Here is a 56,731-nt window from a genome sequence, read left to right on the forward strand (position 1 = left end):
CACGGCGGTGACGATCGCGGTGCGCCTGCGCGGCCTGCTCAGCGCCGAGAGCGGGCTCCTGCCCGCGGACCGGTTCTTCCCGGCGGACGACTCCTTGTTGGCCACGACCACTCCTCTCGTACCCGTGCCACTCGGCGCCCGGGTTCCACGATGAGACGGAGGAGGGGCCGGCGGGGCTCCGGCGGTCACCAGACCGTTATCCCGCGAATCCTCCCGATATCTGGGACCTGGACCCCCTATAAGGAGGGGCTTACGAAATGCTGGAACGGCGGTTATCTAGACTGCCTGCGAAGTTCAGGGAGGAGACCCACGTGCGCAAGGTCCTGATCGCCAACCGCGGTGAGATCGCGGTCCGTATAGCCCGTGCCTGCCGCGATGCGGGGTTGGCAAGTGTGGCGGTGTACGCCGAACCGGATCTGGAGGCGCTGCACGTTCGGGTCGCCGACGAGGCGTTCGCCCTGGGTGGGCAGACCGCCGCCGAAAGCTATCTGAACATCGAGAAGCTGCTGAAGATCGCGGCGGAGGCGGGCGCGGACGCCGTCCACCCCGGCTACGGGTTCCTGGCCGAGAACGCCGACTTCGCCACCGCCGTCGAGAACGCCGGGCTGACCTGGATCGGTCCGCCGCCCGCCGCGATCACCGCGCTGGGCGACAAGGTGCAGGCCCGGCACATCGCGCAGCGGGTCGGCGCGCCGCTGGTGGCCGGCACCAAGGACCCGGTGTCGGGCGCGGACGAGGTCGTCGCGTTCGCCGAGGAGCACGGCCTGCCCATCGCGATCAAGGCGGCGTACGGCGGCGGCGGACGCGGCCTGAAGGTCGCCCGGACGCTGGAGGAGGTCCCCGAGCTGTACGAGTCCGCCGTCCGCGAGGCCGTGGGCGCGTTCGGGCGCGGGGAGTGCTTCGTCGAGCGGTATCTCGACAGGCCCCGGCACGTGGAGACCCAGTGCCTGGCCGACAAGCACGGCAACGTGGTCGTCGTCTCCACCCGCGACTGCTCGCTGCAGCGCCGGCACCAGAAGCTCGTCGAGGAGGCCCCGGCCCCGTACCTGTCGGACGAGCAGGTCGAACTGCTCTACAGCTCTTCCAAGGCCATCCTCAAGGAGGCCGGGTACGTCGGCGCGGGGACGTGCGAGTTCCTCGTCGGGCAGGACGGCACGATCTCCTTCCTTGAGGTCAACACCCGTCTCCAGGTCGAGCACCCGGTCACCGAGGAGGTCGCCGGGGTGGACCTCGTCCGGGAGATGTTCCGCATCGCGGACGGCGAGGAGATCGGTTACGGCGACCCCGCGCTGCGCGGCCACTCGATCGAGTTCCGGCTGAACGCCGAGGACGCCGGCCGCGGGTTCCTGCCCGCCGTGGGGACGCTGACCGCGTGGGAGCCGCCGACCGGACCGGGCGTCCGGCTGGACGCGGGGTACGGCGCCGGGCAGAGCGTCCCGCAGGCGTTCGACTCGCTGATCGCCAAGCTGATCGTGACGGGCGCGACGCGGCGGCAGGCCGTCGAGCGGTCCCGGCGCGCGCTGGCCGAGTTCGTGATCGAGGGGATGCCGACCGTGCTGCCGTTCCACCGGGCGGTGCTGGAGGACCCGGCGTTCGTCCCGGCGGACGACGAGACCCCGTTCAGCGTCCACACCCGGTGGATCGAGACCGAGTTCGACAACCGGATCCCGCCGTATGAGACGGCCCCGGCCGGGGACGAGACGCAGGAGGGCGAGCGGGAGCGCGTCACCGTCGAGGTCGGCGGCCGGCGCATCGAGGTCGTCCTGCCCGCCGGGTTCGGCGGCGGGGCCGCGCCCGCCGCCGGGAAGGCCCAGCCCGCCAGGCGGCGCGGCGGCAAGACGGGCGGCGCCGCGCAGGCGTCCGGTGACTCGCTGGTCAGCCCGATGCAGGGCACCATCGTCAAGATCCTCGTCGCGGACGGCGCGGCGGTGGAGGCCGGCGACACCATCGTCGTCCTGGAGGCGATGAAGATGGAGCAGCCGCTCACCGCGCACAAGGCCGGGACGCTGACCGGCCTCGCCGCCGAGGTCGGGCAGACCGTCTCGGCGGGCACCGTCCTCTGCGAGATCAAGGACAGCTGAGCGCGAACCGCCCCGCCCGGCACCGGGCGGGGCGGCCGGATGGGCGCGGTCCCCATTGAGGACGGCCGTAAATCCGCCGCGGGAACGAGTCATCAGGCCGTTCGCGTGGGCAGACTGGCAACATGAGCACCGAGAACCGGGCCATCCGGGCGGCGCGCCGGGGCACCGCCTGGGCGATCGTCGGCGCCGTCGCCGTGCCAGTGTTCGCCCTCACGGCCCCCGCGCATGCCGCCCCGGCACAGCCCTCCCCCGCCCAGGCCGGCACGGTCCAGGCCGGCACGATTCAGGCCGGCACGATTCAGGCCGGCACGGTCCAGGCCGCATCAACGCACGTCACGGTCGCGCCCGGCGCGGCGACCCGCGACACGGTGGGGCAGATCGCCAAGGGCCTCATCGACTCGCGGCTGTACGTGACGAGCGAGGCCGGGAACGTGCTGTCCCCGGCCGACCAGAACGAGATCAAGACATCGCTCGGCGGAGACGGCGACGCCGACATCCGGGCCGTGGTGGTCAGCAACAACGTCACGGGAAGCCAGGTCAGGCAACTGCTCCCGGCCGTCGCCGACCGGGTCGGCAAGGGGCAGACGTACGTCGCCGTCACCGCCGACGGCAGCAGGATGGCCGCGGTCTCCAAGAAGCTCGACGGCAGCGAGATCAACCAGATCATCACCCGCACCAACGGCGCACCGCTGAAGCAGCGGCTGATCGACTTCGGGAACCGCGCCGAGAAGAAGGTCGACGACAAGGCCCAGTCCGGTGCGATCGTCGGATACGTCGTGATCGGCGTGCTCGTGCTGATCGTGGCGGCGGGCACGGGCGTGTTCCTTACCGCGCGCAAGCGGCGCCAGGAGCGCGAGGCCAGGGAGATGGCCGACCTCAAGCAAGGCGTTCAGGAGGATGTCACCCTCCTCGGCGAGGACATCGCCCGCCTGGACCTCAACGTCATGGACAGGGACCTCGACCCCGCCATCCGCGCCGACTACGAGCGCGCGATGGACTCCTATGACAGCGCCAAGACGGCAACGGAGCGCGCCGGCCGTCCGCAGGACATGCAGGCCGTGACGACCGCGCTGGAGGACGGCCGCTACTACATGATGGCGACCCGCGCCCGGCTGGCCGGAGAGCCCATCCCCGAACGGCGCGCACCGTGCTTCTTCAACCCGCAGCACGGGCCGTCCGTCCAGGACGTCGTGTGGGCACCGCCCGGCGGCAGCGCCCGGTCCGTCCCCGCGTGCGCGGCCGACGCCGAGGCCGTCCTGCACGGGACGGAGCCGGACATCCGGATGGTCCCGTACCAGGGCGCCCGGCAGCCGTACTGGAACGCCGGCCGCGCGTACGCGCCCTACGCCGGCGGCTACTACTACGGCTACGGCGGGTTCGACATGCTCGGCGGCCTGATGGTCGGCACCATGCTCGGCTCGATGATGGGGCACGGCCTCGGCTGGGGCGGCGACGGGTTCGGCGGTGACGGCTTCGGCGGAGGTGACGGAGACGTCGGCGGCGGCTGGGACTTCGGCGGCGGTGATTTCGGCGGCGGCGGCGACTTCGGCGGCTTCTGAGCGGCGCGGACGCCGGTGCCGCGGGCCGAGGCGGGCGGCGCGGCCCCGGCCCGCGGCGGCGCCATCGGGTCCGGTGCCCATGGCCGGGGGTGCGCACCGTGCAGGCCGGCGTCCAGGCACCCCGCATGGACAAGGGACGGTCTCATGCGGTGACGTGGTGCCATGAGCAGGACTCCCGCCTCGGCACTGTACTGGCGCATCCTCGGCATCAACGGGCTGATCTTCGCGATCGGGACGGTCCTGCTGGCCGTGGCGCCCGTCACCATCTCCTCCCCGATCCTGCTGCGGGAGCTCGCGGTCCTGGTGATCGGGCTGGTCGTGATGATGGCGGCGAACGCGGTGCTGCTGCGCGCCAGCCTGTCGCCGCTGGAGCGGCTCACCGCGCTGATGGCACGGCTGGACTCGCTGCGCTCCCGCGACCGGCTCTCCGCCACCGGCAACGGCGACCTGTTCCAGCTCGTCGACCAGTTCAACGCGATGCTGGACCGCCTGGAGGCCGACCGCAGCATCAGCACCGCGGTGGTGCTGGACGCGCAGGAGGCCGAGCGGCGCCGCATCGCCCAGGAACTCCACGACGAGATCGGACAGTCCCTGACCGTGGTGCTGCTGGAGCTGAAGTCGGTGGTGGACCGGGCACCGCGGGAGGTGGCGGAGGAACTGCGGGGCGTCCAGGAGGTCGTCCGGTCCAGCCTGGACGAGGTGCGCCGCGTCGCCCGGCGGCTGCGCCCCGGCGTCCTGGACGACCTGGGCCTGACCAGCGCGCTCAACGCCCTCGCGGCGGACTTCTCCGGGACGGGCGGGCCGCGCGTGACCCGCCGCGTCCAGAGCGGGCTGGCGGGCCTCGGCCCGGACACCGAGCTGGTCATCTACCGGATCGCGCAGGAGAGCCTCACCAACGTGTGGCGGCACTCCGGCGCACGCAGCGCCGAACTGTCGCTGACGCAGGACGAGGACGGATGCGTCGTCCTGCGGGTCGTGGACGACGGTTCCGGCCCGCCCACGGAGATCACGGCCGCGGGCGCGGGCGCGGCGGGGGGCGCGGGGGGACGTCCGCTCTCCAAGGACACGGCCGGCTCCGGCGTCCACGGCATGCGGGAACGCGCGATGCTCATCGGGGCGCAGCTGACGATCGGGCCCGCCGGCGGCGGCGGAACCGAGGTCGAGCTGAAGATCCCGCCGGCGGCTTCGCGGCGCGCGGCGGGCTAGGGCTCGACGAGCCCCACCCGGATGGCGTACTTCGTCAGCTCCAGCCGGTCCCGCATGCCGAGCTTGCCGAGGATGTTCGCGCGGTGCCGGTCGACGGTCTTCACGCTGATCGTGAGCGTCTCCGCGATCTGCTTGGACGAGTACCCCTCCGCGATCAACTTGATGATCTCCTCCTCGCGCGGGGTGAGGATGCCGCCCTGGCCGTGCCCGTCCCGTTCCCGGGCGAGATACTCGCGGATCAGCGCGGTCACCGCCGCCGGGTACAGGAACGGCTCGCCGCGCATCGCGGCGCGGACCGCGTTCAGCAGGTCCCGGTCGGCGACGGACTTCAGCACGTAGCCGGACGCCCCCGCCTTCAGCGCCTCGAACAGGTACTGCTCGTTGTCGTACATCGACAGGATCAGCGTCCGAACCGTGGGGAAGCGCCGGGAGATCTCGCGGGCGGCCTGCAGCCCCGTCATGCGCGGCATCGCGATGTCGAGGATCGCCAGGTCGACGCCGCCGGCGGCGAGCGCGTCGATCGCCTCCGCGCCGTCGGCCGCCTCCGCGACCACGGTCAGGTCGGGTTCGGCGTCCAGGATCAGGCGCAGCCCCCGGCGCACCAGCGCGTGGTCGTCGGCCAGCAGTATCCGGGTGGCGGACTCGCGCGTGTGCACCCGATCACCTCCGGTCTCGCCTTCATCCTAGGCGCGGGGCACGACGCGGACCCTTCCCCACCTGCGCGGATACATAATGCGTGATGCCGATATGGGGGTCGTTCCCGATGTGGACGGGCGCGTCTCTAGTAGGCGTGCTCGGACATCAGCCGCCGGGACGCCTCGGTGATGCTGCCCGACAGCGACGGGTAGACCGCGAACGTGTGCGCCACCTGGTCGACCGTGAGGTGCTGCTGGACGGCCAGCGACACGCCCAGGATCAGCTCGCTCGCCCGCGGCGCCACGATGACGCCGCCGAGCACGATCCCCGTGGACGGCCGGCAGAACAGCTTCACGAAACCGTCCTCGAAGCCCTGCATCTTGGCGCGCGCGTTGGTGAACAGCGGCAGCATGACCGTCCGGGCGTTGACCTCCCCGGAGTCGACCATGTGCTGCGTCACACCGACCGACGCCACCTCGGGATCGGTGAAGATGTTGGAGGAGACCCAGCCGAGCTTGAGCGGCTGCACGGCCTCCCCCAGCGCGTGCCACATCGCGATGCGTCCCTGCATGCCGGCGACGGACGCGAGCATGAGCACGCCCGTGCAGTCACCGGACGCGTAGATGTGCGGGACGGACGTCCGCGACACCTTGTCGACCTCCACGAAACCGCGCGCGTCGAGCCGCACGCCGGCCTCCTCCAGGCCGATCCCCTTGGTGTTGGGCACCATCCCGACGGTCATCAGGCAGTGCGTGCCCTCAAGCTTCGTCCCGTCCTCCAGGGTGACGATCACACCGTTGCCCGAACGCTCCACCCCCGCCGCACGGGACCGCGACATGACGTTCATCCCGCGCCGCAGGAACACCTCCTGCAGGACGGCCGCGGCATCGGCGTCCTCCGTCGGGAGGATCCGGTCGCGCGAGGACACCAGCGTCACCCTCGACCCGAGCGCCAGATAGGCCCCCGCCAGCTCGGCGCCCGTCACACCGGAGCCGACCACGATCAGCTCCTCGGGCAGCTCCGGCAGGTCGTACAGCTGGCGCCAGCTCAGGATGCGCTCGCCGTCCGGCTCGGAGCCCGGCAGCACACGCGGCGTCGCGCCCGTCGAGACGAGCACGATGTCGGCCCGGATGCGCCGGTCGCCGACCGCGACGACGTGCGGCTCCACCAGCCGCCCCTCACCGCGGACGATCTTCACCTCCTCGTAGGCGAGCCGTTCGGCGACGTCGAACGACTGGGCCCGCGCGAGGTCCTTCACCCGCTTGTTGACGGTCGGCATGTCGGCCTCAAGGGCGCCGACGATCCCGTCCGGGCCGCCGTTGAACCGCAGGCCGAGGCCCGCCGACTCCGACATGACGGAAATACGGGTCGAGGTGGCGATGAGCGTCTTGGAGGGCACGCAGTCGGTGAGCACACAGGCGCCGCCCGGACCGTCCCGTTCGATGACGGTCACGTCCGCGCCGAGCTGGGCCGCGACGAGCGCGGCCTCGTAACCGCCCGGGCCTCCTCCGATGATCACGATGCGGGTCACATCTCCATTGTTTCCTACTCCGGGTAGTGAAAGGTCCCGCCCCCGCCATGGACAGAGCACGGGGCGTGTCACCTGGGGCGTCCCCAAACCCCGAGACAGGCGTGGCGAACCACCTGTGGGGGACGACCCCACACCCCCGAGACAAGCGTGGCGAACCACCCGTGGGGGACAACCCCCACACCCCGAGACAGGTGTGGCGTAGCCTTGGCCAACGTGGCACTGTACGCGGCGTACGCCTCCAACATGGATCCCGAGCAGATGGCGAGCCGGGCTCCGCATTCCCCGATGCGCGACACCGGCTGGCTGGCCGGCTGGCGGCTGACCTTCGGCGGGCAGGACAAGGGCTGGGAGGGGGCCCTCGCAACGGTCGTCGAAGACGACTCCGAGCAGGTCTTCGTCGTCATGTACGACGTGCCGGCCTGGGACGAGAAGGAACTCGACGCGTGGGAGGGGGCCGCGCTCGGCGTCTACCGCAAGATCAGGGTGCGGGTGCAGACGCTGGACGGCGACGTCCTGTGCTGGATCTACGTCCTGGACGACTACGAGGGCGGGCTGCCGTCCGCGCGCTACCTCGGCATCCTCGCGGACGCGGCGGAGAAGGCCGGCGCCCCCGACGACTACGTCAAGGACCTGCGGACACGCCCCTGCACGTCGCTCGGCGACTGACCGGTTCGCGCCGGTAGTGTCGGCGTCGTGAGCAACGACGCTTTTGCACTGGCGCGGGCCGCCGCGGACGCGCTGCGCGACCGCACGTCCATCGACTCCTTCGACGTCGCCCTCGTGATGGGCTCGGGCTGGGTTCCGGCGGCCGACAAGCTCGGCGAGCCCGTCACCGAGGTGACGGTGACCGAACTGCCCGGCTTCGCGCCTCCCGCCGTGGAGGGCCACGCGGGGCGGATCCGGGTCGTCGAGGTCGCCGGGCACCGCGCCCTCGTGTTCCTCGGCCGGACGCACCTGTACGAGGGGCGCGGCGTCGACGCCGTGGTCCACCCCGTCCGGACGGCGCTCGCCGCCGGGGTGCAGACCGTCGTGCTGACCAACGCGGCGGGCGGGCTGCGGCCCGAGCACCAGCGGGTCGGCGACCCCGTCCTGATCAGCGATCACCTGAACCTGTCGGGCGCGAACCCGCTCACCGGCGCGACGTTCCTCGACCTGACCGAGGCGTACTCGGAACGGCTGCGGGACCTCGCCAAGGAGGTCGACCCGACGCTCTCGGAGGGCGTGTACGCGGCGTTCCGCGGCCCGACCTACGAGACGCCCGCCGAGATCCGGATGCTGCGCACGCTGGGCGCCGACATGATCGGCATGTCGACCGTGCTGGAGACGATCGAGGCGCGCCGCGGCGGCGCCGAGGTCCTCGGCATCTCCCTCGTCACCAACATCGCCGCCGGCCTGTCGGACGAGCCCCTCGACCACGAGGAGGTCCTCGCGGCGGGCCGCGCGTCCGCCGGCCGCATGGGCACGCTGCTCGCCACCGTCCTGGCCAAGCTGTGAGCGACCTGCGAGCACGGGCCGAGGAGTGGCTGGCGCAGGACCCGGACCCCGTCACCCGCGCCGAACTCCGGGCGATCCTGGACGACGACGATGCCCTTTCCGCCCGTTTCGGCTCCCGGCTGGAGTTCGGCACGGCGGGCCTGCGCGGCGAACTGGGCGCCGGCCCGAACCGGATGAACCGGGTGACGGTCATGCGCGCCGCCGCGGGCCTGGCCGCCCGCCTGCCCGCCGGCGGCCGGGTGATCATCGGCTTCGACGCGCGGCACGGCTCGCGCCGGTTCGCCGACGACACGGCGGCCGTGCTCAGCGGGGCGGGCCTGCGTCCCGAGGTGTTCGCCGATCCCGTTCCAACGCCCGTCCTGGCCCATTTCACCCGGACGTTCGACGACGTCGTGGCCGGCGTCATGGTGACGGCCAGCCACAACCCGCCCCGCGACAACGGCTACAAGGTGTACTGGGCGGACGGGGCGCAGATCGTCCCACCGCGGGACGCGGAGATCTCCGCGGCCATCGACGCCGTCGGCCGCGTGGACGAACTCCCCCTCGGCTCCGGCTGGCCCGTCCACACCGGCACCGGCCGCTACCTGGACGCGGTGTCGTCCCTCCGGCTCGGCGGCGACCGCGACGTCTCGATCGTCTACACGCCGATGCACGGCGTCGGCCGGGACGTGCTCCTCGCCGCCTTCGAACGGGCCGGTTTCCCCGCTCCCCTGGTCGTCCCCGAGCAGGCCGAGCCCGACCCCGACTTCCCGACCGTCGCGTTCCCGAACCCGGAGGAGCCGGGCGCGCTCGATCTGGCCCTGGCGCTGGCCGAGGCCCGCGGCGCCGACCTGGTGATCGCCAACGACCCGGACGCGGACCGCTGCGCCGTCGCCGTCCCGTCCCCGTCCGGCTGGCGGACGCTGACCGGGGACGAGGTCGGCGGGCTGCTGGCCGAGCACGTGCTGCGGCACACCACCGGCGATGACCGCCTGGTCGTCACCACGATCGTGTCGTCGTCCCTGCTGCGCCCGATCGCGGCGGCGCACCGGGTCCGCTTCGCCGAGTCGCTCACCGGCTTCAAGTGGATCATGAAGGCGGGCGGCCCGGCCGACCGCCTCGTCTTCGGCTACGAGGAGGCGCTCGGCTACAGCGTCGGCGACGACCGGGGCGTGCTCGTCAACGACAAGGACGGCATCGGCGCCGCCCTCGCGATCGCCGCGCTGGCCGCCGGCGCGAAACGAGCCGGCCGCACGCTCCTGGACCTGCTGGACGATCAGGCCCGCGCGTACGGCCTCCACGCCACGTCCCAGCTCTCGATGAGAGTGGACGACCTCTCCCTGATCACCGCCGCGATGACCCGCCTGCGCGCCGCTCCCCCGCGGGAACTGGCCGGACGCTCCGTCGAGTCGTTCGACGACCTGTCCCAGGGCGCGGGCGGCCTCCCGCCCACCAACGGCCTCCGCTTCCGCCTGGCCGGAGGCGCACGCGTGGTCATCCGCCCGTCAGGGACGGAACCAAAGCTCAAGTGCTACCTGGAGGTCGTCCTCCCCGTTGACGGGGACATCACCGAAGTCCGCGCGCGCGCCACCACCGAACTAGAAGCCCTCCGCACCGCCCTATCCGCCGCCCTCACCTAGCGGGGGGTGGGCGGTCAGTCGAGCATGGAGATGATCAGGAGCACGACCAGCGCGACCAGGGGGACGACCAGGGAGGCCACCGCGGGGAGGGACCATTGGACGGTTCCCCTGGCGGGGGCGTCCGTCTTGACCGCGGCGGCTTTGCCGGGGGCGCCCGAGCCCGGTTCCGGACGGTGGCGGTCGCGCATCTCGTTGAGCTGCCGGGCCGCGAAGCCCGTGGGGGTGCGGCCTCGCAGGTCGAGGGCCGGGGCCTCGGACTTGCGGGCCTGCCGCTCGGCGCGCGCCTCCGCCTTGGCCTGGGCGCGCGGTGAGGTCTGGTGCACCCAGGCGCGGGTCTCCAGGTCCGTTCCGTCCGGGCCGGTGAACCGCACGGTGACCGCGTTCGTGCCCTCGATCTTGTGGATCGCGGCCCACGGCACCCGGACGTCCCGCAGCGGGTTGCGGATCGTGAGCGCCTCCTCGTCCCCGACGATCGCCGGGCGCAGGCCGATCGTGTACGCGATCCCGCAGCCGAGCAGCAGTACGAACGTGATCGAGATCGTCATCAGCGAATAGTCGGGGTCACCGGTGATGCCGGTGAACAGGTCGATGATGTTCAGCCCGGCGAACACCAGCCACGCGTACGCGACGACGCGCCCGAGGGTGGAACGAATGGTCATGGCTCGATCATGCCAGCGGCCTGGCACCGCTCCACTTGAGCTGCGCGAAGCCCGGCTTGATGACGCCGTTGATGAACTCGAGCCGCTCGTTGAACGGCGCGAACGCCGACTTCATCGCGTTCACCGTGAACCACTGCAGGTCGTCCCAGCCGTAGCCGAACGCCTCGACGAGCTTCGCGAACTCCTCGGACACCGACGTCCCGCTCATCAGCCGGTTGTCGGTGTTGACCGTGACGCGGAAGCTGAGGCGGCGCAGCAGGCCGATCGGGTGCTCCGCGATCGACTTCGCCGCGCCCGTCTGGATGTTGGACGTGGGGCACATCTCCAGCGGAATCCGCTTGTCCCGGACATAGTTCGCCAGCCGTCCGAGGCGCGCGTCGTCACCGTCCACCTCGATGTCGTCGATGATCCGGACGCCGTGCCCGAGCCGGTCGGCGCCGCACCACTGGATCGCCTGCCAGATCGACGGCAGCCCGAACCCCTCGCCCGCGTGGATCGTGAAGTGCGCGTTCTCCCGCTGGAGGTACTCGAACGCGTCCAGGTGCCGGGTCGGCGGATACCCCGCCTCGGCGCCCGCGATGTCGAACCCGACGACGCCGAGGTCCCGGTACCGGACGGCCAGCTCCGCGATCTCCATGCTGCGCGCCTGGTGCCGCATCGCCGTGACCAGCGTCCCGACCCGGATGCCGAAGTCCCGGTGGCCGCGCGCGAAACCGTCCAGGACGGCCTCGACGACCTGCTCCAGCGTCAGGCCCATGCTGAGATGCTGCTCGGGCGCGTACCGGACCTCCGCGTACACGACGCCGTCGTTCGCGAGGTCCTCCGCGCACTCGTATGCGACCCGGGTGAGCGCGTCGATGGTCTGCATCACCCCGACGGTGTGGGAGAACGTCTCCAGGTAGCGCTCCAGCGACCCCGAGTTGGCGGCCTCCTCGAACCACGTCCGCAGCTTCTCCGGATCGGTGGCGGGCAGCCCCTCGTAGCCGATGTCCCGCGCCAGCTCGATGATGGTCGCGGGCCGGACCCCGCCGTCCAGGTGGTCGTGCAGCAGCACCTTCGGCGCACGCCGGATGTCCTCAAGAGTCGGCCGCTTGTTCATCCCTTGACGTTACCCGGCGCCGTCCCGCCCCACGTCGTCAACTCTCACCAACACCTCGGTGCCCGCGAGCACGCGCGTGACGGAAGGGGTGTGGTCCGGCGGGGGCACGTCCGGTGTCCCCGCCGGGATGGATCCGGTCAGCCGGTGGCCTTGGCGTATTCGCCCATGCCGCCGGCGAAGTCGAACATGACGCAGGCCTCGTCGCCGACGACCCAGGCGTCATGGCCGGGCGCCAGCACGAACACGTCCCCGGGGCCGACCTCGCTCTCGGCGCCGTCCCGCGTCCGCATCCGCATCCGTCCCTGGACGACGTAGCCGTTGTGGTGGACTTCGCACAGGTCTGTGCCCGCGATGTCCTTCACGGACTCCGTCCAGCGCCAGCCGGGCTCGAACGTCGCCTTCCCGAAGACGAGGCCGGTGAGGTTGACGACTTCCAGGTGCCCGTTGGGGAAGTCCCTCCGGTCGTCCGGCTTCTCGATGCTCTTGATCTCGGTCATGATGGTCCCCCCTTTCGCCATCACCTCCCACGCTCGCACCGGCGCCGAACCTGCGTCAAGGCGTGCCGGACGAGGCCGGAGCGCCGGCGAGCTCCGGCTCGGGCCGCGGCGCATGATCCTTCCAGGGGAGGAGCAGCGGGGTCGCCAGCATGAGGACGCCCGCGATCGCGATCGCGGCGCGGGGGCCGGTGAGTCCGGCGAGCACGCCCCACAGGGCGGTCAGGGCCGCGACGGCGGCGTTGTCGGTCACCGACCACGCGGACAGGGTGCGGGCGACCCGGTCGTTCGGGGTCTGGTCGAGCCGGTAGGTGGCGTAGATCGGGTTGAACACGCCTATGCAGAGAATCAACCCGAACTGGACGGCGATGACGAGCGCGAGCCCCATGGCACCGGGGCCGACGAACGCCAGGCCGAGGGGCCAGCACGCGCGGAGCGTCCCGGCGGTGAGCATGACCTTCCGGCGCCCGGACCGCGCGGCGAGCCGGTGGGCCAGCCGCGAGCCGATGAGACCTCCGACGCAGGGGACGCCCAGCGCGAGGCCGTACTGCCAGGGCGCGAACCCGAGGTCGCCGAGCATGAGGACGACGAGGAGCGGCGACGTGGCCAGGATCAGCCCCCTGACCATGACCGTGTGGAGGAACAGCGGGCGCAGCACCGGGTGCGTCAGGATGTAGCGCCAGCCTTCGAGCAGGTCACCGGCCCGGAACCTCTTCGCGCCCGCGCGGGCGGGGGGCTGCTCCGTCCCGCCGATCGCGCGGACCGCCCCCGCCGACAGCAGGTGGCTGACCGCGTCGGCCACCACGGTCGCCACCGGGCCGAGCAGCCCGATCGCGGCGCCGCCGAGCGGCGGGCCGAGCAGGGTGGTCGTCCAGGTGGTGGACTCGAACCGCCCGTTGGCGACGAGGAGGTCCGCGCGCGGCACGAGCGCTTTCAGGCACGCTCCGCTCGCCGCCCGGAACGCGATGCCGGCGGCCGCCACGATGACCGACACGACCAGGAGGTGGCCGAACGTGAGCCATCCGAGGGCGAACGCGGCGGGCACGCTCAGCAGCGCCGCGAACCGGAGCAGATCCATCGCGATCATGACGGGCCGTTTGCGGCGGAACTCCACCCACGGCCCGAGCGGCACCGCGACCACCGCGCCCACCGCCAGCCCCACCGAGGCCAGCAGCGACACCTGGGCCGGCCCCACGTCCAGGACGAGTATCGCGATCATCGGGAAGGCGTCGAGGGCGAGCCATGTGCCGGCCGCGCTGATCGCGTAGGAGGTCCACAGCCACCGGAACCCGCGCCCCAGTGACCGTCCGCCCACCCCGCCCCCTCGCGTTGACCGAGGGCCAAGCTACTACCGGACGGCGGTCAGGGCGGCGTAGACGATGATGTTGTCGCGGTAGCTGCGCTTCGCCCGGTCGAACGAACCACCGCAGGTCACCAGCCGGAGCCCGGCGTGGTCCAGCGGACCGTAGACGCGCCGGGTGGGGAAGCGGTCCTTGGCGACCCGTTCGACGGATTCAACGGTGAACACCGCGACCCTGCCGTCCGCGCGGACGACCTCGATGCGATGTCCGGGCCTCAGCCGCCCCAGGTCGTAGAAGACCGCGGCGCCCTTCGCGGAGTCGACATGGCCGAGGATCACGGCCGCGCCGCGCTCGCCCGGGGTGGGGCCGCCGTCGTACCAGCCGGCCTCGCCCGGACGATCCGCCGAGGGGACCCGGACCGAGCCGCCGGCGTCAAGCCCCAGGCGGATCAGCGGGGCCCGGACCCCGATCGACGGGACGGCGACCTGGACGGGCAGGGAGCGGGGCAGCACCGGCCCGTCGTGCGCGACCGGCCGGGCGTCCGCCGCCCACGCGGGCGGTTGCGGCGGGCCGCCCGGACCGCGCAGCCCGAGCCCCACCGTGAAAAGGCCGGCGGCCAGCAGTGCCACCGCCAGCGCCCACAGGCCGCCCTTTCCCAGCATTGTCATCCACCCACTCGGCGAGAATTCACCACTGCCCATTGAGATGCGCTCGTCTGAAATTTGGTTCGCGGCTCCCTGAAGGGTCGCGGAAAAGGCCGGTGGCCGCCTCCGGAAGGAGACGGCCACCGATGCCGCGCCATCAGGCGTCCGCGTCGCTCCGCCGGCGGACGGCCACGGCGCCGGCACCGAACGCCCCCAGCAGCAGGACGCCGCCACCGGCCAGCAGGGCGGTGTCCGCGCCGCCGGCGCCGCCGCCGACACCGGTCTTGGGCCCGCCGCTCGGGGTCGGGCGCGCGCTGCCCATCGGCGTGGGCTGCGCCGAACCGCCCGGCGTGGGCTGCTGGGTCTTCGAAGGCGTCTTCGCCTCCAGCACGTGGATCGTGCCCACCGACTTGTGAGCACCGCACCGCACCAGCACCGTGTAGTCGCCCGGGAAGGTGTCCTGCTTGATGGTCGCGAGACCCGCCCGGCCCTCGACCTCCTCCGAGCCGTTCAACGGAACCGCCCCGCCCACGAAGGCCAGCGACCCGGTCTCGCCGTCCACCTCGCACTTCTTGCCGACGACGGTGACCTGCTCACCGGGACGCGCCTGCCCCGGCTTCACGACCACATCGCCGGGGTCGGCCATCGCGGGCGTCGCGGCGAGACCGATCGTCATGGTGCCGATGACGAGCCCGAAGACGGACGCCTTTCCGAGTCGCATGTCCCCTCCATTACGACACGGCGGCTTACTCGACTTTCAGCTCCGGATCCGTGCCCCCTTATGCCCTTATACGATGAGGCGCACTCCGGTTTGGTTCGGCCCTTTTCCCCGCACCGCCGACGCCACACATGATCAGAATTCGGCCCCAAAAGTTGGTGTGATAGCCATCACACTCGACACACCCCGCCCTCGCCCCCGAAAACCTGTCGCACCTGAGGGGAGCGTCTTCGGGGAGAACCTCACCACCACCGACGTTCCTAACCCAGGTAATCCTGTAGAAAAGCCGTATGGCGGTCATCTACAACACGTCCATGGCGCCCGGCAAGCTGGAGCTGCTCACCTCGTGGCTCCCCGCGCAGCCGTGGTACGCCGGTACGGGGCGCGAGCCGGAACTGGCCAAGGCGGGCGGTTTCCGGCTCGAAGACCCGGACGGCGAGGTCGGCATGGAGTTCATGGTCGTCACGGACACCTCCGGTGACCGCCCGGTCTCCTACCACGTGCCGCTCAGTTACCGCGGCGCGCCGCTGGACGGCGCCGAGCGGGCGCTCGTCGGCACGTCCGAGCACGGGGTCCTGGGACGGCGATGGGTGTACGACGGCACCCACGACCCGGTGCTCGTGGCCCAGCTCCTCGCCCTCCTCCAAGGGCGCGCCGAGCCGCAGCACCAAAGCGTGAGCAACACCCCCGACCCGTCCGTCGTGCCGCATTTCACCGGCGCCCCTTTCGGGACGCCGGCCGCCGTGACGGCCGTCGAGCACGGGCGGGACCGCACCGACATCGTGGTGACGGCCGAACCGCGCGGCACCCTGACCATCGGCGTGTCACGCGTCCTGCGACCGCACACGGCCGATGACGCCCAGGGCCATGTCACCGCCCCCTGGCGGACACCGGACGGCACCGAGAACCGCGCCCCGTTCGCCGTCCTGCACGGTCCTCACTGAGCCGGCTCGGCCCCGCCGCGAAGCCTGCCTCGGGGTTACGTCAGCGGGCGATCTCTGGTGTGCTCAGCCCGGTACAGGGAATGCGACCGGGCTGCGATGCCCGTCCCTGTCGACGGCGCGGACGCCGAAGAAGGCGTTGTCCTTGGACAGGTCGATGCGAACTCCGGTGACGTCTCCGACGGGGATGACGTGGGTCCAGTCCGGGCTGCTCGTCTCCCGCCACACGATCTCGTATCCGGCGAGGTCGGGTTCGGGGCCGCGGTCCCAGGCCAGGTCAGTGTCGTTGGTGAGCCGGCGGGTGAGGACGCGGACGTTCTTGGGTGTCCCCGGGGCCCGCGCGAGCGACCAGAGGGCGGCGGCGTTCACCTTGGCGACGCGGGCGATGTAGGGGAAGTCGCAGAACTCGGGGAGGTCGCCGAACTGCTTTCCGCCTTCCACGCGGACGTCCCGGTGCTGGTGGTCGAAGTTCTCGTTGGGCTCGGTGAAGCGGGCGGCGGGATATCTCTGCTCCAGATAACCGATGTGGTCGCCGCCGCGAAGGTAGCGGTCCCGGCGGTAGATCACCCGGACGTGCATGCCGGTCGCCCGGTTGTCGGCGACGGAAGAGACGAACCGGGCGAGCTGCCGGGCGGGAGAGTCGTTCTCGCCGCCGACCGCGCGCCGCGTGCTCGCCTCGTCCGGAGTCTCGGCGGTGGGCACGCCCTCGGCGAACAGCCGCACGGAGCGGGGGTCGCGCGTGCCGTCGTCGGCGGTGCTGCTGCCCACGATGTCGTTGGTGAACATCGCCTGCACGTCCGCACCGGCGGACCTGTACTGCTTCGCCTGATACCTGGAGCCGTACAGGCCCTGCTCCTCGCCGGCCACGGCGGTGAACACGATCGTCGCCTCGGGCCGCCGTTTCGCCATGACCCGGGCGAGTTCCATGACGACCGCCACACCGGACGCGTCATCGTCGGCGCCGGGCGCGTCCGCCGTGGCGTTCATGACATCGGTGACCCGCGAGTCGTAGTGGCCCGACACCACGTAGACGCGGTCGGGGGCGGCCGACCCGCGCAGCGTCGCGACGACGTTGGTGATCCGGGTCGGGGCGGGGATACGGGACGCGGGCTCCTGGATGTAGGACTGCAACTCGGCGGTCATCCGCCCGCCGGACGCGGCGGCGTACCGCGTCATCTCCGCGAGGATCCAGTCGCGGGCCGCGCCGATGCCGCGGTCCGGGTCGTCCTGGGCGGACAGGGTGTGCCGGGTGCCGAAGCTCACCAGCCTGCGGACGTTCGCCTCGATGCGGTCCTCGTCGATTTCACGCAGCAGCGCGCGTAACTCGGCGTCCGGCGGCTGGTCCGCGATGTGCCTGCCGGGCCCGTCCGGCCAGCCGGGCTCGGCCGCGGCGGCGGGCGAGGCGGTCAGCGCGACGCCGGCGGTCGCCGTGGCGGCGGCCGCCGTGGAGAGGGAGAGGAACGTGCGGCGGTTCGGGATGGCGGGGGACGCGTCGGTAGTCACGACACCGATGATCCGCGACGTCCCGCGCCTGTCCCACGGCCAGAGGCACCAGTCTTCGGACCGCCCGGCTGTCGAGAATTATGAGGTCTTCCTCACCGAGCCGTCCGGGCTCGGCCGGCGCTTCTTGAACGACCCTGGTCAGGCGATGCGGTCGATGACCAGTGGGTGGAGGGACGGGGTTCCGTTCTCGGTGATCTCGTAGGCGCCCTCCAGCGATTCCAGGGCGCGGGCGAAACGGGCCTCCTCGTCGGCGTGCAGGGTGAGGAGGGGTTGCCCCCGGTGGACGGTGTCGCCCGGCTTGGCATGGCAGGTCACGCCCGCGCCGAACGACACCGGGTCCTCCTTGCGGGCGCGGCCGGCGCCGAGGCGCCAGGCGGCGACGCCGACGCCGTAGGCGTCCAGGCTGGTCAGGACGCCGGAGGACGGGGCCGTGATCGTGTGGGTCTCGCGGGCGGACGGCAGGGGCGCGTCAGGGTCGCCGCCCTGGGCGGTGATCATGCGGCGCCAGACGTCCATGGCGGAGCCGTCCTTCAGCGCGTCGGCCGGGTCCCTGCCCGCGATCCCGGCGGCGGCGAGCATCTCGCGGGCCAGGGTCAGGGTCAGCTCCACCACGTCGCGGGGGCCTCCCCCGGCGAGCACCTCGACCGATTCGGCCACCTCGACGGCGTTGCCCACCGCGTTGCCCAGCGGACGGTCCATGGCGGTCAGCAGGGCGACCGTGCGCAGGCCGTGGTCGGTGCCGATCGCGACCATCGTCTCGGCCAGCTCGCGGGCGCTGTCCACCGTCTTCATGAACGCGCCCGAGCCGACCTTGACGTCCAGCACCAGCGCGCCCGTGCCCTCGGCGATCTTCTTCGACATGATCGAGGACGCGATCAGCGGGATCGACTCCACGGTGCCGGTCACGTCGCGCAGCGCGTACAGCTTGCGGTCGGCGGGGGCCAGGCCGCCGCCCGCCGCGCAGATCACCGCGCCCGCCGAGCGCAGCACGTCCAGCATCTCCGCGTTCGACAGCGACGCCCGCCAGCCCGGAATCGACTCCAGCTTGTCGAGCGTCCCGCCGGTGTGGCCGAGGCCGCGGCCCGACAGCTGCGGGACGGCCGCCCCGCACGCCGCCACCAGCGGCGCCAGCGGCAGGGTGATCTTGTCGCCGACGCCGCCCGTCGAGTGCTTGTCGGTGGTCGGACGGTCGAGGGACGACCAGTCCATCCGCTCACCGGAGCGGATCATCGCCTCCGTCCAGCGGGCCGCCTCCGGGCGGGTCATGCCGTTCAGCAGGATCGCCATCGCCAGCGCCGCCATCTGCTCCTCGGCGATGGCGCCGCGCGTGTAGGCGTCGACCGCCCAGTCGATCTGCTCCGGGGTCAGCGCCCCGCCGTCCCGCTTGGCGCGGATGACATCGATCGCGTCCACGGGTCACGCCCTCTCGATCAGGTCGTCGGGGCCGAACGCGTCCGGCAGGACCTCCGACATGGGAAGGATGCCGCGGACGGTCTCCAGCAGCATCGGGGCGCCGCCGTGCTCCCACAGGAGCTGGCGGCAGCGCCCGCACGGCATCAGCGGGTTCCCGTGCCGGTCGACGACCGCCATCGCGACCAGCCGCGGCCGCTCCGACTTGCCGGGGCCGTGCAGCGCCGACACGATGGCGCACTCCGCGCACAGGCCCACCCCGTACGAGGCGTTCTCGACGTTGCATCCGGTGATGATCCGGCCGTCGTCCACCAGCGCGGCGGCACCGACCGGGAAACCGGAGTACGGGCAGTACGCCCGCGTCATCGCCTCCCGCGCGGCGTCGCGCAGGGCAGGCCAGTCGATCTCCATACGGATCTACCTTTCTGGGGGGACGATCCCCCAAACCCCCGGCAGGACCGGTGACCGGCGGCCTCCACTCCGCTTCGGCCCCCGGTCAGCGTGCCTCGCCGCGGCGGTACCGCAGCCCGTTGGCGGCGGGCATGCGGAGCCGCTGGCTGGCCAGCGCCAGGACGAGCAGCGTCGTCAGGTGCGGCGTGAACGAGACCAGCTCACCGGGGACGATCTCGCTCATCATGAACCAGGCGAGCAGCCCGACGGCCGCGACCAGCGACAGCGCGGCACCGAGGTAGGCGCTGCGCACCTCGCGGCGGCCCAGGTCGGTGACCACCTGGGAACGCAGCCGGCCCGCGCGCACCGCCTGCCACACCGCGACGCCGATCAGCAGGATCGCCACGAACAGCAGCAGCGCGTGGACGGACTGCCCGCCGCCGCGCACGTTCATCGCGTCGGTGTAGCCGAACAGCAGCGAGCCCGCGGCGAGCCCGCCCGGCCGCCAGTTGCCGAAGATCATGGCGGCGAGGCCGATGAAGCCCCGCCCGTTGGTCTGCCCGTCCTGGTAGAGGGGGGCGGCGACGGTGACGAGGAACGCGCCGGCCAGGCCGGAGAACCCGCCCGAGATGATCACCGCGGCGTACTTCATCCGGTAGACCTGCACGCCGAGCGACTCGGCGGCGTACGGGTCCTCGCCGCAGGAGCGGATGCGCAGCCCGAACGGCGTCCGCCACAGGATCAGGAAGCTGAGCGGGACGAGCAGCAGCGACACCAGCGTCAGCAGCGACATGTCACTGGTCAGCCCGCGGGTGATGCCCGCGATGTCGGACACCAGGAACCAGTGGCGGCCCTCCAGCGAGCCGAGCCAGTCGGGACTCTGCCAGCCGCCGACCTTGCCGCCGGACAGCACCGGCAGCGTCAGCGTCGCGATCGGGTCGACCGGCGGGGACTGCCGCGGCCCGCCGCCCAGCGCCTTCGCCTCCCCGGTGTCGAAGATCAGCCCGGCGAGGAACTGCGTCAGCCCCAGCCCGAGGATGTTGATCGCGACACCGGACACGATGTGGTCGACGCCGAACGACACCGTCGCGACGGCGTGCAGCAGCCCGCCGAGGGCACCGCCGATGATCCCGGCGAGGACGCCGATCCACGGGCCCCACTGGTAACCGGCCCACGCGCCCGTCCACGTCCCGAGGATCATCATGCCCTCAAGACCGATGTTGATCACGCCGGACCGTTCGGACCAGAGCCCGCCCAGGCCGGCCAGGAAGATCGGCACGGCGAGGCGCAGCGAGGCGCTGACCGTCCCGCTGGAGGTCACCGGCTCCGCGTCGTCGATCACCCGGACCAGCGACAGCAGCACCAGCATCCCGGCGGAGATCAGCAGGTAGTGCGGCCAGCGCAGCCGGAACGCGCCGTTCACGGCCTTCTTCTGCGCCGCCGTCTCGGTCACCGCGCTCATGAGGCGCTCCCAGCGGCCTCGCGGGCCAGATCGTTGCCGGTGGCCAGCTCCGCCGCGACGGCATGCTGCTGCCGCCGGATCTCCCAGCGCCGGACCAGCTCGTACACGATGACGACGGTCAGCACGACCACGCCCTGCATGACCCCGACGATCTCCTTCGGCACGTCGACCTCCTGCAGCACGTCGGAGGTCTGGTCGAGGAACGCGAACAGCAGCGCGGCGAGCGCGATGCCGGCCGGATGGTTGCGGCCGAGCAGCGCCACCGTGATGCCGGTGAAGCCGAGCCCGGCCGGGAAGTTCAGCGAGTACTCATACGACGCGCCGAGCAGTTCCGGCATGCCGATCAGGCCGGCCACCACCCCGGACGCGATCATCGTGTAGACGATCATGCGGCGGGCGTTGACGCCGCTGGCCTGCGCGGCGGACGTGGACAGCCCGGAGATCTTCAGGTCGAAGCCGAACCGCGTGTAGTTGATGACGACCCAGAACACGATCCCGACGAGGACCGCGAGCGGCAGCAGCCCGTACACGGCGCCGGGCAGGTCGATCCCGATCGAGGCCAGGAAGCCGTTCAGCCCGCCGACCCGGCCCGACTCGGGGATCGGCGCGGTCGCGACGTTGTTGCTGCCCGGCCGGACCTCGGCGAGCCGCTGGTCGTTCAGCAGGTAGGCGATCAGCCCGGTCGCGATCGCGTTCAGCATGATCGTGGACAGCACCTCGCTGACCCCGCGGGTCACCTTCAGCACGCCCGCGATCGCGGCCCACAGCCCGCCGACCGCCATCGCCGCCACGATCACCAGCAGCTGCCCGAACGGCGCGGGCAGCGCGACCGCGCCGCCGAGCGCGGCGGCGAGGAACGCGGCGAGCCGGTACTGGCCGTCCACGCCGATGTTCAGCAGCGCCATCCGGAACCCGATCGCCACCGCGACCGCCGACAGGTAGTAGCGGGTCGCGCGGTTGACGATGTCGACGATCGAGTTCTCGGTCGTGCCGTATTCGATCATGCTCTGGATCGAGCTGAACGGGTCGGCGCCGGTGACCCGCAGCAGGATCATCGTGATGCCGAGCGAGATCAGCAGCGCCAGCACCGGCGCGCCGATCTTCAGCCCCAGCCCCCGCGGGCCGAGCCCGCGCAGGACGGCCTTCCACGACGGCACCGGCTCGGGCACCGCCGGCTCCGGCCCGGCCGCCGCGCCGCCGGGCGGCGGTTTCGGCTCGTCGCCGGCCGGCTTCGGCTCCTTCTCCTCGCTCATGGGGCGCCACCGGCGCCGGTCATGGCGGAGCCGAGCTCCTCGGGGGTGACGGTCCGCGGATCGACCTCCGCGACCAGCCGCCCCCGCAGGATCACGTGCAGGGTGTCGGACATACCGATGAGTTCCTCAAGATCGGCGCTGATCAGCAGCACGGCCAGCCCGTCCGCGCGGGCCTGCCGCAGGTGGTCCCAGATGGCGGCCTGGGCGCCGACGTCGATGCCGCGCGTCGGATGCGCGGCGATCAGCAGGTGCGGGTCGCCGGACATCTCCCGGCCGACGATGAGCTTTTGCTGGTTGCCGCCCGACAGCGCGGCGGCGGGCACCTCGATCCCCGGCGTCCGGACGTCGTACTCCCGGACGATCCGGGTCGTGTCGCCGCGGGCGCCGCGCCGGTCGATCCACGGGCCGCGGACGTTCGGCCGCTGGGTCTGGTGGCCCAGCATCCGGTTCTCCCAGAGCGTCGCCTCCAGGACGAGCCCGTGCCGGTGCCGGTCCTCGGGGATGTAGGCGATGCCGGCCTCGCGGCGCCGCCGGGTCGGCCAGTGCGTGATGTCGTCGCCGCGGTAGACGATCGTCCCGGCGTCCGGCTGCCGGATGCCCATGATCGCCTCGATGAGCTCGGTCTGCCCGTTGCCCTCGACGCCGGCCAGCCCGACGATCTCGCCGCGGCGGATGCGCAGCGACACGCCGTCCACCACGGGACGGCCCTCGGGGGTCAGCACGGTCAGCCCGCCGACCTCCAGGTCGACCTCCTCGGTGACGGTCGATTCGCGCAGTTCCGGGGTGGGCAGCTCGGACCCGACCATCAGCTCGGCCAGCCGCCGCGAGGTGACCTCCCGCGGGTCGAGCCGGGTCGCGACGGTGGTGCCGCGCCGGATCACCGAGATGGTGTCGGCGACGGTCAGCACCTCGTCCAGCTTGTGCGAGATGAACAGCACGGTCAGGCCCTCGGCGCGCAACTCCCGCAGGTTGCCGAACAGCTCGTCGACCTCATGCGGGACGAGCACGGCGGTCGGCTCGTCCAGGATCAGCACGCGGGCGCCCCGGTAGAGCACCTTGAGGATCTCCACGCGCTGCCGTTCGCCGACGCCGAGCGACTCGACCAGCGTGTCCGGGTCGACGTGCAGCCCGTACGCCCGCGACATCTCCTCGATCTTCACGCGGGCCGCGGCGAAGTCGATCCGGCCGCGCCGCCGGCCCTTGGCGCGGGGCTCGGCGCCCAGGACCACGTTCTCCAGGACGGTCAGGTTGTCGGCCAGCTTGAAATGCTGGTGGACCATGCCGATGCCGCGGCCGATCGCGTCGGCCGGGGTCCGGAAGGAGACCTGCTCGCCGTCGAGCTCGATGGTGCCCTCGTCCGGCCGCTGCATCCCGTACAGGATCTTCATCAGCGTGGACTTGCCGGCGCCGTTCTCCCCGCAGAGCGCGTGCACCTCGCCGCGCTCGATGGTGAGGTTGATGTCGCGGTTGGCCACCACTCCGGGGAACCGCTTGGTGATCGATGTCAGCCGCACGGCCGGCACCTGGTCAGGCACGGGTGCCCCTCCTCCTGCCTCGAACGTGCTGTGTACAGGGGGAACGTGACGCCGCACCGGGAGCCACCCGCCGAGGTGACTCCCGGTGCGCGGTTACGGCCGGGCGAAACGGCCCTCACGTCACCGTGCGGGGACGTCCCCGCACTTCCGGTCCGCCGGGTCAGGCCTTGGTCGGGACCTTGATCTCACCGCTGACGATCTTGGCCTTCAGCTCGTCCAGCTTGGCCTTGATGTCGTCGACGTGGCCGCCGGTCGGGGCGTAGCCGATCCCGTCGTTGCTGAGGTCGTACTGCTTGGTGCCCGCCTTGACCGAACCGTTGGCGACGCTCTCCACGAAGTCGTACACCGCGACGTCCACGTGCTTGACCATCGAGGTGAGGATGTGGTCCTTCACCCCGGCGACCGCGGGCTGGTTGTACTGGTCGGAGTCGACGCCGATGGCCCACTTGCCCGCCGCGCCGACGGTCTTGATGACGCCGATGCCGGCGCCGCCCGCGGCGTGGTAGATGACGTCCGCGCCCTCGTCGAGCTGGCCCTTGGCGGCCTCGTTGCCGAGGCCGGTGTCCTTGAAGCCGTTGAAGTTCGGCGGCTGCGTCAGGTACTTCGCCGGCAGGATCTTGATGCCCGGCTTGACCTGCTTCGCGCCCGCCTGGTAGCCGGCGAAGAACTTGGTGATCAGCGGCACGTTGACGCCGCCGATGAACCCGATCTTGCCGGACTTGGACTTCAGCGCCGCGGCGGCGCCGACCAGGTAGGAGCCCTGCTCCTCGGCGAAGCAGGCGCCGCTGACGTTCGCGCCCTCGACCTTGCACTGGTCGGCGTCGACGACGAGGAACTTGGTGTTCGGGAAGTCCTTGGCGACCTTGACCAGCGAGGAGGTGTAGGCGAAGCCGACCCCGATGACCGGGTTGTAGCCCTTGTTGGCGAGCAGCCGCAGACGCGACTCCTTGTCGGAGTCGGGCTCGTCCGGCTTGGCCGAGATCTCCTCGGTCTGGACGTTCAGGTCCTTCTTGACCTTGTCCAGGCCCGCGGCGGCCGAGTCGTTGAAGGACTGGTCGCCGCGGCCGCCGATGTCGAACGCCAGGCCGATCTTGAGGGTCTTCTTGCCGCCACCGTCGCCATCGCCACCGGCGTCGGCCTTCTTGCCACCGCAGGCGGAGGCGCTGAGCAGCAGCGCCGCCCCCGTCGCGGTGACGAGCGAAGTCTTCAGTCCACGGCGCAAGGTAGCGCTCCTTCCGTTCCCCACCCACGGTCCGGCGACCGATCCGATCACCGAAATCGATCGGACGCTACCTCGCGAACAAGGGCAAACCTCCCGCTTGCACGGATTCGCAATAGCTCCGTTACCAATGCGTAGACATATCGCCACAGGTCAGCGGCGACGTCGGCACCGCGGGTGAGGCCCGGTCACACCGGGGACGGGAGGTGTTCGGGGGGACAGGCGGTCACGCGCCGTGACCGCGTGGTCAGGCCAGTGCCGCGCCCTCGATCGGCTCGGCGTCGCCGGGACGTCCGCCCTCCCACAGCGCGGTCAGCGCGGTCGCGCTCAGTACCCGCAGGCCGACCGCGATGCACCGCTCGTCCACGTCGAAGTCGCCGCGGTGCAGGTCGTACTCGCCGGACGAGCCGGGGGTGCGGACACCGAGCCGGGCGAGCGCGCCGGGGATCGACTCCAGATACCAGCCGAAGTCCTCCCCGCCGAGGCTCTGCGGGGTCGGGACGACGCCGTCCTCGTCCATGACCTGTGCCGCCGCGTCCCGGAGCATCTGCACGCTGGTCGCCTCGTTCACGGTCGGCGGGACGCCCCGGACGTACTCCAGCGACGCCTCCACGTCGTAGGCGGCGGCGACCGACTGCAGCAGCGCCTTCATCATCTCCGGCGCCCGGTGCCACGCCTCGTCGTCCAGGCAGCGGACGGTGCCCTCGGCGATCCCGTCGTCGGGGATCGCGTTGGCGACGGAGCCGGCCGAGATCCGCCCCCACACCAGCGACAGGCTGGAGCGCGGGTCGACGCGCCGCGACAGCGCGGACGGCAGCTCGGTGACGATCTTGGCGAGCGCGTACACCAGGTCGGCGGTCAGGTGGGGCCGGGCGGTGTGCCCGCCGGGCCCGGTGACCTTCACATGCACCTTGTCGCAGGCCGCGGTGATCGGGCCGGTGCGCAGCCCCAGCTGGCCGACCTCGATGCGGGGGTCGCAGTGCAGCGCGAACGCGCGGTCCACGCCCGCGAGGCCGCCGGCGGCCATCACGTCCAGCGCGCCGCCCGGGGTCTCCTCGGCGGGCTGGAACAGCAGCCGGACCCGGCCGGGCAGCAGCCCCGCCTCGGCCTGCTGCGCGAGGAACAGGCCGGCGCCCAGCACCATCGCGGTGTGGACGTCGTGGCCGCACGCGTGCGCGACGCCCGGGACCGTCGACCGGTACGGGACGCCCTCCTTCTCGTCCTCCAGCGGGAGCGCGTCGATGTCGGCGCGCAGCGCGACCGTGGTGCCGTCGGCCGGGCCGATGTCGCAGAACAGGCCGGTGCCCTTGGGGAGGATCACCGGGTCCAGGCCCGCCGCGCGCAGCCGCTCGGCGATCTTCCCGGTCGTGCGGTGCTCGGCGTAGCCCAGCTCGGGGTGCATGTGCAGATCGCGGCGGAACGCGATCAGCTCGTCCTCGTGGTCGGCCAGGAACGCGTCGAGCTGCGGCTGGAGGGCCGCGCCGCCGAGCACCGGGGGCACTGCCACCGGCCGGCTCGCGCCGGGCACCGTCACCGCGTTCACCGCCTCGCCGGGCGCCGCGGCCCCGTTCATGCCGGCGATGCCGTTCACGTCGGCGATGCCGTTCACGTCGGCGGTGCCGGCGTCCCGGCCGACGGGGCTCGCGGCGGTGGGTGGTTCAAGGCCGGGCATCACCCCGGGTCCCGGATGTGTCATGTGCGCCCCCTGCGCGACGGCGGAGCCGGACGGCGTCCGCCCGTTGGTGTCCTCGTTTTCGAGAACGTTCTCTGCACCCTGTTCGCTCTTCGGCTCGTTCGGGTTCACGGTCGGGTTCGCGGGACGGGTCGTCCGCTCCGGCCTCTCACGGTCCGGCATGTACGACCTCCCCCGGTGTGACGAACCGGTCCTCCGCGAGCTCGGTGATCGCCGCGTCGACGATGTTCTCCAGCGTGCCGCCTCCGGCGCGGATCGCGCGCTGCCGCTCGTACGGGGCCCCGTGCTCCAGGACCTCGCCCGCGACCTTGAGCTCCTCGGCGCAGCCGAGCCGGTCGGCGACCGGCTCCAGCTCCCGGATCAGCTCGTACAGCTCGTCGCGGAGCGGCGCGGTGTTGCCCGCGTCGTCGGTGATGACGATCGCGTCGAGCCCGTACCGGGTCGCGCGCCACTTGTTGTCGCGCACCACCCAGGCGGCCGGCCTCGGCAGCGTGTAGCCCCGGTCGAGCTGCTGATCGAACAGCGTGACCAGGCTCTGGCACAGCGCCGCGGCCATCCCCACCTCACGCATGGTGGGAATGCCGTCGAACATCCTGATCTCGACCGTCCCGAAGTCGGGATGCGGGCGGATGTCCCACCACACTTCCTTGATGCTCCGGATGGTTCCAGAACGCATCAGTGTGTCCATGTAATCCTCGAAGGCCCCCCAGTCGTCAAGCAAGTGGGGCGGTCCGGCCGTCGGCAGCTGACCGAAGACCACCGCGCGGCAGGACGCGAGGCCGGTGTCGCCGCCGCTCCAGAACGGGCTGGACGCGGTGAGCGCGAGGAAGTGCGGAAGATAGGACGAGAGCGCGTTGACGATGGGGATCGCCTTGGCGCCGTCGGAGATGCCGACGTGGACGTGAACGCCGAACGTCTGGATGCGCCGGGCCAGCCACTGCATCTCCTCGATCAGCTTGGCGTAGCGGCCCATGGGCGCCATCACCGCGTCCCGCCAGTCGCTGATCGGGTGGGTGCCCGTGCAGGCCAGCGCGATGCCGCGTTCGGCGGCGGCGGCGCGCAGCGCGGTGAGCGTGCCGGACAGGTCGGCCTTGGCCTCGCCGACGGTGTCGCAGATGCCGGTCACGACCTCGACCATCGACTCCATCAGCTCGTGCCGGATGCGGGGGTTGTCTCCCTCCAAGCTGAGCGAAGGCAAGGCGGCGAGCACCTCGCGTGCGTCCTGCCGCAGGTGCCTCGTCCCCGCATCGACGAGCTGGATCTCCCACTCGACGCCGAGCGTCGCCCCGTTCGATGCGTTGAAGTCAATGGCCACGGCCAACCTCCGTCCACAATCCTTGCAGGTCGTTGCGTGGCACGTGGCGCAATTCAGCCAGCGGGTCCCTAAGCCTGGACAAACGCCGGTCCAGGGTCACGTGTTCGCTCCATGATGGCGCCCGTGCCCGCCACCCTGCCGGGTGTCCCTGCCCTTTGCGGATCATTTGACTCATGCGGGCGGTCGGCGGAAGCTCGGGCGTCATCCTTTTCGATCATCGGTCTCGTCCAGGGCATCACTAGATCGAACTAGTCAGCCCGTCCCAAAATACCGTCAATGACGGACTGTAACCAATCCAGCCTGCCGCCTACGTACCGTAAGATCACTTATGCACCGTGTGTCGCTCCCGTCCCGAGCTTGCCGCCTGCGCGGTCGGGTACCTCCTCGCCGGACACGTCGCCTAGTCTTCGGGGGAGTCATGGGCGTTGGGCGCATGCGCGTCGGGAGCGATCGCGCTTCCAGGGGAAAAAGGAGCGTCGAGAGCTTGCGAGCTGAGCGACCAGGGCCGGCCGGCGTCCGCCGCGCCCTGACGGTGATCACGGTTCCGGTCACGGCCGTCTCGCTGGCCGCCGGCCCCGTCCTGGTGGCGCCGCCCGCCACCGCCGCGGCCCCGGCCGCCGCACCGCCGGCCGAGACCGTCGGCGGGCCGCAGCTCGCCGGCCGCGGCATCGTCGTCAACCCGGCCCCCGGCCTGCCGCCCCTGCCCAAGATCAAGGCCGCCTCGTACCTGATCGCGGACGCCGACACCGGGGACGTCCTCGCCGCCAAGGACCCGCACGGGCACTACCTGCCGGCGAGCACGCTCAAGACGCTGACCGCGCTGGCGCTCGTCCCCAGGCTGGACCCGAACCGGCTCGTCCGGCCCTCGCAGAAGGCGTGCGACGTCGAGGGCACCAAGGTCGGGATGACGCCGAAGATGCAGTACAAGGTCTCCGACCTGTTCCACGCGCTGCTGATGATGTCCGCCAACGACGCGGCGGTGACGCTCGCCGAGACGGACGGCGGGATGCGCAGGACACTCGCCGACATGAACGCCGAGGCCCGGCGGATCAACGCGCGCGACACGCTCGCCGGGTCACCGAACGGGCTCGACCGCGACCTCGGGCTGAACGTCCGCACGCAGCACACCTCGGCGTACGACCTGGCGCTGATCCTGCGCGAGGGGATGAAGAACCCCGCCTACCGCGGGTACATGCAGGCCATCGACTTCCACTTCCCCGCGCCGCCCACCAAGAAGGAGCGCAAGAAGGGCAAGAAGGTCGGCGGATACCCGATCCACACCCACAACCACATGATGCCGGGCGAGCGGGAAGCCTACCCGGGCATGATCGGCGGCAAGAACGGTTACACGATCGCCGCCAGGCAGACGTTCGTCGCCCAGGCGCGGCGCGGCGGGCACACCATCGTGATCTCGCTGATGGGCGCGGACATGCCGCCGTCCCCCTACGCGGCCAAGCTGCTGAACTGGGGCTTCGCCACCCGCGGCAAGGTGCGGCCGGTGGGGACGCTCGTCCCGCCCGGCACGCCCGAGCGGGCCAAGAAGGACGGCGACTCCGGCCTGCTGCCGGACGCCCCGCTCGCCTCGGACGACTCGACCCGCAGGTGGCTGCTCGTGGGCGGCGGCGCGGCCGGGGCGCTGCTGGCGATCGTGGTGCTGTTCGTGGTGCTGCGCCGCCGCCGGCGCCTGGAGGCGGCCCGCTCCGGCCACGACTCCGGCCGGTAGATCAGCGCGGGGACGTCAGCGCGGGGACGGCGCCTTCCGGTGTTCCGAAGGCGCCCCCGTCCCGTTCCGGCCGGCCCCGTTCTGCTCCGCCCCGTTCTGCTCCGCCCCGTTCTGCTCCGCTTCGGCGCGCTCCTGGAGCGCTTCGGCCTCCGCACGGTCGGCGCAGTTCTCCGGATTCGTGGCGTCGGCGGTGAGGACGACCCGGCGGGTGGCCGTCCACGCGGCGGTGAACAGCGAGAACCGGGACACGATGTTGATCCACACCATCAGCCCGACCAGGACGGCGAACGTGCCGTAGACCGGGTTCTGGGTCGTCCGCCCGAGCAGCAGCGTCGCGATCTGCTTGAGGACCTCGAAGCCGACGGCGCCGAACAGCGCGCCCCGGATGATCCGCCGCCACGGCGCCCGCGTCCCCGACAGCCGGGTGAACAGCACCAGGAACACGACCGTGTCGAACACGATCGCGCAGGCCAGCGACAGCAGCCGCAGGCCCGTCCCGGCGCCGGGGACGTGCTCCAGACCGAGCCAGCCGAGGACGGTGTGCGTCGCGGACGTCGTGACCGTCGTCACCGCCACGCCGCAGATGAGGATCACGCCCAGGAAAGCCAGCACGGCCAAGTCCCACAGCCGCATCAGGAAGAAGTTGCCGCCGCCGTCCGGCTCGTTGCCCCAGATGTCGCGCAGCGATTCGCGCAGCACCTGCACCCAGCCGAGCCCGGTGAACAGCAACGCGACCAGGCCGACGACCCCGACGGCCGTCTTGGACTGGGCGATCTGCTCCACCTGGAGCTGCCCCGCGAGGCCGGGCAGCTGGGAGTTGACCGCCCGCACGAAGTAGTCGCGGGCCTGCGCGCTGACGCCGACGAGGTAGCCGAGCAGCGAGTACGCCAGCGCCAGCAGCGGGAAGAACGACAGGAAGGCGTAGCAGGTGAGGGCGGCGGCGAGCCGGTCGCCGCGCCGCTCCCGGTACCGCTCGAACGCGCGGGCCTGGTGGTCGAGCCAGCGCCAGCGGTCGCGTGCGCCCCGCAGCAGGTCTTTTCCCTCGCCGAACAGGGACTCGATCCGTCCCTGCGCCCTATTGATCACCTGCCGCATGTACGCAACGTACCCAGAGGCGCCAAGTCGATGCCGCGGACGGTAATCAACCGTTAACGTCCGGGCGATCGGTGTCCGGGCGCGGGGACGGCGCCGTCCCCGAACACGAAGTCGCACTGCCGCCGCCAGATGCCGTCCATCCCGTGCTCGTAGAGCGAGAACCCCCACGCCTGGAAGTCGGCGCCGTAGCCGGCGAGTTCCTTGAACGCGCGGTCCATGACGTCGTCGGGCAGGCGGTGGGCGATCGTGACGTGCGGGTGGTACGGGAACGGCAGCGGCCGGGACAGCGGCCCCGACATGACCTTCGCCTGGACGCGTTCGCAGCCGCCGATCCCCTCGGCGAGCGCCACGAACACGACCGGGGACACCGGCCGGAACGTTCCGCTGCCGCGCAGCCTGATCGGGAACGGGCGCTCGGTGCGGGCGACGGCGAGCAGATGCTCCTCGATGGCGTCCAGCGCGGACTCGTGCACCTCGGTCGGCGGCAGCAGCGTGATGTGCGTCGGGATCGCGTGCGCGAGGGGGTCGCCGAACGAGGCGCGCCTGGACTGCAGGAACGTCCCGTGCGGGTCGGGGATCGGGATGGCGACGCCGATCGCGCGGGCCCCGGCCGGGCGGGCGCCGGGCAGGCCCCCGACCATCGTGGTCTCGGCCGCGGAGGGGGCCCGCACCCGGCCCTCCGCGGCATCGCCTCGGGGTGAGCGGTCAGCGACCACGTCCCACGAATCCCACCCGTTCGCGCACGGTCTCCATCGTCCGCACGGCGACCTCGGAGGCGCGCCCGGCGCCCTGGGCGAGCAGCCGTTCGAGGTGCTCCTCGTCGTCCAGCAGCTTGAGCGTGCGCTCCCGGATCGGCGTGAACGTGTCGAGGACGACCTGCGCGAGGTCCTTCTTGAACTGCCCGTAGCCGGAGCCCTTGTAGCGGGCCTCCAGATCGGGGATGGACGTGCCCTCCAGCGCGGAGTAGATCCGCAGCAGGTTGGTGACGCCGGCCTTCTTCTCCTCGTCGTAGACGACCTCGGTGCCGGTGTCGGTGACCGCGCGCATGATCTTCTTGCGCATCGGTCCCGGCTCCTCCAGCACGTCGATGATCCCCTGCGGCGAGGACGCCGACTTGCTCATCTTCGCGGCCGGCTCCTGCAGGTCGGTGATCTTCGCGGCGCCCTCGGGGATGTGGGCGTCCGGCAGCACGAACGTCTCCCCGAAGCGGTGGTTGAACCGCTGCGCGAGCGTGCGGGTCAGCTCCAGGTGCTGCCGCTGGTCCTCCCCCACCGGGACGCGCAGCGGGCGCCCGGCGACCGGTTCGGGGGTGTAGAGCAGGATGTCGGCGGCCTGCAGGATCGGGTAGGTGAACAGGCCGACGCTCGTCCCGGACGTGCCCTGCTTGGACGACTTGTCCTTGAACTGGGTCATGCGTCCGGCCTCGCCGAACCCGGTGAGGCAGCCCAGTATCCACGCCAGCTCGGCGTGCTCGGGGACGTGGCTCTGCACGAACACCGTGGCGCGGGCGGGGTCCACGCCCATCGCGAACAGCTGCGCGGCGGCTACCTTCGTGCGGCGGCGCAGCTGCGCGGGATCCTGCTCGACGGTGATCGCGTGCAGGTCGACCACGCAGTAGAACGCCTCGTGCGTGTCCTGCATCGCGACCCACTGCCGGAGCGCGCCCAGATAGTTGCCGAGGTGGAACGAGTCGGCGGTGGGCTGGATGCCGGAGAACACCCGCGGCGGGGCCGCGGTGGTTCCGGCGTCGGACGCTTCGGGGTTGGGCACTTCGGGCATCTGCACGGACCGATTCTCTCAGGTGTCACCGGAGGCTCCGCCGCCCACGGCCCGCCCGCTGGAAGGGCCGGCGACGGCGTCGCCGAGCACCGCCCGCGGGGTCGCGGACGGCGTGCCGGGCGGCACCGGTACGGCCTGCGGCATCGCCCGGGGCATGACGCGCACGCGGGCCACCCGCCGGCCGTCCATCCGGGCCACCGCGAGCCGGCGGCCCGCGACCTCCACCGAGTCGCCCTCGGCGGGGACCCGGCGCAGTACCGCCATGATGTGCCCGGCGACCGTCTCGTACGGGCCGGCGGGCAGCCGGATGCCGGTCTCGGCGGCAAAGTCGTCCAGGTTGAGCAGGCCGTCGACCTCGACAACCCCGCCGTGCAGGCGCCGTGCCTGCGCGTCCTGCACATCATATTCGTCGCGGATGTCCCCGATGAGCTCCTCCACGAGGTCCTCCAGGGTCACGATTCCCGCCACGCCGCCGTACTCGTCCATGACGATCGCCAGGTGGCAGCCCTCGCGGCGCATCTCCGACAGGGCGGGCAGCACCCGTTTGGAGGACGGAAGGAACTTCACGGGGCGCACCAGCTCGCCCACCGGGGCATCGCGCTCCGGCGGGTCCGGGGCCAGCAGGTCACGGATGTGGACGAATCCGACGACCTCGTCGTGGGAGTCGCGGCAGACGGGGAACCGGGAGTGCGGGCTCGCGGCCGCCAGCCGGGCCGCCTCGGCCAGCGCGAGCGCCGCGTCCAGGAACACCACCTCGGTGCGCGGGACCAGGACCTCGCGCAGCGGCCGCTCCCCCGCCGCGAACACCTCCCCGATCAGCGTCCGCTCGTCCGCGGTGAGCTGGGTGTTCCCGGCCACCAGCGCCCGCATCCGCTCCGCGGTGATCTCCTCGCGCAGCGCCTCCGGGTCGCCGCCCGACAGCCGCACGACGAGGTCGGTCGATCTCGACAGCAGCCACACCAGGGGCCGCGCGAGGGCGCCCGGCGGCAGGGACGGCGTGCGGTCCATACGTTCACCCTTCCCCGTCCGCGGTTCCGGATAGCCTGGACGCACCCCGCCCGGCCCGAGAGTCCCATCATGGAGGTCCGTCAGTGAAGCTGCTCGTCACCGGAGGCGCCGGCTACATCGGCAGCGTCGTCTCCGCTCTGCTCCTGGAGGCGGGGCACGAGGTCGTCGTGCTGGACGACCTGTCCACCGGCCACGAGGACGCGGTGCCCGAAGGCGCCAGGCTGGTGCGCGGCACGCTGCGCGACACGGCCGCCGACCTGCTCGCCGGAGCCGGGTTCGACGCCGTGCTGCACTTCGCCGCCAAGTCCCTCGTCGGCGAGTCGGTGGAGAAGCCCGGCCTGTACTGGGACAAGAACCTCGGCGAGTCGCTGGCACTGCTGGACGCGATGCGCCGCGCCGACGTCCCCCGGATCGTGTTCTCCTCCACCGCCGCGACGTACGGGGAGCCGGAGTCGACGCCGATCCTGGAGACCGACCCGACCCGTCCGACCAACCCCTACGGCGCGTCCAAGCTGGCGATCGACACGGCGCTGGCCGAGTACGCGCGGCTGCACGGCATCGGCGGCGTGTCGCTGCGGTACTTCAACGTGGCGGGCGCCTACGGGCGGCTCGGCGAGCGGCACACCGTCGAGACCCACCTGATCCCGAACGTGCTGAAGATCGCGCAGGGCGACGGCGCGGCGGTGAAGCTGTTCGGCGACGACTACCCGACGCCGGACGGCACCTGCGTCCGCGACTACGTCCACGTGGTCGACCTCGGCCGCGCCCACCTGCTGGCGCTGGACGCCTGCGCGCCGGGCACGCACCAGATCTTCAACCTGGGCTGCGGCAGCGGCTACTCCGTCCGCGAGGTCGTCGAGGCGTGCCGCGAGGTCACCGGCCGCGACATCCCGGCCGAGGTCATGCCGCGCCGGCCCGGCGACCCGGCCGTGCTGATCGCCTCGTCGGAGAAGATCCAGGCCGAACTCGGCTGGAAGCCCGAGCGCGACCTGCGCACGATGATCGGCGACGCGTGGACGTTCCTGCGCTCGCGATGACCGAGGGAATCACCGAGGCGTTCACCCGGGCGTTCGGGCGCGCGCCGGACGGCGTCTGGCGCGCGCCCGGCCGGGTCAACCTGATCGGCGAGCACACCGACTACAACGACGGGTTCGTGCTGCCGTTCGCACCGTCGCTCGGGGTCTCGGTGGCCGCCGCCCGGCGGGACGACGGCGTGATCGAGGTGCGGTCGCGGCAGGCCGCCACCGCCGTCGCCGCGCCCGTGGACGGCCCGCCGGTCGTCTCCGAGGGCTGGCCCGCCGAGCGCGGCTGGGCGGCGTATCCGGTCGGGGTGGCGCGGGTGCTGCGCGAGCACGGGACGGGCGGCGCGTCCCTGCTGTTCGATTCCGACCTGCCGCAGGGGGCGGGGCTGTCGTCGTCCGCCGCGCTGGAATGCGCGACGGCGCTGGCGCTCTGCGAGCTGCACGGCGTCGAGATCGACCGCCCGGCGCTGGCGCGGCTGACGCAGCGCGCGGAGAACGAGCAGGTCGGCATGCCGTGCGGGCTGATGGACCAGTCGGCGTCCCTGCTGTGCACGGCCGGGCACGCGCTGATGCTGGACTGCCGGAGCGGGCTGTCCGCGCAGGTGCCGTTCGATCCGGCCGCGGCCGGGCTGACGCTCCTGGTCGTGGACACGCGCGCGTCGCACGCGCTGACCAGCGGCGAGTACGGCCGCCGCCGCGCCGAATGCGAGGAGGCGGCGGCGCTGCTGGGCGTCGACGCCCTCCGCGACGTCAAGGATCTGGCCGGGGCGCTGGCGAGGTTGCGCGATCCCGTGCTGCGCCGGCGCGTCCAGCACGTCGTCACCGAGAACCACCGCGTCGAGGCGAGCGTCGGCCTGCTGCGCGCGGGCGCCCTGCCGGAGTTCGGCGGGATGCTGAACGCGTCGCACCTGTCGCTGCGGGACCAGTTCGAGGTGTCGTGGCCCGAGGCCGACGTCACCGTGGACACGGCGCTGCGGGCGGGCGCCCGCGGCGGCCGGATGGTGGGCGGCGGCTTCGGCGGCTCCGTGATCGTCCTGACGGCCGCCTCCCGCGCCGGGCAGGTGCGGGAGGCGATCATCGCCGCCTACGCCGGCCGCGGCTGGACGCCGCCGGAGTTCCTGGAGGCGGTCCCGTCGGACGGGGCGCGGTGCGTCAGCCGAGCGCGGCCCTGATGTCCTCCAGGAGGCGGGTGGCGTCCTCGGCCGGGGCGGTCTGGTCGATGGCGGTGAAACCGTCCACGGCGGCGGACGCGTGCGAGGCGGCCTCGTCGAGGCGGCCCACCTGGGCCAGGACGCGGGCCTGCTCGAAGGAGGTCAGGGCGGTCTCCCAGACGCGGGTCGGCTCGTCGTCCGGCGGCAGGCCGGCCAGCGCCGCGCGGGCCGTGTCCATCGCGGTCACCGCCTCGTCCGCGTCGCCGCTCCACATCAGGCACATCGCGGCCCGGCGGCGGGTGCGGGCCACGCCGTAGGGGTCGCCGGCCTTCTCGCACGCCTCGGCGGCCTGGGCGTACCGTTCGGCGGCCGGGGCGTCCATGTCGAGGCCCGTCAGGATGTCGGCGGCCTCGGTGAAGAAGTGCGCGGCGGCGTCGTGCTGCCCGGCCTGCCCGGCCTCCTCGGCGAGGGCGGTGAACAGCGTGGCGGCGTCCTTCTCGCCCAGCCGCTTCTGCGCGTGCGCGAGGATGAGGCGGCAGCGCCGCGCGGCCTCGTCGTCGAGGTTCGGCAGCGCCTCCTCGGCGGTCTCCGCCGCCTCCAGGGCGCGGTCCGTGGACAGGTAGGCGGCGGCGAGATCCACCCGGAGGTGGACGGCCTGCTCGTGCAGGCCCTCGGCCGTCCATCCCGCGACGCCCTCCACCAGGTCGGCGGCGGCGTCGGCCGGGCGGTCCACGGCGAGGAACGCCAAGCCGCGCTCGGAGTACGCCGCGGCGCGCATCGGCGAGGCGTCGCGCAGCGCGGCGATCACCTCGTCCAGCAGGGCGAACGTCTCCTCGTCCGGGCCGCTCTCCTGTCGCGCCAGCGTCCGGGCCAGCAGCAGCGCGGGCGCGGCGACCAGCTCGGGATCGCCGGACGCTCGCGCCGCCGCCACCGAACGGCGCAGCGCCGCCACCGCCTCACCGGCCCGATCGGCCAGCAGGAACGCCTGCCCCCGCAGGAACCACAGCTCGCCGGCGCGGTCGGGCGCCTCGTCCGGGACGACCTGGTCCAGTGCGGCGAGGGCCTCGGCGGGATGCTCCAGCCTGATGTGCGCGGTCGCGAGGCGGAGCAGCGCGGCCGCGGCGTCGCCGTCCTCCCCCGAATGCGCGGTCAGGTGCCGGGCCGCGGCGCTCACCTGCGCCAGGCCGCCCTCGTCGCCGAGGTCGACGCGTGCCATGCCGAGCCGGCCGAGCGTGCGGTGCCGGCGCGTCTCGTCGCCCAGCTCACCGAACAGCCGGGCCGCCTCCTCCCAGCACGCGACCGCGCTCGGCCCGTCGCCGGCCACGGCGTGCTCGACGCCCCGGCCGTCCAGGCGGCGGGCCTTCTGCAGCGGCGTCGGCTCGGTCTTCCCGGCGAGGACGTCGAACCGCCGCCACGCCGCCAGCACCCGCGGGATGTCGCCGCCCGTGCGGCGCTCGTCGGCGATGCCGAGGAGTTCGTCGAGGTCGTCCACGCGGGCGAGGTCGTCGTCCTGCGGGACGGGCGGCGGCACGGGAGCCGGGGCCTGCTCCGGACGGCGATGGTGGGCGGCCAGCGGGACGAAGCCCGCGACCGGCTCGGCCGCCAGCGTGCCGCGCACCTTGCCGCCCTGGTGGGACGTGCCGTTGCGGGCGTCGAACCGGTCCGCCAGCGCCGTCGCGCGGTCCGCCAGCTCGGCGTGCAGGTCGGCCACCGGCACGTCGGCGGCCGGGCGGCCGTCCGCGGCGGGACGCCGGACCGTCGCCGCGCCGTGCCCGGCCGCCGCGACCCGGCGGAGGACGAGAGCCGCGGCGGCGCAGAAGTCCATGTCCGCGTGCGCGCTCGGTGCCCGGTCCAGCCAGCCGAGATGCCGCTGCAGGATCTCCAGCCCGCGCGCCTCGTTGCCGGTGACCGCGCAGAACTCCAGGTGCTCGGCGATGTCGCTGAGGTCGGCCAGCCGGGACCGGTGCACCCGGTAGGCGCGGCGGTGCGCGTCGGCGGCCTGCTCGGCGCGGTCCGTCCGCAGGTACACCGGCAGCAGCGCGGTCTGGATGGACTGCGGCTGCTCGTTGCACGACAGCCGCGCGCTCAGCACCGGCGCGGCGATCTCGAACGCCTCCTCGTGGCGTCCGGCCTCCACGAGGTGGCGGACCATGCCGGTCGGGTCGCAGCCCTCGCAGTCCGACAGCTCGTCGCGCTCGGCCGCGCGCCACTTGAGGTACCACTCGTCGGCGGACCCGTCACCGACGTGCCGCGCCACCACGTTGCGGTAGTGATACACCGCCTGGAGGCTGTGCCCACCCGCCTTGTAGCGCCGCTCCATGTCGTCCAGGACGGCGTAGGTGCGGTCGAGCGGGATCTCGGGGAACAGGGTGAGGGAACTGACGACCGCCTTCATCTGCCACAGCAGGCCGCGCGCGTCGTCGAACCGGCCCGGGTCGCGGTCATGGTCGGCCAGCGTCCGGCTGAACGTCGCGAACGCCTTCGCGGGCTCGCCGCCGTACCGGTAGGCGTCCGTCAGGCGGACCCGCACGTGGAACGCCAGCACCTCGTCACCGGCCGCCTCCGCGCGGCGCAGCGCGTCCTCGACCAGGACGGTGCGGGCCTCCCCGTAGGGCAGTTCCTGCGACCGCGCCATCAGCGTATATACGTCGTCCGTACTCATTCGGGGGCCTCCGGGGAGTGGACGGCCCACTCCAGCAGGCCGATGAAGGAACGGTTCAGCACCGCCGTGTCGGCGGGCCGCAGCGGATGGTGGCCGAGCAGCAGCGCCTGCCCGTACAAGGCTTGGACGGCCAGTTCGACGGGCCCGTCATCGCCGAGCGAGGTGACCCGCCGGGCCAGCGGATTGCGGTGGTTCAGCACCAGTTGCGGGCGTTCGACGCCGGCGGTGGCGTTGACGGCGCCGAGCACGTCCGCCCACAGCCCGCCGGCCTCCTCCCGCGCCCGCGTCAGCTCCTCGCGGAACTGCGCGTCCCGGCCGGTCAGGTACAGCGCGGGCAGCGACGCGGGATCGAACTCGCGGACGACCACCTCGCAGCCCAGCCGCTCCACCGCCCGCTGCGCCGCCGCCAGGAACGGCCGCAGCGCCAGCTCCGCCGCCGGGTCGAGGACCCCGAACGTGGTGGTCAGCTCCGCCGCGTCCAGCCGGGCCAGCCGGATGCCGGGGTCCAGGTCGGGCAGCCGTTCGATGATCTCCGTGTCGTGGACGTAGCCGCCGTTGACCAGCCCGACGCCCTGCGCGCCCGCGACCGCCGACAGCCGGCGGAACTCCTCCACGCTCGCGGTGAACCGGCCGTCCGGATGCCGGCGGCGGAACTCGTGCAGCGTCATCGGCCCGGCGGACGTCTCGTACTCCAGCCAGCGGTCCACGATCCGCAGCATGTCGTCGTCGTGCAGCGCCATCGCCTTCACGCCGAGCTGATGCAGCCGCAGGAACGCCCGCAGCCGCGCCGGGTCGGTCTCGGCCAGCTTCACCAGCCACTGCCGCAGCACGTCACCGAGGCCCTGCCGGGTGGATTCGAGCAGCTCGTCCTCGTACAGGGCCTCACGGCTCGCGGTCGGGCGCAGTTCCCCCGCGTCCACGACGCAGCGGGCGAAGAACGCCCATTCGGGCAGGAGGCCCGCCACGCTCTCGGCCAGCAGCATCCGCTTGAGGTAGACGCGGTGGGAGCCGCGCGCGGTCGGCGAGACCGGCTCCGGCAGGACGAACGCGACACCCGTCAGCCCCGCCTCCGGCACGTCGAGATCGACCACGTCGAACGGCGTGAACCCGTAAAGCTCCTCGCAGTACCGCTCCAGCGCCCGCCGCCGCGCGGCCGGATCCCGGTAGGACGCCCGCCACGGCGGCCCCTCCCCGGTCACGGGGACGCCGTCCACGATGAGATCGACCGGGAGGAGCGACCCGTAGGTGCGAGCGAGCTCGGCCACGACCGGCGGGCTCAGCAGCTCGGCCGCCCCCGGACGCGCCCGCAGCGTCACCGTCGTGCCCGGCGCGCCGCGTTCAGCGGGTTCGACCTGGTAGCTGCCCTCGGACCGGCCCGTCCACCGGACCGCGCCGCCGCCCTTCGCGGACCGCGTCACGACCTCGATCTCGTCCGCGACCAGGAACGCCGACAGCAGCCCGATCCCGAACTGGCCGAGGAAGTCGTGCCGCGCGAACCCCAGTTCGTCCCGCTTGGACGACCGTCCGATCGTCGCGAGCAGCGTGTGGACCTCGTCCTCGGTCAGCCCGACCCCGTCATCGTGGACCCGCAGCATCCCGCCACCGGTCTCGATCTCGACCCGGCCGCCCTCACCCCGCGCGGTGATCGCGTCCACCGCGTTCTGCAGCAGCTCCCGCAGGTACACGCGCGGGCTCGCGTAGAGATGGCGGCTCAGCAGATCCACCACCCCGCGCAGATCCACCTGGAATGCCTGTTCCGCCACCATCCGCCTCCTGATTCACCATTCGGGCGATCACACCCTAACGAGCGGCAGGGACAGGACGTCCGGCTTTTCCGCCTTCGCCCGGCACGCCGGGCGAAGGCCACTATGCTCGGTCGCCGATCCGGATGATCAGGCACATGGAGGAAGGCGGACGATGACCTCCCAGGAGACCGACCGGCGCCAGTTCCTGATGACCGGGGACAGGTTCGTTGACTGGCGGGGGGACGAGTTCGCGGTCATCGAACGTCCGCGGTGGTCCTTCCGCGACCTGTTCCGATCCTCCGCCCAGGAGGTACAGGTCGTGTCCCCCGACGGAACCCTGCTGTTCCGGGTGCCGTCGCAGCGGACACGGGACATCGATCTCCTCTGGATCGAGGACGACTCCGGCGCCCGGATCGCGACCTTGCGGCGCACCGGCCGGGAGGCCATGACCGCGAACCTGTTCCAGGCGACCGACGCGCAGGCGGAGCCCTTCGGCACCATCAAGGGCGACCCCACCTACACCGCCTTCGAGGTCACGGACTCACGGAACATGCCCGTCGGGCGCGTCTCGACCAGCGGCGGCATGACGACGATCCAGTGCCCCGACGACAGCGAACGCTGGCGGTTCCTCCTCATGGGCCTGGCGATAGCGGCCGAGGTCGCCTGCGAACTCCAGGCCCAGCGCACCCCGTAACCGGCATACTCGGGGCCGCCCCCTGCTCCCACGACGAAACGAGAGGCTTCATGGTCTTCGATCTCGGTGCACTGGCCGACAGCGCCCAGCAGTTCGCCGCCAACTCCGAGGATCTGCGACGCCGGATCGATGAACTGGAGGCAGAGGCCGAGTCCGCCGACGGCCGGGTGAAGGCCCGCTGGACCAGCGCGGGCCTGGCCGGCGTCGACCTCGACCCGAGGGCACTGCGCATGGCCGCCGCCGACCTCGGCGAGCTGATCACCGAGACCGTGCAGGACGCCCAGCGGACGTTCGAACGCCGGGCGGCCGAACTGACGACCGACTCATTCGGACCGAACGGCGACCCGACCGCGGCCCCGCCCAGCGCGGAGGAGACCGCCGCCTTCATCACCGACATGCACTCGACCTTCGAGGGCACGCTCCAGGAGACCACCGCGATCATCGACAACATGCGGCGGGCCTTCCAGCAACGCTGACGCACGTCAGTAACGGCGGGGCTGATCCTCCCAGGTCCCCGCGCCCGTCTCCTCAACGAACCGGCGGAGCCGCCACAAATCCTCCAGGCTGAGGGAGCCGTCTCCTTCGCCATCCTCGATGATCGCGAGCAGGAGACGCCCCGGAATCTCCTCCATGCCCCGGATCAGCCTCGGCGGCTCGTAGGAGCCCTCCTTGCTGTAGCGCAGCCTCAGCGTCACCGCCCCGCCATCCCCCGGGTCAACGATCTCGAACCGCCCGAACCGCTCGGCCGGAAGGATCTGCGCGGGCTTCTTGCCCCTCGTCACGACCAGGCCCCGAGCATCGATGTAAACGATGAATTCGTTCCCGGGCAGGAGCGGGTAGACGCCCAGCAGCAACAACGCGGCAATCAGGACCGCCAGGACGGCGAGCACGAAGCGCCAGCCATTGTCCACTGCCACCGTCCCCCACGTGCACAAGGCGCACAGAAAGGCCAAGAGGGCGAGGATCCTCGGTGCATCCCGCTTCGGGTCCCGGAGAACGACCCTGAAATCCTCGGAAGTAGTCATCAGTCGAGCTTCCTGTCGGTATTGGCCGGGATCGGGTTCGTCCGCTTGACGTAGTCGTTCCCGTATCCCTCGCTGCCGGTAAGCGAGGTGATCCCCTTGTTGACCCACGGCGCCCCAGGGTTCGCAATGCCCTGGGGGCATAGGGGACGCCGGTGTCCCAGGCCCCCTTGGCACCGCCAAGGCTGGACCAGAGCCACTTGTACTTCTGCGGAAGCCGCTGCATGGGCAGACGGAACTTCCCGTACCCCGTACCACCGAAGGCCCTACCACGCATGAGCTGCCCCGTGATCTTCTGCTCAATGAGAGCGAGCCGACTGATTGCCACATCGTCAGCGCTGCGGACGGTCGCCTCAAAGAAATCCATATGGGCGTTGGTGTTACCAGTGAGCATCTGACCGACCACATCGACCCCGGTAGCGGCGACGGCCGCCGCCTTCGTCACCGACATGCACTCGACCTTCGAGGGCACGCTCCAGGAGACCACCGCGATCATCGACAACATGCGGCGGGCCTTCCAGCAACGCTGACAGATGTCAGTAACGGCGGGGCTGATCCTCCCAGATGCCCGCGCCCGTCTCTTCAACAAACCGGCGGAGCCGCCACAAATCCTCCAGGCTGAGGGAACCGCCCCCCTCACCGTCCTTGATCATCGCGAGCAGAAGACGCCCCGGAATCTCCTCCATGCCCCGGATCAGCCTCGGCGGCTCGTAGGAACCCTCCTTGCTGTAACGCAGCCTCAGCGACACCGCCCCACCATCCCCCGGGTCAACGACCTCGAACCGCTGGAACCGCTCGGCCGGAAGGATCTGCTCGGGCTTCTTGTCCTTCGTCGCGACCAGGCCCCGAGCGTCGATGTAAACGAGAAGCGCGGCCCCGCGGAGGAGCTGGACAATGACGAGTAGAAGCAACGCGGCGAACAGCACCGCCAGCACGGCCAGCACGAAGCGCCAGCCGTTGTCCACTGCCACCGTCCCCCACGTGCACAAGGCGCAGAGGAACGTCATCATGGAGAGCAGCATCGGTGCGTCCTGTTTCAGGTCCTGGAGAACGACCCTGAAATCCTCGGGAGCGGTCATCAGTCGAGCTCCTTACCTGTGTCGGCCGGGATCGGGTTCGTCCGCTTGACGTAGTCGTCCCCGTATCCCTCGCTGCCAGTGAACGAGGTGATCCCTTTGTTGATCCACGGCGCCCCAGGGTTCAGGATGCCGTCCGGGGCGTAGGGGAGGCCGGTGTCCCAGGCCCCCTTGGCGCCACCGAGTCCGGACCAGAGCCGCTTGTACTTCTGCGGAAGCCGAACCATGGGCAGGCGGAACTTCCCGTACCCCGTGCCACCGAAAGCCCTGCCACGCATGAACTGCCCGGTGATCTTCTGCTCGATGAGGGCAAGCCGACTAATGGCCACATCATCAGCACTGCGGACGGTCGCCTCGAAGAAGTCCGGGTAGGCGTTGGTGTTGCCGGTGAGCATCTGGCCGACCACATCGACCCCGGTGGCGGCGGCGATGGCCGCCGCACACACCGAGCCCGTCTTCTCCAGCGCCATCTCACCCATGCGGAGAATCTGCCGCACGGACGCCGCGGCCTGCCTCGCGCCCATCCGCGCTACCGCCAACTCCTCCTGGCCGTACCCTGGCACCAGTGACAAGAGCAGCGCGATGATCAACCATACGGCGAAGACCACGAGGACGAACGCGCACACCAGCATCACCATGATGAACATGGCGATCAACAGCGCCATGATCGTGAGCACGATGAACATGACGAATGCATACGCGAACGCCAGCATCAGCTGGTTGGCGTAGTCGTTCATCTTCTTCTCGAAGGCGTCGCGGTCCTTGCCGGTCCAGCTATCTTCCGGCAGCGAGCGCAACTCGCCGTCGATCCGGTCACGCGCTGACTTGATCTTGTCGACGGCCTTCCTCCAGTCCTCCGCCGCGTCCCAGAGCTGCGCAGGGTCCGACTGCGCCATGTACATGACCGAGACCGACGGCCAAGCTTCGGGAATCACGAAGGCGGCCGCCGTCGAGAGGTCTAAAGCGATCTTGGCCATCTCGGCCAGGTTGTTCATTCCGCTGGGAGCCATGGGGATCCGCCTCCGCTCAGGCCGAAGACCTACTGCGTCTTCGGCGCGCTCTTCTCCTCCGCCATCTTCATGATCTTGGCGGTCGTGTTCAGCCCGCTCTGGAATTCCTTCAGCTGGCGCAGCTTGGTCACCAAATCAACGTCCGCGTACTCCGTGCCCTGCACGTACGCGTGCGCCAGATGGGCGCAGAACGTTGTGAACGCGCCCGCCTCGACCTCGCGGGGGGCGCCGTTCACGTGGCGGCGCGCCTGGCTCAGGTCGTCCCCCAACTTGGCGATGAGTTCGTTGCCCAGCCGCACGATGTCGTCCGGCTTGAAACGCACCTCGCCCGACCCCGTCGAGACCGGCATGTTCCCGAACGGCGACTTCGGCGGCACCAGCCTCATGGACGGCTGGGTACCACCCGGCGGCTGGGAGCCCGGCGTGGAGGGCACGGGCGCATGGTTGGTCTGCGTTCCCAGTGCCTGCGCGACCCGGTTCGGATGACTCAATACGATCTCCACTCCAGACACACGAACGGTCACCAGTCAGTCAGGCAGCGGTCAGCAAGACTAACGGGACCCCGCCCCGCCCCCACAAGGAATGCGCACATTTGGAACGAGCCCCGGACGATCTCCCACTTGCCGACCCTCGTGGTGACCGAGAAGGACGAGATCAGGTCGTCAGAGATACATAGGAGTCAGCCGTTCGCCTGCGGCGACGCCCCGCGGGCGTGAAAATTCGGTGCGGGGCTGCCCGCCGACGCCGCTTGATGTTTGGGTCGTGAGCCCGCATAGGAGTCTGGTGAGGGAGCCGTCCGAGGGGCCGCACACTGTCGCCTTGAGCACGCCGTTCAGCTTCTCCGTTTCCCCTCAGGCCCCCCGGGCGGCCCCGCCCGCACGATCGGCAAAGGGGAGGAAGACCATGCAGGAAACCGGAGAGGATCACGACGACGGAACGGTAGCCCGGGTCGCGGCGATCGATATCGCCAAGGCATCGGGCATGGTCTGTCTGCGAGTCCCGCACGACACCATCGAGGGCCGGCGGGTCCAGCAGGTCTGGAATGTCTCCTCGACCACGAACTCGATCCTGGAACTGGGTGACCGGCTGGTCTGCCAGGGCGTCCAACGCGTGGTGATGGAGGCGACGGGCAGCTACTGGCGGCCCTTCTTCTACCTTCTGGAGAACCGGGGGCTGGAGTGCTGGCTGGTCAACGCGCGTGATGTCAAGAACGTCCCCGGGCGGCCCAAGACCGACAAGCTGGACGCGGTCTGGCTGGCCAAACTCGCCGAACGCGGCATGGTGCGGGCCTCGTTCGTGCCCCCGAAACCGGTCCGTCAACTGCGGGACCTCACCCGCACCCGCACCGTCTTCGTCCAGGAACGCACCCGTCACAAGCACCGGGTGGACAAGGCCCTCCAAGACGCGCAGATCAAGTTGTCCGATGTCGTCTCGGACCTCTTCGGTGTTTCGGGCCGGTCCATGCTGGACGCACTGGTCGCCGGCGAACGCAACCCCCGGACTCTGGCGGACCTGGCCAAGGGCAGCCTGGTCAAAAAGACACAGCCCCTCACCGAGGCCCTCACCGGACAGTTCGAGGACCATCACGCCCACCTGCTGCGGATCCTGCTGGGCACCGTCGACCACCTCACCGCACAACTCGGCGAACTCGATCGGCTGATCACCCAGACCCTGGGAGAGATCACCGGCCCGCACGATGACGCCCCGGCCGCTATCACGTCCGGAACCGACACCACCCCTGGCCACACCGCAGCCGACGTGGCCGAACGCCTAGACAACATCCCAGGCGTCGGAGCGACCACCGCCCACATCATCCTCGCGGAGATCGGCCTGGACATGAGCCGCTTCCCCACTCCCGAGCACCTGGTCTCGTGGGCGAAGCTATGCCCCAGAACCATTCAGTCCGGAGCCAAGAACACCGCCGGTCCCGCCGGACAAGGAAACCCCTGGCTCAAAGGAGCCCTCGGCGAAGCCGCCACCGCCGCCGCACGCACCGACACCTTCCTCGGCGCCCGCTACCGGCGCATCGTCAAACGCCGCGGCCACGCCAAGGCCATCGTCGCCGTCGCCCGCTCCATCCTCGTCATCACCTGGCACCTGATCAACGACCCCGACACCCACTACCAAGAACTCGGCCCCGACTGGCACCAACGCCATCTCAACCCCACCCGCAAAACCCGCGACCTCGTCCGCCAACTCCAAGCCCTCGGCCACCAGGTCACCCTCGAACCAGCAGCCTGACCGCAGTTGAGCAACCGTTCCGCTCCCGCAGAACGGACGCTGACGCCTGCCCGGCTGGGGTTCCATTTTCCGTTCAGCCGTCCAATACGTCCTGGCGAGCGTCGAGCCATGCGTTCGCGGCCTCACACTCCCGCAAAGCCAATGGCTCTACGAAGCCGATCAGAGCCGGACGCCCTCATGCCGGGGTGGCTGGAGTGAGAGGACGAGGGCGTCATCGATGTCCCCGCCTGGGTGGGATTGGACCTTGGCGACCTGTTTCCAGCCCCAGTGGGCATAGATCTTGCGGGCGGGGGCGTCGGGTTGGGCTAGATGTCGATTCCCGAAGTTGTGTTCGCGGGTGATCTCGCGTTCTGTGGCTGGTTGCAGAGGATTTCGGAAACGCCTGTTTCCCGTGCTCCTGTGCGCTGCGGGCGGTCTTCGTCTGTACTCTGCTGGTCGGCCAGTGAGGCATGCCGACTACGTCAGTGCCGTGAAGGACTGCGTGAGTGCCGCGAAGTCTGCGTGCGCCTGCTGGACCGCTTGGGGGTGGGCGGTGGCCTTGTCGTGCGCGGCCAGGGCCCGGTAGATGCTGGCCAGTGAGGGGTTCTGGCCCTTGTTCTTCCCGGTGGGGATGATCAGGTCCTTGCGGATGTCGTCCACTTTCTCGCCGGCGGCTTTGCGGCGCAGGAGGGTGTGGAGCATGTCGTTGGTGATGACGGGACGGCGGCCGCCGTGGTTGCCTTTGCGGGCGGCGGCGTCCAGGCCTTCGAGGGTGGCCTCGCGGATCGCTTCGCGTTCGGTCTTGGCCATCGCGGCGAAGAACGCGAACAGCATCCGGCCCGGCCCGGCGAGCATCTCCAGCACCAGGCCGTGCGCGGTGAGGTGGTCGGCCAGGGCGGTCAGCTCGGAGGCGTCGCGGCCCAGGCGCTTCATCTCGTACACCGTCACGATGACACGGCAGTGCGGAGCGTGGGCCTTGATCTGCCGGGCGGCCGCCGGCGCCTTCTCGAACTGGGGCCGGACCTTGACCCGGGGGAGAGATCTTCTCGGAGAAGATCTTCTCGCGGGGGATGGCGTGGGCCTCCAGGGCGTCCAGCTGTGATTGGAGTTCCTGGGTGAGCCGGGAGCAGCGGGCGTACCCGATCCGGATGTCGGCCGGTGGCCGGTTGCCGGTGAGCGGTGCCGGCGGCGCAGTGCCGGGCCGCCACGGGGTTCCGGGTGCGCGGTCGGCCGGGGTCGCGACGCGCAGCAGCTTCGCAAGCCGGGGAACCTTGGTGAACCGGCCGGTGTGGTAGGTGCCGGCCACCGCGCCCGATCGTGACCGGCACGGCGAGCCCGGCTCGACACCGCACCACGGGCACAGGTGACGTTCGACCTCATCGGCATCGCGGGCGGCCTGCGCGGACGAATCGGATGCCGGGGCGGAGTCGGTGCGCTCGCGCGGTTCTGGGACGGCGGCCATGCCCCAGATGCCCTCACAAACATTTCTCAGAATCCCGAAACCGGCAGACTTGCATGAGAACCAGTTCTGAGAAGGAGTCGGGTCACTGGGGGCCGGATTCGGGGGTCTTGGGGCCGGCCGCTGGATTGTTCTCAGAATCGAGCGTTTCCGAGACACCAGCACCTGGGTCCGGCGCCAGCCCAAGGCTTGCCCGCTCCCGCCAGTACGCCAGGTTGCCGCAGGTGGCCAGGGTGTGGGGGTGGTCGGGGCCCAGCACCCGCAAGAACTCGGTCAGCAGCTCCTGGAAGGCGGCGGCCGCGCCCGCCGCGTCCCCCGCCTCGCCCCGCCAGGACGCCAGGTTGCTGCGAGTGAGCAGGGTGTCGGGATGGTCGGGGCCCAACACCCGCATCTGGTCGGCCAGCAGGTCCTGGAAGGCGGCGGCCGTGCCCGCCGCGTCCCCCGCCTCGCCCCGCCAGGACGCCAGGTTGCTGCGGGTGGTCAGGGTGTCGGGGTGGTCGGGACCCAGCACCCGCATCTGGTCGGCCAGCAGGTCCTGGGTCGCGGTGGCCGCGCCGGCCGCGTCCCCCGCCTCGCCCCGCCAGAGCGCCAGGTTGCTGCGGGTGACCAGGGTGTCGGGATGGTCGGGGCCCAACACCCGCATCCGGTCGGCCAGCAGCTCCTCGAAGGCGGCGGCCGCGCCCGCCGCGTCCCCCGCCCTGCCCCGCCAGGACGCCAGGTTGCTGCGAGTGGCCAGGGTGTGGGGGTGGTCGGGACCCAGCACCCGCAAGAACTCGGTCAGCAGCTCCTGGAAGGCGGCGGCCGCGCCCGCCGCGTCCCCCGCCTCGCCCCGCCAGGACGCCAGGTTGCTGCGAGTGGCCAGGGTGTGGGGGTGGTCGGGACCCAGCACCCGCAAGAACTCGGTCAGCAGCTCCTGGAAGGCGGCGGCCGCGCCCGCCGCGTCCCCCGCCTCGCCCCGCCAGGACGCCAGGTTGCTGCGAGTGACCAGGGTGTCGGGGTGGTCGGGGCCCAATACCCGTACGACCTCAGTCAGCAGGTCCTGGAAGGCGGCGGCCGCGCCCGCCGCGTCCCCCGCCCTGCCCCGCCAGAGCGCCAGGTTGTTGCGGGTGGTCAGGGTGTCGGGGTGGTCGGGACCCAGCACCCGCATCTGGTCGGCCAGCAGGTCCTGGAAGGCGGCGGCCGCGCCCGCCGCGTCCCCCGCCTCGCCCCGCCAGAACGCCAGGTTGCCGCGGGTGACCAGGGTGTCGGGGTGGTCGGGGCCCAACACCCGCATCCGGTCGGCCAGCAGCTCCTCGAAGGCGGCGGCCGCGCCGGCCGCGTCCCCCGCCCTGCCCCGCAAGGCCGCCAGGTTGTTGCGGGTGGCCAGGGTGTGGGGGTGGTCGGGACCCAGCACCCGCAAGAACTCGGTCAGCAGGTCCTGGAAGGCGGCGGCCGCGCCCGCCGCGTCCCCCGCCCTGCCCCGCCAGAGCGCCAGGTTGTTGCGGGTGGTCAGGGTGTCGGGATGGTCGGGACCCAGCACCCGCATCTGGTCGGCCAGCAGGTCCTCGAAGGCGGCGGCCGCGCCCGCCGCGTCCCCCGCCCTGCCCCGCAAGGCCGCCAGGTTGTTGCGGGTGGTCAGGGTGTCGGGGTGGTCGGGACCCAGCACCCGCATCCGGTCGGCCAGCAGCTCCTGGGTCGCGGTGGCCGCGCCGGCCGCGTCCCCCGCCTCGCCCCGCCAGAACGCCAGGTTGCCGCGGCTGGCCAGGGTGTCGGGGTGGTCGGGGCCCAGGTGGTGCAGGGCGGTGGCGTGCAGGGCGGCGTAGGCGTCGCGGGCGGCGGTGGCCTGCCCGGTTTCGCCGAGGCTGGTGGCGGCTTTGAACAGGACGCCATGGCCGCCGGTGTCGGGGTGCCACAGCGCCGTCTGGGCGGCGCGGGTCAGCGCGGTGGTGTTGGCCCGCAGGATTTGACCGAACTCGTCCCGCTCTACCTGCGGCCACACCGCCAGCAGGGCGTCGGCGGCAACGCCAGCGAGCGCGATGAACAACTCCGGGCCCCGGTCGGGGTGGGTGGCGAGCGCTTCGCGGGTGGCACGCTGAACGAGCTGGTGGACGCGGACCTCGCGATGGGCGGCGGTGCGGTCGTGGTCGATCAGGCTGTGCCGGTGCAGCACCCGCAGCACCTCATCGACCATCTCACCGCTCACCTGGGAGTCCCGCTGTGCGGCGTGCGCCGGCCGGGCGGGCAGGCGGTCGGGCGGGGGGCCGGTCAGGTAGCCGGTGAGGTAGTCAAGCGCCGGCGGGCTGCACAGGGCCGTCTGGGGGATGCCGGCCGGATCCAGCACGCCGGCCAATTGCAGCACCGGCCGGGCCAGCCCGACCGGTTCAGCACGGTCGGCCTGGTCGATGGACAACTCCCAGGTCGCCGCGACGATGCGTTCATGGTCGTCGGGCAGCTCGTCACCCGAGGGCACAGCGCGCCGAAGCAGACGGGTGGCGAGCCGTTCCCGGTAGGCGGCGATGGTGATGTCGGCGCCCAGGATGTAGGCCGCGGCCTGGGCCAACGCCAAGGGCAGGTGCCCCAGCTCGCCGGCCAGCGCCTCAACCTCCCCCGCATCGGCGGCGCGGGAACCGAGTTTGGCCCGCAGATAGCCGCGGGCCTCCCCGGCGGTGAAGGTGTCGACGGTGACCATGCGGCGGCCGGCTCCCTCAAGCGCGGCATCGCGGAGCCGGGTGGTGACCACCACCTGCCCGCCGGCCGCCGACGCGGCCGCCGCCGGCCACAACCCGCGCAGATCACCGAGGCTGCGGACATCATCGAGCACCACCAGCCACCAGCACTGGGTCGTCGTCTCCGCCCAGGCCAAGAACTCCCGCGCCGACCGGTCCGGATCCTTCCGGTCGGCCAGCGGCAGACCGAGCCGCACCGCGGTGTCGGCGTAGGCGGAGACCACCCCGTCACGGGTGGCGGCGTTCACCCACACCAGCACCCCCACCCCCTGCTGCCAGGCATGCCGCGCATAAGCGGCCGCCAACTGGGTCTTGCCGACCCCGCCCATCCCCGCCAGCACCTGCGTCAACTCCCGGCCGTCCCGCTGGGTGAGCACCACCGTGCCGTCCTGCTCGGCCGCCCGCTCCAACCGGCCCGCCACGGCCCGATCCTGGAAACAGTCCGCCGCCCGGGGAACCACCCCCACCCGGACCTGCTCCCACACCACCGGCGGACGGGCGGAACGCGCTCCGGACGGGCGGCCGCCCCGGCCCTGTCGCTCCTCGCGCGCCTGCCTCCACACCTGCTGCCACCACGCATCAGGCTCGGTCACGAACGCCGGTGTCCGCTGCCGGGCCCTGCCGCGCAGGAAGGTGACCAGCCAGGCCGCGATCACCGGGTCGGCCGGGACGTTCTCGCCGCCCAGCCAATCGCTCCATGACGATGACGTCACCTTCAACGGCGGCTTCTGCCCGGCGGCCTGCCGCGTGATCGCCGCCCCCGTCGGCTTGCCCGCCGCCTCCCACAACGCCCGTAACTCAGCCGCCCACACCCCGGTCGCATCCAGCGGCTCACCCATCCGCCGGCCCCCTTCCGGATCCGGACCGTAAACCGTCCGGGAAACCCAACCCGTCCGTCATCCCCGGGCCACCAGCCTGCCCCGCCCCACCACCCGAACGCGATCGAAACCGGAAAACCCACCGGACAAGCCTCATCGGCGGCACCAGGCCACCGGCACACCAAGCCGAGGCCGCCGCCGAAAGGCCCACGCCATGCCGCACCACAACCACAACCACCCGCACCGCGACCGCCTGCACCGGCTCGCCCGCACCGCCGCCCAAGCCGCCTTCCGCGGCGCCGCCACCGCCGCCGGCACCGCGCCGATCCAGCTGGCCATCTGGTGGATCACCCACAAGTAACCCAACCCCGCAACACCCCGAAGTCCTCTGCACGCCCTCGCACACCACAGGCGTGCAGAGGACTTCAGGCATCCGTGCACACGACTTCGGAAATCGACACTAGAAGCATCGCGTATTGCTCGGGACGGCCGTCGAGAAGGGCGTCGAGAAGGCGCCCGGCGAGACCGCGTCCGCGGTGTGGGGCGGCGACGACCAGCTCGATCACGGAGAACTTCGCGGCGTTCACGACCTCTGGCGGCGGAGTGGAGCCGGAAACGTCCCGCCACCACCTGCCGGCTGCGAAGGGCAGACCGAAGCTGAAGCCTGCAAGTTCCCCTTCGCCCGTTCGGGCTGCGATAAGAGTGAAGCCTTCCCTGGCGGCCTGCCTGGTGGTGCGTGCGGTGAACTCAACCCGGCTGAACATGGGGTGTGGTTCGTATGGGGGTTCGGCGTAGGCAGGTACATAGACCCGGGCAACCTCGTCCAGCATGGCAACGGCCTGTTCTCCGTTGTGACGCGCCAACGTGTAGCCGTCCCCGTCAGGCATGGGAGGAGGCTCCAATCAGGTTGAGAGCTACGTGCCGAGTCTCCTGGGCATCTTTGCCTTGGGAGGTGCGTAGAGCAGCGGCAAAACGCCGGATCTTCTTGGCAATTCGTACGCTGGTCATCTCCGTCAGCAATGGGAGGTTGGTATGGAATACCTCGACGGACGAGGTGATGTCACAGGAACGAGCGAGGGCGGTAGCTTGGAAGACGCGATAGAGGGCACGGTTACGCGGTGCCATCGTCGCGGTGCTGGCGGGCATCTAACCACCGATCGTGGCGTGACCTCGATTTGAAATTGGCCGAACCTCATGGGTTGAATGATTCATCAACCAAGTTCGTGCCGTCATGATGGCGTACCGCAGGCGAGGTTGACGGATGCGCCATTGCATCTAGTACACGAACGGCAAAAGCTTCGGTCGCCAAGGCACTGACTTCTTCAGAGTTCAGCCATCGGAGATCTTGAGCCTCGCTCGTTTCTTGGATGCTTCCACCGGCGATTCGACAGCGAAACACCAGTGCAATAATGCCGCGTTTCATATTTTTGTAGATGCCTGTCAGGTGGTCCACATCGACCTGAAGTCCCGTCTCCTCGAAGATCTCCCGCTTGAGTCCGGTCCGGATGTCCTCATCCAGTTCCAGGACACCCCCGGGCGCTTCCCAGTGGCCATTATCACGGCGTTGGATAAGCAGCGCACGGCCGAGATCATCCAAGATGACGCCCGCGACACTCACCGAGTGTCGGTTGCCCATAGCCGCCCTGGTTCCCACTGGCTGATGGTAGCCCGTGCTTAGACACTCCAGTAACCGGGCGTTTTCGGTTAGGCGGTGGCCTGTCACGAACTGCTCCGGTTAGCTAGGGTCGCCCCTATGACCCAGAATCTCGAAGTGCACGTGACAGCGGGCAGCCGAGAGGAAGCCGAGAAGGTCGTCAAGGCCGCAGTCGAAGGACGGGCGGCTGCTTGCGCCCAGATCAGCGGGCCGATCACCTCGACCTACTGGTGGCAAGGCAAGCTGGAGAACAACGAGGAGCACCTCGTCGTCATGAAGACGACCGAGGAACGGCTTGACGAGCTGGTGAGCACAGTGAAGGCGGCCCACTCGTACGACACCCCTGAGATCGTCGCGGTGCCGATCGTCGGCGGGCTCGGTGACTACCTGACGTGGATCAAACAAGAGACGGCGGAGCCGTCCTCGGACGAGTAGAGGCGTACTCAGCCCGGAACTCCCGAGCTGACGGAGCCTTCCAGCCGGCGAACTCACCTGCGACCTGGTCTAGGCGGTCCCACCCGAGCGGGGCCGCCATGGCAGTGGTCGCTTCAAGGGACCGCTGAACATGGGGTGTGGTTCGTATGGGGGTTCGGCGTAGGCAGGTACATAGACCCGGGCAACCTCGTCCAGCATGGCGACGGTCTGTTCACCGTTGTGACGGGCCAAGGTGCAGTTATCGCCGTCAGACATGGGACGATGCTCCGATCAGTCGTTCATGCCAAGCCATGAGGCGAAAGATCTGAGTGTGCCGCTGCTCTGCCTCTCCATGCGCGCGACCTGCTGAGCCGTTTCCCGCACTTGCGGATGGAAGCGGGTGTGCTGTGCGGAGATATCGCGTGCCTCGTAGAGACAGCGAAGCGCGCCGGACGGGTCGTTACGCCATACATGCGCTCGGGCGAGGTCGATCCAGTGATGTGAGCGGCGCTCGGTGGGTGCATTGTCCGGGAGACGAATGTCCTTGGACTTGCCGATGGCGGCTGCATCGTCGCACAGCTCGACGGCGAGGCTGACTTCCCAGATCTTCACGTTGGTCGGACCGAAGTACAGCCGGTAGTCATCCCGGTCATGGCCAATGTGCTCGGCAGCGGTCTTTGCCTGGTCGTAATACTGCCATGTGGACAGCCGCGCGTCTCTGCGGCCTGATCGGGCAGCCACGAGTGCGGCCTTGAGGTGGAGATTGCCCCAGACTGCCCAGGTCGGTTGCCAATGAGGGTTGTTCTTACCCAGTTGGGGTTCCAGGCGGCCGAGGGACCGATCCATGAGCGCGGCGGCTGAGGCGGTATCGCCCGCCACCATGAGTTCACCGGCACGCAGGTAGTCACCGATGTGAACGCAGAGAGGGTCGCCGGATCGCTCGGCAGCCCACTCGTATCGATCAGTGGTAAGCGCCGAAAGATCGATATAGCCCATTTTGTAGGCGAGTTGTCCGGCTGCCGCATAGCTCTCAGCCAGGAGGCCGTACACCTGCTCGCGCGCGTGTCCCGCATAGGCGTACGTGGCGAACCGGAGATCTTTGAGCACACCGGGGAGGTGTTCGCCCAATTTCAGGAGGTGAACGCCGTGCCGGAGCCTGGCCAACTCCTCAACGTCGCTTTTCAGGGCTTCGAGCGTCTTCGGGGGGCCATCGAAGGTGGGGGGAAGGTTGTAGGCAGCGAGTTCTCGCCGAAGGACTGCCACCTGCTGATGCACTTGCGCGTCGGTGGGTGTGTCGGGTGCATAGGGCTGTCCGGTGAGCTGAGCGACATCGACTTTGAGTTCACGGGCGGTGGCACTGATGACGGCCGGTGTCGCGGGACGCTTGCCGGTCTCGATCTTGGTGAGCAGGCTATGTGAGATCAACGCCCGCCGTGCCAGCTCACGCTGGGTCATGCCACGAAGGCGACGAAATGTCGCAATTCGCGTTCCTGCAGTGTCCTGCGTGTCCATGGTGATCTCCTCCAGATGATGCACCGGGCACCTACCCAAGGTAACCCTTTCGGCTCCACTCAATGGTGGTTGACCTGGACTCCACCAAGGTTTCACAAGCTGTGAAAGAGCTGTCACAGCCGAATCCCTAGCTTCATTGCTGTCACCGGACGGGGAGAGCAGGAGATGGCCGGAGAGGAAGCCCGCCAGGCGCTGGTCAAGCTGGTCGATCGCCTTGCACAGCGCGGGCTCCCTGTCCTGGGGATACGGGAGTGGCCCTCGGGTCTGGTGCTGAGCGTGGCCACGAACCTTTGCGTGCGCTGGGCGGAGGAGCAATACCGCTGGCACCAGGGTCGGGAGGAGAGGTCTCACGACGCCGGCGACCCCGATGGAGCGGCCGAGAAGATCGCGGCCCTCTACCACCGGCTGGTGGGGCCTGCATTTCGCGAGCAAGAAGCAGAGCAGCCATAGGACAAGGCGGCCCCGGCCGGTGCGTGAACACCGGGGTCCGGGGCCTTGATCCGACGATGGAGGTCGGACCCATGGGAAATGTTACGGGCAAGCCGCTGGAGGAGTTGGCGGCACAGCTCCGGCGGCGGGGGTGCCAGGCGGTGGTGTACGGGGAGACGCTGGCCGTTTCGCTCGGTGCGCGGGGTGAGCGGGTGATCGCGTGCGACGGCCGGCGGTTCCGGTGGGGCGGGGAGCGCGGGCACGTGCTCGGCGAGGTCGGGCGCGAGGGCGCGGCGGCGGAGCGGGCGGTGCTCCTGCTGCGGCAGATCGGGCGGCGGTCGTGATGGACGGCTGCACGGGAAGCGCGGGCGTCATGTCCGCCGGGACGCTGGACATGACGTGCCTGGCGGCGCTGACGGTCCCGGGGCAGGTGCGCGCCCTGGTGGAGTTGCGGCTTGCGGAGTGGGGGCTGGCCGGGGTCGGCGACGACGTGACGCTGATCGCCAGTGAGCTGGTCACCAACGCCGTCCGTTGCGCGCCGGAGCGAGAGATCCGGGTGAGGTTCACGCGAGAGCTGGGTGCGGTGCTGCTGGCGGTGTGGGACTCCTCGGACGCCCGCCCGGTGCGCAAGCGTGTGCTGGGAGCGGCGGACGAGCACGCGGCCCCGGACGCCGAGGCGCTGAACCCCGGGCACGACGACGGGACGGGCGGCCATGGGCTGCCGATCGTTGAGGCTCTGTCGGAGAAATGCGGGGTGACACCGACCCGGCCGCACGGCAAATGGGTGTGGTCGCGATACGCCACGATCGGGCCGGCCTCCGGCCCCACCGGAGGCGCCGTCACGGACGCCCGTGTGCCGGCGCCCCGGTCCTGAGCCCCACGGCCCCGGGACGGATGGGTGCGTGGCCCTTGGGCCTCCGGAGAGGGACGCACCCGGGGTGGATGACGTCCCGGGGCCGTGGTTTCCATCGGCCCGGCCTGTTGTAGGTCGCGGCCGTCCACACCGAAGGCCCCCGTCTGGGGCCACCGACAGGCGGCCGGCTGGTCGCCAGGAAGGAAAAGCGATGAGCACACCGACGATCGAGCGGCTTGCCGCGCTCGACCTCGTGACGCACTCGCCGGACGGCGAGTCGCGCGGGCTGGCGTTCCGGGTCGGGGACATCTTCCCCATGGACCCGGGCCTGGACCAGGCGTCCCAGGTGGACGCCCCCGCGACCGAGGCCCGTCCCTGGGGGCTGCGGTTCCTGGTGGTGCCCCGCGCGGGCAAGCACGACAAGGGCACGTCCGACTACACCACCGGCGGCCAGGGCGACAACCAGCACCCCGAGGACAAGGGGAAGGACTGACAATGACCGTGCTGATGCTGGCACGCCACGGCGACAAGGTAGCCGAACGGGTTGGCGCTGAGCTGCTCAGGCGTGGCACCAGCGTGGTGCAGGTGAACCCATCGAGCTTCCCCACTCGGCTGTCGATGGGTGCCCGCCTGAACGGTTCGCTCTCCTGGTCCGGACGTATCAGCGGCCGGGACGGCCTCGACGTCGAGCTGGCCGGCATCAGCGCTGTATGGCAGCGGGGGGCCACTCCATTCGTGATGGACGAGCGCATGTCGTCCCCCGAGCGCGCGTTCGCCTACGGCGAGGCCCGGCGAGGATTCGGAGGCGTGCTGGCCGCGCTCGGAGACTGCCTGTGGGTCAACGATCCGGTGGCGGCGGCGCGCGCCGAGTACAAGCCGTTCCAGCTCGCCGAGGCGGCGCGAGTCGGGTTGGCGGTA

The 56,731-nt window shown here is 71.1% G+C and carries 53 protein-coding genes and 1 pseudogene (2 of these 54 cut by a window edge); 20 read left to right on the forward strand and 34 right to left on the reverse strand.

The genetic code is table 11. From position 1 onward, the window contains the following. Positions 1–105 carry the 5' end (the start) of an SPFH domain-containing protein gene (locus ACQP1N_RS29405; protein ID WP_433227701.1) on the reverse strand. It extends 942 nt beyond the left edge of the window, so the window shows 105 of its 1,047 coding nt (coding positions 1–105); its start codon is at positions 103–105; the stop codon falls past the left edge of the window. A 206-nt stretch (positions 106–311) separates the two neighbouring features. On the opposite strand from ACQP1N_RS29405, the gene ACQP1N_RS29410 reads away from it, so the two are divergent. The 3 genes from ACQP1N_RS29410 (at position 312) to ACQP1N_RS29420 (ending at position 4,846) form a co-directional block, all read left to right on the forward strand. Continuing rightward, positions 312–2,081 (forward strand): acetyl/propionyl/methylcrotonyl-CoA carboxylase subunit alpha, encoded by a 1,770-nt coding sequence (locus tag ACQP1N_RS29410; RefSeq protein WP_433227702.1) that lies wholly within the window; start codon positions 312–314, stop codon positions 2,079–2,081. A 122-nt stretch (positions 2,082–2,203) separates the two neighbouring features. Continuing rightward, positions 2,204–3,640 (forward strand): hypothetical protein, encoded by a 1,437-nt coding sequence (locus ACQP1N_RS29415; RefSeq protein ID WP_433227703.1) that lies wholly within the window; start codon positions 2,204–2,206, stop codon positions 3,638–3,640. Positions 3,641–3,802: 162 nt separating this feature from the next. Next, on the forward strand, positions 3,803–4,846 hold the full coding sequence (locus ACQP1N_RS29420; RefSeq protein ID WP_433227704.1) for a HAMP domain-containing sensor histidine kinase: 1,044 nt from the start codon (positions 3,803–3,805) through the stop codon (positions 4,844–4,846). Here the strand turns inward: ACQP1N_RS29420 and ACQP1N_RS29425 are convergent. Together ACQP1N_RS29425 and ACQP1N_RS29430 are read right to left on the reverse strand one after the other, a co-directional pair. Next, on the reverse strand, positions 4,843–5,502 hold the full coding sequence (locus ACQP1N_RS29425; RefSeq protein ID WP_067795581.1) for a response regulator: 660 nt from the start codon (positions 5,500–5,502) through the stop codon (positions 4,843–4,845). The genes ACQP1N_RS29420 and ACQP1N_RS29425 overlap by 4 nt on opposite strands. A 125-nt stretch (positions 5,503–5,627) precedes the next feature. Then, positions 5,628–7,013, reverse strand: a complete 1,386-nt coding sequence (locus tag ACQP1N_RS29430) for an NAD(P)H-quinone dehydrogenase (RefSeq protein WP_067795583.1) — start codon at positions 7,011–7,013, stop codon at positions 5,628–5,630. 213 nt (positions 7,014–7,226) lie between these two features. Between ACQP1N_RS29430 and ACQP1N_RS29435 the strand changes: the two genes are divergently transcribed. From ACQP1N_RS29435 to ACQP1N_RS29445, 3 genes are read left to right on the forward strand one after another with little or no spacing between them, the layout of a single operon-like run. After that, positions 7,227–7,679, forward strand: coding sequence for a gamma-glutamylcyclotransferase (locus ACQP1N_RS29435; RefSeq protein ID WP_067795664.1), 453 nt, complete (start codon positions 7,227–7,229; stop codon positions 7,677–7,679). A 27-nt stretch (positions 7,680–7,706) separates the two neighbouring features. Further along, on the forward strand, positions 7,707–8,507 hold the full coding sequence (locus ACQP1N_RS29440; protein WP_067795586.1) for a purine-nucleoside phosphorylase: 801 nt from the start codon (positions 7,707–7,709) through the stop codon (positions 8,505–8,507). Continuing rightward, the gene (locus ACQP1N_RS29445; protein ID WP_433227705.1) at positions 8,504–10,126 is read left to right on the forward strand and encodes a phospho-sugar mutase; all 1,623 of its coding nucleotides are present in this window, start codon (positions 8,504–8,506) and stop codon (positions 10,124–10,126) included. Before ACQP1N_RS29440 ends, ACQP1N_RS29445 begins: the two co-directional genes overlap by 4 nt. Positions 10,127–10,140: 14 nt before the next feature. Here the strand turns inward: ACQP1N_RS29445 and ACQP1N_RS29450 are convergent, their stop codons facing one another. The 6 genes from ACQP1N_RS29450 to ACQP1N_RS29475 form a co-directional block, all read right to left on the reverse strand. Continuing rightward, positions 10,141–10,785, reverse strand: coding sequence for a PH domain-containing protein (locus ACQP1N_RS29450; RefSeq protein ID WP_067795593.1), 645 nt, complete (start codon positions 10,783–10,785; stop codon positions 10,141–10,143). Positions 10,786–10,792: 7 nt separating this feature from the next. Then, positions 10,793–11,884, reverse strand: a complete 1,092-nt coding sequence (locus ACQP1N_RS29455) for an adenosine deaminase (protein WP_433227706.1) — start codon at positions 11,882–11,884, stop codon at positions 10,793–10,795. Positions 11,885–12,021: 137 nt separating this feature from the next. Further along, complete coding sequence (locus ACQP1N_RS29460) at positions 12,022–12,381, reverse strand: cupin domain-containing protein (RefSeq protein WP_174548837.1); 360 nt, start codon at positions 12,379–12,381, stop codon at positions 12,022–12,024. Between the two features lie 55 nt (positions 12,382–12,436). Next, positions 12,437–13,693, reverse strand: a complete 1,257-nt coding sequence (locus ACQP1N_RS29465; protein ID WP_433227707.1) for an MFS transporter — start codon at positions 13,691–13,693, stop codon at positions 12,437–12,439. 33 nt (positions 13,694–13,726) lie between these two features. Beyond that, entirely contained in the window at positions 13,727–14,347 is a 621-nt protein-coding gene (locus tag ACQP1N_RS29470) for a class F sortase (RefSeq protein WP_131732647.1), read from the reverse strand. 133 nt (positions 14,348–14,480) lie between these two features. After that, on the reverse strand, positions 14,481–15,044 hold the full coding sequence (locus tag ACQP1N_RS29475) for a hypothetical protein (RefSeq protein ID WP_067795608.1): 564 nt from the start codon (positions 15,042–15,044) through the stop codon (positions 14,481–14,483). Positions 15,045–15,331: 287 nt separating this feature from the next. On the opposite strand from ACQP1N_RS29475, the gene ACQP1N_RS29480 reads away from it, so the two are divergent. Continuing rightward, complete coding sequence (locus tag ACQP1N_RS29480) at positions 15,332–15,985, forward strand: maltokinase N-terminal cap-like domain-containing protein (protein WP_067795611.1); 654 nt, start codon at positions 15,332–15,334, stop codon at positions 15,983–15,985. 63 nt (positions 15,986–16,048) lie between these two features. On the opposite strand, the gene ACQP1N_RS29485 is transcribed toward ACQP1N_RS29480, so the two are convergent. The 9 genes from ACQP1N_RS29485 to ACQP1N_RS29525 all read right to left on the reverse strand — a co-directional run bounded on the left by ACQP1N_RS29485 (position 16,049) and on the right by ACQP1N_RS29525 (position 27,762). Next, entirely contained in the window at positions 16,049–17,485 is a 1,437-nt protein-coding gene (locus ACQP1N_RS29485) for a M28 family metallopeptidase (protein WP_433227708.1), read from the reverse strand. 138 nt (positions 17,486–17,623) lie between these two features. Further along, positions 17,624–18,898 (reverse strand): thymidine phosphorylase, encoded by a 1,275-nt coding sequence (locus ACQP1N_RS29490; RefSeq protein ID WP_433227709.1) that lies wholly within the window; start codon positions 18,896–18,898, stop codon positions 17,624–17,626. 3 nt (positions 18,899–18,901) lie between these two features. Continuing rightward, positions 18,902–19,306 carry a cytidine deaminase gene (locus ACQP1N_RS29495; protein WP_067795617.1) on the reverse strand — a complete coding sequence of 135 codons (405 nt, stop codon included), beginning with the start codon at positions 19,304–19,306 and terminating at the stop codon, positions 18,902–18,904. Positions 19,307–19,391: 85 nt separating this feature from the next. Then, a complete protein-coding gene (locus ACQP1N_RS29500) occupies positions 19,392–20,747 on the reverse strand; it encodes an ABC transporter permease (RefSeq protein ID WP_067795619.1) in 1,356 nt (451 codons plus the stop codon). After that, entirely contained in the window at positions 20,744–22,000 is a 1,257-nt protein-coding gene (locus ACQP1N_RS29505; protein WP_433227710.1) for an ABC transporter permease, read from the reverse strand. Before ACQP1N_RS29505 ends, ACQP1N_RS29500 begins: the two co-directional genes overlap by 4 nt. Then, positions 21,997–23,535, reverse strand: a complete 1,539-nt coding sequence (locus ACQP1N_RS29510) for an ABC transporter ATP-binding protein (protein ID WP_433227711.1) — start codon at positions 23,533–23,535, stop codon at positions 21,997–21,999. Before ACQP1N_RS29510 ends, ACQP1N_RS29505 begins: the two co-directional genes overlap by 4 nt. 160 nt (positions 23,536–23,695) lie before the next feature. Continuing rightward, positions 23,696–24,757: a BMP family lipoprotein gene (locus ACQP1N_RS29515; protein WP_242608827.1), complete on the reverse strand. Its 1,062-nt coding sequence runs from the start codon at positions 24,755–24,757 to the stop codon at positions 23,696–23,698. 244 nt (positions 24,758–25,001) lie between these two features. Next, positions 25,002–26,450, reverse strand: coding sequence for an amidohydrolase (locus ACQP1N_RS29520; protein ID WP_433232848.1), 1,449 nt, complete (start codon positions 26,448–26,450; stop codon positions 25,002–25,004). A 145-nt stretch (positions 26,451–26,595) separates the two neighbouring features. Then, positions 26,596–27,762 carry a glutamate--cysteine ligase gene (locus tag ACQP1N_RS29525; protein ID WP_067795677.1) on the reverse strand — a complete coding sequence of 389 codons (1,167 nt, stop codon included), beginning with the start codon at positions 27,760–27,762 and terminating at the stop codon, positions 26,596–26,598. A 484-nt stretch (positions 27,763–28,246) separates the two neighbouring features. Here ACQP1N_RS29525 and ACQP1N_RS29530 point away from each other — a divergent pair, with 484 nt between their 5' ends. After that, a complete protein-coding gene (locus ACQP1N_RS29530) occupies positions 28,247–29,485 on the forward strand; it encodes a D-alanyl-D-alanine carboxypeptidase family protein (RefSeq protein WP_242608828.1) in 1,239 nt (412 codons plus the stop codon). Positions 29,486–29,500: 15 nt separating this feature from the next. Here the strand turns inward: ACQP1N_RS29530 and ACQP1N_RS29535 are convergent, their stop codons facing one another. From ACQP1N_RS29535 to ACQP1N_RS29550, 4 genes are read right to left on the reverse strand one after another with little or no spacing between them, the layout of a single operon-like run. Beyond that, complete coding sequence (locus ACQP1N_RS29535) at positions 29,501–30,580, reverse strand: YihY/virulence factor BrkB family protein (RefSeq protein WP_084262731.1); 1,080 nt, start codon at positions 30,578–30,580, stop codon at positions 29,501–29,503. 53 nt (positions 30,581–30,633) lie between these two features. Next, positions 30,634–31,251 carry a 2'-5' RNA ligase family protein gene (locus ACQP1N_RS29540; protein WP_242608829.1) on the reverse strand — a complete coding sequence of 206 codons (618 nt, stop codon included), beginning with the start codon at positions 31,249–31,251 and terminating at the stop codon, positions 30,634–30,636. A gap of 34 nt (positions 31,252–31,285) precedes the next feature. Further along, positions 31,286–32,359 carry a tryptophan--tRNA ligase gene (trpS, locus tag ACQP1N_RS29545; protein WP_433232850.1) on the reverse strand — a complete coding sequence of 358 codons (1,074 nt, stop codon included), beginning with the start codon at positions 32,357–32,359 and terminating at the stop codon, positions 31,286–31,288. Positions 32,360–32,377: 18 nt separating this feature from the next. Then, entirely contained in the window at positions 32,378–33,367 is a 990-nt protein-coding gene (locus ACQP1N_RS29550) for a hemolysin family protein (RefSeq protein WP_067795625.1), read from the reverse strand. Between the two features lie 83 nt (positions 33,368–33,450). On the opposite strand from ACQP1N_RS29550, the gene galE reads away from it, so the two are divergent. Continuing rightward, positions 33,451–34,404: a UDP-glucose 4-epimerase GalE gene (galE, locus tag ACQP1N_RS29555; RefSeq protein WP_433227712.1), complete on the forward strand. Its 954-nt coding sequence runs from the start codon at positions 33,451–33,453 to the stop codon at positions 34,402–34,404. Next, positions 34,401–35,561, forward strand: a complete 1,161-nt coding sequence (gene galK, locus ACQP1N_RS29560; protein ID WP_433232853.1) for a galactokinase — start codon at positions 34,401–34,403, stop codon at positions 35,559–35,561. The genes galE and galK overlap by 4 nt, the downstream gene beginning before the upstream one ends. Here galK and ACQP1N_RS29565 read toward each other — a convergent pair. After that, complete coding sequence (locus ACQP1N_RS29565) at positions 35,542–38,202, reverse strand: hypothetical protein (RefSeq protein ID WP_433227713.1); 2,661 nt, start codon at positions 38,200–38,202, stop codon at positions 35,542–35,544. The two genes, galK and ACQP1N_RS29565, sit on opposite strands and share 20 nt — an antisense overlap. Then, on the reverse strand, positions 38,199–39,965 hold the full coding sequence (locus ACQP1N_RS29570) for an HSP90 family protein (protein WP_433232856.1): 1,767 nt from the start codon (positions 39,963–39,965) through the stop codon (positions 38,199–38,201). The genes ACQP1N_RS29565 and ACQP1N_RS29570 overlap by 4 nt, the downstream gene beginning before the upstream one ends. Before the next feature lie 154 nt (positions 39,966–40,119). On the opposite strand from ACQP1N_RS29570, the gene ACQP1N_RS29575 reads away from it, so the two are divergent. Next, positions 40,120–40,641: a hypothetical protein gene (locus ACQP1N_RS29575; protein WP_433227714.1), complete on the forward strand. Its 522-nt coding sequence runs from the start codon at positions 40,120–40,122 to the stop codon at positions 40,639–40,641. A 50-nt stretch (positions 40,642–40,691) separates the two neighbouring features. Then, complete coding sequence (locus ACQP1N_RS29580) at positions 40,692–41,117, forward strand: YbaB/EbfC family nucleoid-associated protein (RefSeq protein WP_433227715.1); 426 nt, start codon at positions 40,692–40,694, stop codon at positions 41,115–41,117. Positions 41,118–41,123: 6 nt separating this feature from the next. Here the strand turns inward: ACQP1N_RS29580 and ACQP1N_RS29585 are convergent, their stop codons facing one another. The 4 genes from ACQP1N_RS29585 to ACQP1N_RS29600 all read right to left on the reverse strand — a co-directional run bounded on the left by ACQP1N_RS29585 (position 41,124) and on the right by ACQP1N_RS29600 (position 44,135). Then, positions 41,124–41,666 carry a hypothetical protein gene (locus ACQP1N_RS29585; RefSeq protein WP_433227716.1) on the reverse strand — a complete coding sequence of 181 codons (543 nt, stop codon included), beginning with the start codon at positions 41,664–41,666 and terminating at the stop codon, positions 41,124–41,126. A gap of 533 nt (positions 41,667–42,199) precedes the next feature. After that, positions 42,200–42,742, reverse strand: coding sequence for a hypothetical protein (locus tag ACQP1N_RS29590; RefSeq protein WP_433227717.1), 543 nt, complete (start codon positions 42,740–42,742; stop codon positions 42,200–42,202). Continuing rightward, entirely contained in the window at positions 42,742–43,716 is a 975-nt protein-coding gene (locus tag ACQP1N_RS29595; RefSeq protein WP_433227718.1) for a WXG100 family type VII secretion target, read from the reverse strand. The genes ACQP1N_RS29590 and ACQP1N_RS29595 overlap by 1 nt, the downstream gene beginning before the upstream one ends. Before the next feature lie 62 nt (positions 43,717–43,778). Beyond that, positions 43,779–44,135, reverse strand: a complete 357-nt coding sequence (locus tag ACQP1N_RS29600) for a hypothetical protein (RefSeq protein WP_433227719.1) — start codon at positions 44,133–44,135, stop codon at positions 43,779–43,781. A gap of 517 nt (positions 44,136–44,652) precedes the next feature. Here ACQP1N_RS29600 and ACQP1N_RS29605 point away from each other — a divergent pair. Next, a complete protein-coding gene (locus tag ACQP1N_RS29605; protein ID WP_067808169.1) occupies positions 44,653–45,990 on the forward strand; it encodes an IS110 family transposase in 1,338 nt (445 codons plus the stop codon). A 456-nt stretch (positions 45,991–46,446) separates the two neighbouring features. Here ACQP1N_RS29605 and ACQP1N_RS29610 read toward each other — a convergent pair whose 3' ends face one another. From ACQP1N_RS29610 to ACQP1N_RS29620, 3 genes and pseudogenes are all read right to left on the reverse strand, one after another. Then, positions 46,447–47,316, reverse strand: a complete 870-nt coding sequence (locus ACQP1N_RS29610) for a recombinase family protein (protein ID WP_433227720.1) — start codon at positions 47,314–47,316, stop codon at positions 46,447–46,449. Continuing rightward, positions 47,261–47,431 (reverse strand): annotated as a pseudogene (locus tag ACQP1N_RS29615) (zinc finger domain-containing protein); the annotation flags it as partial. The gene ACQP1N_RS29610 and the pseudogene ACQP1N_RS29615, both read right to left, overlap by 56 nt. Before the next feature lie 82 nt (positions 47,432–47,513). Further along, on the reverse strand, positions 47,514–50,972 hold the full coding sequence (locus tag ACQP1N_RS29620) for a tetratricopeptide repeat protein (protein ID WP_433227721.1): 3,459 nt from the start codon (positions 50,970–50,972) through the stop codon (positions 47,514–47,516). A gap of 193 nt (positions 50,973–51,165) precedes the next feature. Between ACQP1N_RS29620 and ACQP1N_RS29625 the strand changes: the two genes are divergently transcribed. After that, positions 51,166–51,312, forward strand: coding sequence for a hypothetical protein (locus ACQP1N_RS29625; protein WP_433227722.1), 147 nt, complete (start codon positions 51,166–51,168; stop codon positions 51,310–51,312). A 64-nt stretch (positions 51,313–51,376) separates the two neighbouring features. On the opposite strand, the gene ACQP1N_RS29630 is transcribed toward ACQP1N_RS29625, so the two are convergent. Together ACQP1N_RS29630 and ACQP1N_RS29635 are read right to left on the reverse strand one after the other, a co-directional pair. After that, complete coding sequence (locus ACQP1N_RS29630) at positions 51,377–51,838, reverse strand: GNAT family N-acetyltransferase (protein ID WP_433227723.1); 462 nt, start codon at positions 51,836–51,838, stop codon at positions 51,377–51,379. Between the two features lie 305 nt (positions 51,839–52,143). Then, positions 52,144–52,605, reverse strand: a complete 462-nt coding sequence (locus tag ACQP1N_RS29635) for an NUDIX hydrolase (protein ID WP_433227724.1) — start codon at positions 52,603–52,605, stop codon at positions 52,144–52,146. Positions 52,606–52,704: 99 nt separating this feature from the next. Between ACQP1N_RS29635 and cutA the strand changes: the two genes are divergently transcribed. Beyond that, positions 52,705–53,040: a divalent-cation tolerance protein CutA gene (cutA, locus tag ACQP1N_RS29640; protein WP_433227725.1), complete on the forward strand. Its 336-nt coding sequence runs from the start codon at positions 52,705–52,707 to the stop codon at positions 53,038–53,040. Between the two features lie 270 nt (positions 53,041–53,310). Here cutA and ACQP1N_RS29645 read toward each other — a convergent pair whose 3' ends face one another. Then, entirely contained in the window at positions 53,311–54,531 is a 1,221-nt protein-coding gene (locus tag ACQP1N_RS29645) for a helix-turn-helix domain-containing protein (protein WP_433227726.1), read from the reverse strand. A 165-nt stretch (positions 54,532–54,696) separates the two neighbouring features. Between ACQP1N_RS29645 and ACQP1N_RS29650 the strand changes: the two genes are divergently transcribed. The 5 genes from ACQP1N_RS29650 to ACQP1N_RS29670 all read left to right on the forward strand — a co-directional run. After that, on the forward strand, positions 54,697–54,981 hold the full coding sequence (locus ACQP1N_RS29650; protein WP_433227727.1) for a hypothetical protein: 285 nt from the start codon (positions 54,697–54,699) through the stop codon (positions 54,979–54,981). A 71-nt stretch (positions 54,982–55,052) separates the two neighbouring features. Further along, complete coding sequence (locus ACQP1N_RS29655; RefSeq protein WP_433227728.1) at positions 55,053–55,304, forward strand: hypothetical protein; 252 nt, start codon at positions 55,053–55,055, stop codon at positions 55,302–55,304. Continuing rightward, positions 55,304–55,834 (forward strand): ATP-binding protein, encoded by a 531-nt coding sequence (locus ACQP1N_RS29660; RefSeq protein ID WP_433227729.1) that lies wholly within the window; start codon positions 55,304–55,306, stop codon positions 55,832–55,834. Before ACQP1N_RS29655 ends, ACQP1N_RS29660 begins: the two co-directional genes overlap by 1 nt. A gap of 190 nt (positions 55,835–56,024) precedes the next feature. Continuing rightward, positions 56,025–56,306, forward strand: a complete 282-nt coding sequence (locus ACQP1N_RS29665) for a hypothetical protein (RefSeq protein ID WP_433227730.1) — start codon at positions 56,025–56,027, stop codon at positions 56,304–56,306. A gap of 2 nt (positions 56,307–56,308) precedes the next feature. Then, positions 56,309–56,731: the beginning of an MvdC/MvdD family ATP grasp protein gene (locus tag ACQP1N_RS29670; RefSeq protein ID WP_433227731.1), read on the forward strand. 543 nt of this gene lie beyond the right edge of the window; the window shows 423 of its 966 coding nt (coding positions 1–423); the start codon lies at positions 56,309–56,311; the stop codon falls past the right edge of the window.

Source organism: Actinomadura formosensis (assembly GCF_050948385.1).
In the GTDB taxonomy this organism is placed as follows: domain Bacteria; phylum Actinomycetota; class Actinomycetes; order Streptosporangiales; family Streptosporangiaceae; genus Spirillospora; species Spirillospora formosensis.

Coding starts and splice junctions, on each gene's coding strand:
- ACQP1N_RS29565 (WP_433227713.1), bottom strand. CDS start 38,202: ATGAGTACGGACGACGTATATACGCTGATGGCGCGGTCGCAGGAACTG.
- ACQP1N_RS29655 (WP_433227728.1), top strand. CDS start 55,053: ATGGGAAATGTTACGGGCAAGCCGCTGGAGGAGTTGGCGGCACAGCTC.
- ACQP1N_RS29455 (WP_433227706.1), bottom strand. CDS start 11,884: ATGAACAAGCGGCCGACTCTTGAGGACATCCGGCGTGCGCCGAAGGTG.
- ACQP1N_RS29595 (WP_433227718.1), bottom strand. CDS start 43,716: ATGGCCAAGATCGCTTTAGACCTCTCGACGGCGGCCGCCTTCGTGATT.
- ACQP1N_RS29580 (WP_433227715.1), top strand. CDS start 40,692: ATGGTCTTCGATCTCGGTGCACTGGCCGACAGCGCCCAGCAGTTCGCC.
- ACQP1N_RS29575 (WP_433227714.1), top strand. CDS start 40,120: ATGACCTCCCAGGAGACCGACCGGCGCCAGTTCCTGATGACCGGGGAC.
- ACQP1N_RS29535 (WP_084262731.1), bottom strand. CDS start 30,580: ATGCGGCAGGTGATCAATAGGGCGCAGGGACGGATCGAGTCCCTGTTC.
- ACQP1N_RS29585 (WP_433227716.1), bottom strand. CDS start 41,666: ATGACTACTTCCGAGGATTTCAGGGTCGTTCTCCGGGACCCGAAGCGG.
- ACQP1N_RS29505 (WP_433227710.1), bottom strand. CDS start 22,000: ATGAGCGAGGAGAAGGAGCCGAAGCCGGCCGGCGACGAGCCGAAACCG.
- ACQP1N_RS29665 (WP_433227730.1), top strand. CDS start 56,025: ATGAGCACACCGACGATCGAGCGGCTTGCCGCGCTCGACCTCGTGACG.
- ACQP1N_RS29420 (WP_433227704.1), top strand. CDS start 3,803: ATGAGCAGGACTCCCGCCTCGGCACTGTACTGGCGCATCCTCGGCATC.
- ACQP1N_RS29650 (WP_433227727.1), top strand. CDS start 54,697: ATGGCCGGAGAGGAAGCCCGCCAGGCGCTGGTCAAGCTGGTCGATCGC.
- ACQP1N_RS29645 (WP_433227726.1), bottom strand. CDS start 54,531: ATGGACACGCAGGACACTGCAGGAACGCGAATTGCGACATTTCGTCGC.
- ACQP1N_RS29625 (WP_433227722.1), top strand. CDS start 51,166: ATGCCGCACCACAACCACAACCACCCGCACCGCGACCGCCTGCACCGG.
- ACQP1N_RS29470 (WP_131732647.1), bottom strand. CDS start 14,347: ATGACAATGCTGGGAAAGGGCGGCCTGTGGGCGCTGGCGGTGGCACTG.
- ACQP1N_RS29550 (WP_067795625.1), bottom strand. CDS start 33,367: ATGGACCGCACGCCGTCCCTGCCGCCGGGCGCCCTCGCGCGGCCCCTG.
- ACQP1N_RS29415 (WP_433227703.1), top strand. CDS start 2,204: ATGAGCACCGAGAACCGGGCCATCCGGGCGGCGCGCCGGGGCACCGCC.
- ACQP1N_RS29590 (WP_433227717.1), bottom strand. CDS start 42,742: ATGACCGCTCCCGAGGATTTCAGGGTCGTTCTCCAGGACCTGAAACAG.
- galK (WP_433232853.1), top strand. CDS start 34,401: ATGACCGAGGGAATCACCGAGGCGTTCACCCGGGCGTTCGGGCGCGCG.
- ACQP1N_RS29475 (WP_067795608.1), bottom strand. CDS start 15,044: ATGCGACTCGGAAAGGCGTCCGTCTTCGGGCTCGTCATCGGCACCATG.
- cutA (WP_433227725.1), top strand. CDS start 52,705: ATGACCCAGAATCTCGAAGTGCACGTGACAGCGGGCAGCCGAGAGGAA.
- ACQP1N_RS29480 (WP_067795611.1), top strand. CDS start 15,332: ATGGCGGTCATCTACAACACGTCCATGGCGCCCGGCAAGCTGGAGCTG.
- ACQP1N_RS29605 (WP_067808169.1), top strand. CDS start 44,653: ATGCAGGAAACCGGAGAGGATCACGACGACGGAACGGTAGCCCGGGTC.
- ACQP1N_RS29500 (WP_067795619.1), bottom strand. CDS start 20,747: ATGAGCGCGGTGACCGAGACGGCGGCGCAGAAGAAGGCCGTGAACGGC.
- ACQP1N_RS29620 (WP_433227721.1), bottom strand. CDS start 50,972: ATGGGTGAGCCGCTGGATGCGACCGGGGTGTGGGCGGCTGAGTTACGG.
- ACQP1N_RS29495 (WP_067795617.1), bottom strand. CDS start 19,306: ATGGAGATCGACTGGCCTGCCCTGCGCGACGCCGCGCGGGAGGCGATG.
- trpS (WP_433232850.1), bottom strand. CDS start 32,359: ATGCCCGAAGTGCCCAACCCCGAAGCGTCCGACGCCGGAACCACCGCG.
- ACQP1N_RS29520 (WP_433232848.1), bottom strand. CDS start 26,450: ATGACACATCCGGGACCCGGGGTGATGCCCGGCCTTGAACCACCCACC.
- ACQP1N_RS29450 (WP_067795593.1), bottom strand. CDS start 10,785: ATGACCATTCGTTCCACCCTCGGGCGCGTCGTCGCGTACGCGTGGCTG.
- ACQP1N_RS29460 (WP_174548837.1), bottom strand. CDS start 12,381: ATGACCGAGATCAAGAGCATCGAGAAGCCGGACGACCGGAGGGACTTC.
- ACQP1N_RS29600 (WP_433227719.1), bottom strand. CDS start 44,135: ATGAGGCTGGTGCCGCCGAAGTCGCCGTTCGGGAACATGCCGGTCTCG.
- ACQP1N_RS29660 (WP_433227729.1), top strand. CDS start 55,304: ATGGACGGCTGCACGGGAAGCGCGGGCGTCATGTCCGCCGGGACGCTG.
- ACQP1N_RS29630 (WP_433227723.1), bottom strand. CDS start 51,838: ATGCCTGACGGGGACGGCTACACGTTGGCGCGTCACAACGGAGAACAG.